Below are 57,671 nucleotides of genomic sequence, written 5' to 3' on the forward strand. Positions count from 1 at the left end.
AAGCTGTAACTACTTGTTCATGGATTCCATTTTTGAAAATACTACCACCGCCATAAGCCAAAAGTATTTTTGATCCTTTTGGAACTAATGTTGCTAGTTTTTCTATTTGTCCTTTTCCAAAAATTAAATTGGTAGGATTATATAATTCGAAATTTAACATGTTTTATTTTTTTGAATTCAATTGATTTAATAATTTTTCTGCAACGAGTTTAGATGAAGCCGGGTTTTGCCCAGTAATCAATAAACCATCTTCTACTGCATACGGCTGCCAGTCGGCTATTTTTGAATAGCTTGCGCCATTGGCCTGCAAAGCATCTTCTAATAAAAATGGAACTACATCAGTCAAGCCAACAGCAGCTTCTTCTGTATTAGAAAATCCAGTTACTTTTTTACCTTTCACTAAAAATTCTCCATTTACTTTTACGTTTTTCAATACCGCTGGTGAGTGGCAAACAAAAGCAACAGGTTTATTATTACTATAAAAAGCTTCAATCAAAGCGCTTGAATTTTCATCTGTAGCTAAATCCCATAATGGTCCATGACCTCCCGGATAAAAAACGGCATCATAATCAGACTCTTTTACATCGGCTAATTTATGCGTATTTTTCAGTTTTGCCAATAACTCGGTATCAGCATCAAATCGTTTAGTGTCTTCAGTCGCAGCTGATGGATCTTCACTTTTTGGATCAATTGGTGGTTGTCCTCCTAATGGTGTAGCAATATCAATTACAATTCCTTTATCTAACAGTTCATAATATGGAGCAGCTAATTCTTCTGTCCAAAATCCTGTTTTTTCTCCTGTGTTACCTAATTTATCGTGACTGGTAACAACAAATAATACCTTTTTCATGTTTTTTTTATTTTGTGCAGTTGCTGAGAGGCAACTTACGGTTACTGCTATAAGAGCAAATAATATGACTTTCTTCATTTTTATTAATCTTACTACAAATTTACGGCGAATATGTTATTAGTAAAAATAATTTAAATTATGTTTGTGATAAATATATTTATATCATGGTTAATCTCGAATGGTACAGGACATTTAAATCCGTTTATAAAAATGGTAATTTTTCATTGGCTGCCAAGGAATTGTTTATCAGTCAACCCGCTGTAAGTCAACAAATGTCAATGTTGGAAGCACATGTAGGGTACAAACTTTTCAATCGAAAGTCGAAAGGTGTGGAGCCAACGGATTACGCTAAGTTACTCAATAATTTAATCATAGAGGCGTTAGAGCGACTAGAAAATGTAGAGAATGGTTTTCGCGCCAAAGCATTCAATGCCAATCGATTAATTTCAATAGGTATCTCGAAACACTTGATGTGCAGCTTGGGAAGTTGTTTGATTGCAAAATTTGATTATATCGATTTCAGCTTTCATGAAGACGATACGCTTTTTGAATTGGTAGATTCTAAAAAACTTGATTTTGCAATTGTAACCAAGCAATATGATACCTTTGATACAATTCAAAAAAAAGTGGGAGGCATTAAACAAATCCTTATTGGGTCTAATACTATTGATGCTTCCGAATTAAAATCAAATATTAAAATTAAAGATTTCACAGCAACTGAATATTGGCTGAATGACCAGAAGTGGTTCAGCCACAATGCGCAGATACCGCACATAAAGTTGTTTTGGCTGCATGTTTTTAATAAAAAAAGACCATCAATGATTCCTAATTATATCATTCCGTCCGAGTATGAAATGCTGGAAATAATTTCGAAAAATACCGGAATAGCGGTTGTTTGGGATTGCAATGCAAAAAATTTAATAGCACAAAATAAAATCCAATTGTTATGGAACAGCAAGCAAATGCCAAGTACGGAAGTGTTTGTATTATCCGGTAAAAACGATAATTTGAGTACTGTTTTTGAAAATATTCAATTGGAACTAAAAAGAATCTTGGCGTAATTATTTTTTATAAAAATTATTATGATCAATATATTCCCAAACTTTTGCGGGCAATAAGGGTTGCACGTTTTTTCCTTTTTTAATATTATCCCGAATAAATGTTGATGATATTTCGACAACCGGAGCATCAATCATGTGAATTTTTGGATGTCCCTTAAAAAGTGTGTTTTCTGTTTCGGTTGAAATTGCTTCACTTGTTTGGTGTTTGGCCTCCATTCTAGGGTACACATAAATCTCGTGATGCGCTAAGATTGCTTCGTAATTTTTCCACTTGTGTAACGACCTGAGGTTGTCTTCGCCCATGATTAAAGAGAACTCGTAATTGGGATATTTTTCTTCTAAGTGGACTAGAGTATTCACAGTATAATTAGGCTGCGATAATTTAAACTCAATATCCGAAGGATTTATTTTCATGAAATCTTCGGTCGCAAGATGTACCATTTGTAACCGATGAGAATCATCAAGTAATGTGCTTTTTTTCTTAAAAGGGTTATGCGGCGTAACCACCATCCAGATTTGATCTAAATTAGCATACTCCGCCATGTGATTAGCAATTATGAGATGCCCAATGTGAATGGGATTAAACGTTCCGAAATACAGACCTATTTTCATTTCATTTTATTTTAGTTAATGGTGAATAGTGAGGAGAGAATTGCATCTTCTGACTATTCACTATTTTACTTGTTTACAAAATTCTTTACCAATTGATACGCTTCTTCCAAAGCAATATTCAAATCGTAATTTTTTATAATAACATCAAATTGTGGTGCTGTTGCAAGTTCAACTGAAGCTTTGGCAATACGCATATTGATTTTGTCGTCACTTTCAGTAGAGCGTTCTTTGAGTCTTCTTTTTAGTTCATCTACGCTTGGTGGTTTCACGAAAACGGCTAAAGTTTCTTCAGGGAATTTATGCTTGATGCGCAATCCACCAGATACATCAATATCAAAAATTACATTTTTACCTTTGGTCCAGATGCGTTCTACTTCGCTTTTTAAAGTTCCATAGAAATTATCGCGGTACACTTCTTCCCATTCCAGAAAGTCTTCGTTCTTGATGTGTGTTTTAAATTCTTCAGTAGTCATGAAGTAATAATCTTTTCCGTTTACCTCTTCGCCTCTTGGTTCGCGGGAAGCTGCCGAAATCGAAAATTCAAGATTTAAATCTTCTTTGCTTAATAAATGTCTGACAATCGTAGTTTTTCCTGATCCTGATGGTGCCGAAAAAACGATTAATTTTCCTCCTTTGCTCATTTTATCCTGAATTTATCCAATATCTGTTTATAGAACGTTTAGTACTTGTTCCTTAATTTTTTCTAATTCGTCTTTCATCTGAACGACCAATTTTTGCATTTGTGCGTGATTGGATTTAGAGCCCATCGTGTTGATTTCACGTCCCATTTCTTGTGTAATGAAACCTAATTTTCTTCCGTTGGCCTCGGTTCCGTTGATGGTTTCCAAGAAATAATCTAGGTGATTCGTCAAACGTACTTTTTCTTCGGTGATGTCTAATTTCTCTAAGTAATAAATCAATTCTTGTTCGAAACGATTTTCGTCTACGTTTACTTTAAGTTCAGAGATTGCCGTTTGCAAACGGTCTTTTATCGCTTGAACGCGTTCTGGATCAAGTGCGAGAGCTTCCGTCATGTATTGACGAATGTTGCCAATTCGCAATTGAAATTCTTTTTCAAGAGACATTCCTTCATCTCTTCTAAAGTTTAAGATGTTTTGCAAGGCTTCTTCGATGACGGTTTGGATTTGTATCCAGTCATTTTCATCAATTTCATCGCGTTCTATTTTCATGGTATCCGGCATACGAATCGCCATTTTCATCAGTTCCGTTTCATCAGCATCAGCATACACTTCTCTCAATTGATTCATATACGCTTTTACAATTGGCACATTCACTTTCGTAGAAGTTTGTTCTGCGGTAGTTTCGATAAAAATGGAAAAATCTACTTTTCCTCTTTCCAGTTTTAATGCAATTTGGTTGCGTAAACCCAATTCCATTTCACGGTACAGCGAAGGCATTCTCACATTCAAATCCAAACCTTTACTATTCAAGGATTTTACTTCTACGGTAATTTTTTTGGTCGGTAATTGCAAAGTTGCTTTACCAAAACCAGTCATTGATTGTATCATATAATTTTCTAAAAGAGGTCAAAGATACTAAAAAAGTGTTCAGTGGTCAGCTTTTAGTATTCAGAGACTCTATGTGAGTAAATGTTTTGGAATCAGTTTTTATTTTTTGAGTGGATACAAATAGCATAATTAACATTATAAAAGACAATAACCTAAAATTTTGGCACTGAACACTACTAGCTGATTACTGAACACTCTTCTTCTGTGTAACCAGATAAACGCCTAAAAATATTAAAACTGCCGAACCAATTTTTACTAAACTCAATTCGTCTTTTCCTAAACCAATTGCAAAAATGGTGGCGAATAGCGGTTGCAAATAAATAAAAACAGCAACCGTAGTTGGTTTTAATTCTTTCATCGAAAGCAAATTCAGCAAATAGGTCAGAAATGTAGAAATAACAACTACAAATGCTATTTTCCAGCAAATATCCATTGGAACCAAAGCCCATTCAACACTGTGGAATTGGCTCCAGCCAAAAGGCAAAACCATAATAAAACCGAACAAATAAATCCATTTTACAAACGTAAACGCATTGTATTTATCCATCAATTTCTTGACGATAATCAGGTAAAAGCCATAGGAAATGGCGTTGACCAAAACCAGAAAATTTCCTAAACTGGCATTTGTGGCGCTACCGATAGATTTTCCGTACAAAATAAGAAATGCAGTTCCTATCAGACCAAGGATAATACCAAAAAGCATTCGTTTTTGCATTCGTTCCTTCATGATGATGGCCGAAAGCGTCAACACAATCATTGGAGTGGAAACCATTATTACCGAGGCACTAATGGGCGAAGTAAGACTCAGTCCTTTGAAAAACGTAAGCATATTAAGCGCCACGCCAAAGAAAGCTGCGGCAATAATTCGGGGGAAATCGTTGAGTGCAATTTTCTCCTTCGGCATAAAAAGCCAAGCCAGCCAAAACAACAGCACCGACCCGCCTACGCGCAACAAGATGAAACCATATGCATCGATGTACAACGGCATGACATCTTTGGCAATAGTAAAAGTGACGCCGTAAATTATGGAAACAATTGTGGCGCCAATTAGTGCAAGATTTCTTTTGGACATTATGCCAAAGCTTTCATTACTTGCAACATATTCTGTTGGGTGTTGCCAATGTAAATTTTGTCTTTAATGATAAAAACAGGCCGACTCAAGAACGTGTAATGTTCCAGAATATATTTTTTGTAATCGTCTTCGGTCAACGACTTATTCTTCAAATCCATTGATTTATACAATTGCGCTTTTTTGCTGAAAAGCGCTTCGTAACTTCCGGAAAGTTCGCGCATTAGTTCTAATTCTGTTACCGTTATTGGATCTTGTTTGATATCGTGAAACTTAAAATCATGATCTTTAGGTAATGATTTTATGATTTTTCTGCAAGTGTCGCAAGAAGCGAGATAGTATATTATGTCCATGTAAATAGCAATTTCTTTGTGCAAAGAAAATTCATTTGACACGGAAAATGATTATTTTTATCAAAAATTAAAAAAATGAATCAAATTTTGGATATTACTTTAACCAGTAGAAAAATAGTCTTACAGTTTTTAGATGGGTATACTCTAGCGCAACTCAATACAATTCCGGAAGGATTTAACAACAATCTGATTTGGAATATTGGTCATATAATAGTGACGCAGCAAGTTTTAGTATATAAGTTATCGGGTTTACCACTGATGATTTCGGAGGAGATGGCAGAAAAATATAGAAAAGGAACTAAGCCGGAACACATTGTAACGCAAGAAGAGTTAGCCGAAATAAAGCATTTATTGTTTGAAACGATCAACCGAACAAAAGTTGATTTTGAAAATAAAATCTTCAAAAACTTCAGTGAATATCCCACATCAACGGGTTATACGCTACAAAGTGCTCAGGATGCAATGCTTTTTAATAATTTTCATGAAGGGCTTCATATTGGGATTATGATGAGCATTAGAAAATTTATTTAGCCTCTTTTAGCAAAAGAAAAATCCCGCTATTCGTTTTTGAATTTTGTTGAGAAACAATCTTGGAAAGGAATGGCTGGCTGTTTTGGATTTTTGTTGCCGAATACCATTTAAAAGTAGTGGTTTTTTACTCTCAGATTATAACAACATCAACATGCAAAGACCTTCATTCTCTATATACGATGCATCGGCTGGATCCGGAAAAACCTATGCGCTTGTCAAAGAATACCTAAAAATTATTTTAGTTGCCAAAAAGAATGATGCTTATCGCAATATTCTGGCCATTACGTTTACCAATAAAGCGGTGCACGAAATGAAAAGCCGAATCGTAGGTAGTTTGTCTGAATTTGCTAAAGACGAGCCCAGTCCAAAAGCGCAGGACTTGATGCAGGATGTGGCAATAGATACGGAACTTTCGATCATCGAAATCAAAACTAAATCACAGCAAATTATCAAGCATATTATTCATAACTATGCTGCATTTGACATTTCTACGATTGATAAATTTACCCATAAAGTGATTCGGGCCTTTGCGCATGATTTGAATTTGCCGATGACTTTTGAAGTCACACTGGATACTGAAAATTTATTAATTGAGGCCGTAGATGCCATAATCGCTCAGGCCGGTGAGGATGAAACGCTGACAAAATTGTTGATTGACTTCACGATGGAAAAAACCGATGACGATAAATCTTGGGATATTTCACGGGAAATTCTGGAAACTGGACGATTGGTTCTCAACGAAAATAACAGGAACGAAATCACGCATTTTCAGGATAAATCCATCGCTGAGTTTGTTGAAATAAAAAAGAAATTAGTAGAGGCCAGTAACGATATAGAAAAACAAACTGTTGTTTTTGCAGAAGAAGCGCTAGCCTTAATTGATAAAAACGGAATTGATGTCAAGTCATTTTCGGCGGGCCATTTTCCTAAACATTTGGTGAGCATTCAAGAAGGGAAATTCAATCCTAAAAACAAAACTTACCATGAATTTGAGGATGTAAAAATCAATAAAACTGCAAAAGATCGTGCAATTATTGAGAACATAATTCCTGATTTATTGCAATTTTTAGACAAAGTCTATAAAGCTTTCGAAAGGATAAATTTCTACAAAGCATTCCTGAAAAACATTACACCACTTTCCTTATTAAATACGGTCAGTAATGAATTAGCTAAAATACAAAGTGAGCAAAATGTACTTTCTATTTCAGAATTTAATGCCATAATCCATAGGGAAATTCAAAACCAGCCGGCACCTTTTATATATGAAAGACTGGGGGAACGCTACCGTCATTTTTTTATTGATGAATTTCAAGACACTTCGGAGATGCAGTGGCAAAACCTGATTCCGCTTATTGATAATGCACTTTCCGGACAGGATGACTATGGCGAAAAAGGCACCTTAATGATTGTAGGTGATCCAAAACAGTCTATTTATAGATGGCGTGGAGGAAAAGCCGAGCAGTTTATCGAATTGAGCAAGGATCAAAACCCGTTTAATAATCCAGATAAAAAACTCGAACATCTTGATAAAAATTACCGAAGTTACTCGCAGGTAATTGATTTTAATAATGAATTTTTTAAATTATTATCGATTGAATTTACGCATTTGGATTATAAAGATTTGTATGAGAATCACAGCCATCAAAAAACCAATGATAAAACAGGAGGTTATGTGAATATTTCGTTTATCCCAAAAGTGGAAAAAATAGATGCAAATTTTGAAGATTTTGGTGACGAAGAACCATTAGATAAAATCGATTTATATGTTTTGGCCACGCTGAACACTATTCAAAAAGTGATTCAAAAGGGATTTGAGTACAAAGATATTGTTATTCTTACTCGGAAGAGAAGCCAGGGAATTGCGATTGCGAACTATTTGACAGAGCAAGGAGTTCCACTCTTGTCCTCGGAAACGTTGATGATTCAGAACGCTACTGAAGTGCGATTGATTATTCATTTACTAAAATACTTGAAAAACAGTTCTGACTTGGAATCCAAAGCAAACTTTCTTCAATATTTAGCGCAAAACAGTCAGGATAAATTACCAATTCATGATTTTATCGCTCAAGGAATGGCAATGTTTCAGGAAACTGATTTCGAAAACTGGTTGATGAGTTTTGATGTTTCACTTTCGTTTCAAAACATTAGAAAAAAATCATTGTATGAAGCTGTGGAAACTATAGTATCAAAGTTCCTCACCCCAGCCCTCTCCAAAGGAAAGGGTGACGAAAAGGAAAACCCTGTTGATAAAATTCTGCTTACTCAATCAAATAAATTTGGATACGCGAATGGTGGAAATTATTCTCCTTTTTCAATCGATAAGGCTACAGTGATGAAGAAAGAACCAATACATGCTGATAAAGTTCTTTGGATGGAGCTTAAATCTAAATCATTTGAAGATTATAAATTTAGGCAACAACATTTGATAGATGACTGTATTGTTGATTTTGTTTGTTTATCAAAAAAACTGGTTGTTGAAGTGGATGGAGATTATCATTTTACGGAAGAGCAAGCTCACTTAAATAATAACAGAACCATTACTCTAAATAAATTAGGGTATAAAGTTATTCGATTTACCAATGAGCAAGTTATAAAGAGTATCTCAGAGGTTTTAAAACGAATAAAAAAAGAATTAATTCAACAAGAAGAAATTCAAAACTTTAACTTATCGGTTTCGGCTCCTTCCCCTAGGGAGAGGGTTGGGGAGGGGAATGCCTACGTACAATATTTTTTAGACATAGTGCTCGAACGGGACATTCGCAATCAGGCAGGGATTTCTGACTTTCTGAATTTTTGGGATAAAAATGCACAAAAATTCAGCATTCCCTCACCAGAAGGAAACAATGCCGTTCGGATTATGACAATTCATAAATCAAAAGGATTGGAGTTTCCAGTGGTTATTATGCCATTTGCAGAAGAAGATTACAACAGAAAGCCAAAAGATAAACTATGGCTTAATGCCGAAGAAGAAACTTTTGGTCTGTCAAAAGTGTTAATTGATAACAGTAGCGCTGTCGAAGGATTTGGAGAGGAAGCGGCTGAGGTATATAATCAAAAGAAACAAGAAGAATTATTAGACAATATCAATGTCCTTTATGTGGCTTTGACCAGAGCAGAAGAGCAGTTGTATGTGATTTCGAATTTGAATTTATCCAATAAAGGGGAAGTGCCAAAGAATAACATGTGTGCTTTTTTTATTAATTATTTGGATAGTAAAGGCGAATTTAATGCTGATAAGTTAGAATATGAGTTTGGGGATGCCGCTAAATTATCAAAAGAAAAGAAGCACATTGACATGTCAAAAACGATTCCTGTAGTTTCAGAAATTTTGAATCCAAAAAACATAAAAATTGCACAAAGGGAAGCTTTGATGTGGGGAACACAACAACAGGAAGCTATTGAATATGGGAATGTCATTCATGAGATTTTATCTTTTGTAAAAACTAAAACAGATATCGACTTGGCCATCACCAAGGCGATTGAAAACGGATTGATTGTTTTTAAACAAAAAAAGGCTGTTTACAGTACTATGCAGGAAATTGTTAATCACAGTGAGTTAGAAATTTGTTTTGCAGAAGGGAATGAAGTTTTGAATGAGCAAACTATTATTCAAAAAGAAGGGAAAACCATTAAGCCGGACCGGATGGTAGTGACAAAAAATAAAGAGGTGTTGCTACTGGATTATAAAACAGGAAGGTATAATGTGAAACACCAACATCAATTAGAAAATTATCAAGCAGCAATTGAGTTAATGGGTTATAAAGTGACAAAAAAAGCACTTATTTATATCGGAAAAGGAATTGATGTAGTAAATTTGTAGCCTAAAAAATGAATTATTCGCAAAATTGAATTTTAAAAATATAAAAAAAATGTACGGAAAAATTAAAGAACATCTTCAAGCAGAATTGCAAACTATAGAAGACAACGGGATTTTCAAAAAAGAAAGAATTATCACTTCACCGCAAGGGGCCGAAATCACTATTTCAACAGGAGAAACAGTTTTGAATTTTTGTTCCAATAATTATCTTGGTTTGTCATCTCACCCAGAAGTGGTTCAGGCAGCAAAAGATGCTTTGGATACACATGGTTTTGGAATGTCATCGGTACGTTTTATTTGTGGAACACAAGACATTCATAAAACTTTGGAAAAAAAGATTTCTGAATTTTATGGTACAGAAGACACTATTCTTTATGCTGCGGCTTTTGATGCAAACGGAGGTGTTTTTGAACCCTTGTTAGGAGAGCTGGATTGCATTATTTCGGATAGTTTGAACCATGCTTCTATTATCGATGGAGTTCGCTTGTGTAAAGCAGCCAGGTACCGCTATGAAAACAGCAACATGGAAGATCTGGAAAAGCAGCTAATTAAGGCGAGAGAAGCAGGAACGCGTTTCAAATTAATTGTTACAGATGGTGTATTCTCAATGGATGGTGTTGTGGCTCCTTTAGATAAAATTTGTGATTTGGCAGATAAATATGATGCAATGGTTATGGTCGATGAATGTCATGCCACAGGATTTATTGGTGCTACCGGAAAAGGGACACTGGAGTTAAAAGGGGTTATGGGAAGAGTTGATATTATTACGGGAACATTAGGGAAAGCCCTTGGTGGTGCCATGGGTGGGTATACGACCGCTAAAAAAGAAATTATCGAATTATTACGCCAACGTTCCCGACCGTATTTGTTTTCAAATTCTTTGGCACCAGCAATTGTTGGTGCTTCCATCAAGGTTTTTGAACTGTTAGAAAAGGACACTACACTTAGGGATAAATTAGAGTGGAATACGAATTATTTCAAGGAAGGAATGAAAAAAGCAGGTTTTGATATCATTGATGGAGATTCGGCAATAGTTCCGGTGATGTTATATGATGCAAAATTATCTCAAACGATGGCGAATGAGTTATTAAAACGAGGGATTTACGTGATAGGTTTCTTTTTTCCAGTGGTCCCTAAAGACAAAGCAAGAATTAGAGTACAACTTTCGGCAGCACATACGAAAGGCCATTTGGACAAAGCAATTAACGCCTTTATTGCGGTTGGAAAAGAGCTAAATGTTGTATAATTCGCACTTTTAGCCTTGTTAGTAGGTTTTTTTTAACATTACATTTTGTAGTTTAAAAATTACGCGCTATTTTTGCAGATAATTAACTAAATCGTAATTAAAAAAATTAAGTATGAAACATCTTAACAAAATTTTAGTTGCTGCGATGATGGTGATGGGTTTAAGTTCTCACGCACAAGACAGTAACAACCCATGGGCAATCTCCTTTGGAGTAAATGCCATAGACACTAAAGCGGGTGCTGAAGGTGGAAACAATTGGCTAGATCGTCATTTTTCCCAACCTTTTGACGTAAAAACGAACTGGAATATACTTCCTTCGGTATCTTACTTAACTGTATCTAGATACGTAGGAGATAATTTCTCTTTTGGTCTTTCTGGATCTGTAAACAAAATTGATAAGTTTGTAACTTTTGCACCGGGAACTGTAGGTCATGATTCTAGAGGATATCATGTAACTAATCCAGGTGATTTAATGTATTATGGTGTTGATGCAACTATCAAATACAGCTTCATGAATTTAATTAAATCTAAAGTTATTGATCCATCTCTTTCTATTGGTGGAGGGTATACATTCTTTGGAGACAGTAGCTTCGGAACTGTAAATCCAGGTGCTGGTTTAACTTTCTGGTTTACTGAAAATGTTGGTTTAGAAATCGCAACAAGATATAAAAAATCTTTTGGAGATAGAACTGAAGGAGAAGTAGCTTTTGCAACTCCAGATGCTCCATCACTTTTTCAACACACAGCTGGTCTTATCTTCAAATTTGGAGGAAAAGATACAGACGGGGATGGAATATATGACAAAGACGATGCTTGTCCAGAAGTTGCTGGTTTAAAAGAATTCAACGGATGTCCTGATACAGATGGAGACGGAATTCAAGACAGTGAAGATGCGTGTCCAAATGAAGCTGGTCCTAAAGAATTAAACGGATGTCCTGATACAGACGGAGATGGTGTTGCTGATAAAGATGATGCTTGTCCAAATGAAGCTGGTCCTAAAGAATTAAACGGATGTCCTGATACAGATGGAGATGGTGTTGCTGATAAAGATGACAAATGTCCTACAGTTGCAGGTCCTAAAGAAAACGGTGGATGCCCATGGCCAGACACTGATGGAGATGGCGTTTATGATAAAGATGACGAATGTCCTACAATTGCTGGTCCAGCTAGCAACAAAGGATGTCCTGAAGTAACTACTGAAGCGTTAGATGATCTTAAAATTCAAGCTAGAGCAGTTTACTTTAATTCAGGTAAAGCTACTTTCAAAACTGGTGACGTTCCAGCTAGATTAGATGCAATGGCAGAAATTCTTAAAAACTATCCTAATGCTAAATTTAGTATTGAAGGTCACACTGATAGCGATGGTTCAGATGAAATGAATCAAAAACTTTCTGAAGATAGAGCTAACATCGTTAGAGATGCTTTATTAGAAAGAGGTATCAAAGCTGAAAACTTAAATGCTGTTGGTTTTGGTGAAGGAAGTCCAGTTGAGACTAACAAAACTGCTGCTGGTAAAGCAAAAAACAGAAGAACAGAAGTTCTTTTACAAAAATAATTTTCTTCAAAAATATTTAGAAAACGCCTCGATTTATCGGGGCGTTTTTTTTATTTTTATAAAATGACAAATACTTCTTTTCTTGATAAAATAGCTTCGGTTTTAATTGAAAATTATTTAGGCAATCTTTCCAACACGATTGTAGTTTTACCCAACAAACGCGCTAAAATATTCCTGATTGAAGCGCTAAAAAATCAAGTCACCACAAATATACTTTCTCCTGAAATTATAAGTATTGAAGATTTTGTACAAAATATTGCTGGGATTAGGACCATAGATCCTATTGAGCTATTATTTGAATTCTACGAAGTATATTTGTCTATTACCGATAAGTCAAACCAACAATCCTTTGAATTGTTTGCCAATTGGGCCAAAACACTCCTGCAGGACTTTAATGAAATTGACCGCTATTTATTAGATCCATCCCATGTTCTTTCGTATCTGAAAGACATTGAAGACATCAAAAAATGGGGAATCGAAGTTGAAAATAAAACTGCATTACTAGAAAAATATATTGATTTTTGGAAATTACTACCCAATTATTATCAATCTCTTTACACGCATTTGTTGAATAAAGGAATCGGGTATCAAGGCTTGATTTATCGCGAAGCAGTAAATAGCATAAATCATTTTTCGAATTCGGTACAAGAGAAACAATTTCTATTTGCCGGTTTTAATGCTTTGAATGCCGCCGAAGAAAAAATAATCCAGCACCTTATCGCCTCTGATCAGGCCAAAATATATTGGGACGCAGACCAAACCTTTCTAAATGATCCATATCACGATGCAGGACTCTTTGTAAGACGTTTCAAAGAAAGTTGGAAACATTATAAGCAGCATCCGTTTGAATGGATTGTGAATGATTTTTCGCAGACAAAAAACATTCAGGTTATTGGCACACCAAAAACAATTGGCCAAGCCAAGATAGCCGGAAGTATTATCGAAAAGGTCATCAATGAATCCCGAAGTCTCGGCACAGAGGGAAAGTTGGATAATGTGGCTGTGGTTCTAGGTGAGGAAAATCTGTTGGTTCCACTTTTATATTCGTTACCGTCTAGCGTTGGTGCTTTGAATATCACAATGGGATATTCGAGTAAGAACAATCCAGCGCAGATTTTGATTGCCAAATTATTCAAAATGCATACGAATGCATTATCCAGAAATGCCAAAAATTATGTGTTGTATTACAAAGATGTGTTGGATATTTTAACGCATCCTTTGGTGGAACCGTATGCAAAAACCAGCGCGCTTGTCCATATCATCAATCAAAATAATTATACTTTTATTACGCATCATAAATTGATGGAATTGAATTTAATTCCAAGCGAATTGTTTCTTTTATTATTCCAAAAATGGGAAAAGGGTTCGATTCCTGTATTGGAGACGATTTCTAAATTATTGCAAACTATAAAAGAAAATTTAAGCAACGATAACGAAGAAGAAAAAATCACCAAAGCTTTTGTCTTTGCTATTTTTAAAGTCATTAACAAACTGATTAATTATTATTCGAAACACGAACATATTGATAAAATAGAAACACTTTATGCCATTTACAAACAAGTAATTGATCTGGCTGAAGTTTCTTTTGAAGGTGAACCGTTGAATGGTTTACAGATTATGGGAGTCTTAGAAAGTCGTGTTTTGGATTTTGATACTGTTATTGTTACTTCGATGAATGAAGGTAAATTTCCGGCGGGAAAATCACAAAACTCGTTTATTCCTTACGATGTGAAACGCGAATTGGGTTTGCCGACTTTCAAAGAAAAGGACGCCATTTATACCTATCATTTCTATCATTTGTTGCAACGCGCCAAAAATATTTACTTGCTGTATAATACAGAAAGTGAAGGTCTGGATGCGGGTGAAAAAAGCCGTTTTATAACCCAATTGGAAGTCGAAAAGCAAAATAATCATACGTTAACACACGAAATTTACAATGCAGTTTTACCTGAAACGGCCTATCAACCGATGGTGATTCCAAAATCAGAAAGTGTGATGGTACGATTGAAAGAAATTGCTGAAAAAGGTTTTTCTCCATCGGCTTTGACGAGTTATATTCGGAATCCGATTCAGTTTTATTTCCAGAAAATTTTGCGCATTAGCGAAGTCGAAGAAGTAGAGGAAAATATTGCTTTGAATACGTTGGGAACTATTATTCACGAAACTTTGAAAGTTTTGTACGAGCCTTTCATTGGTAAATTTATATCAGAAAGCGATATTTTAAACTGTTTTAAACAAATAGACGCTGAGGTTTTGAAACAGTTTAAATTAGTTTATAAAGAAGGAGAGATCAAAAAAGGCCGAAATTTATTGGCGTTTGAAGTAGCTAAACGAAATGTTTCTAATTTCTTAAAAGTAGAATTAGAAAGTATTAAAAATGGCGATGCGATAAAAATTATAGCTTTAGAACAAACTTTTGGAAGAACTTTAAATCATCCTAATTTGCTTTTTCCCGTATTGATAAAAGGAAATGTAGATAGAATTGAAGAGCGCAACGGAGTCATTCGAATTATCGATTACAAAACCGGAAAAGTTGAAAAAGCGAGCGTCACTCTGAAATCCTGGAAAGGATTAACGGAAGATATTAAAAGCGATAAAATCATTCAGGTCCTCGCCTATGCTTTTATGTATGAGCACGAAGCAAAAGGAAAGCCAATTGAAGCCGGAATTATCTCTTTCAAGAATTTAAAAGCGGGTTTTCTTCCATTTAATTTTAAAGAAGACAAAGAAATAAATTCGATTATAAATGAAGAAATTTTGAGTAATTATTTAGAACAAATGGTTCTTTTATTGAGCGAAATTTTAGATGAAAGCATTCCTTTCAAAGAGAAAATAATTTAAATAAAACTTCCAATCAGAAAATTAGCCAACATCTTTGAGTTTTACAAAAGCACTTTGATAATAAACGTGTCAATAAGCGCTTTGGCATGGGTTTTTGGAGGATTTGAAACCTTCAAGTACGTACTTATTATTTTTGGTTTCTTCATTAGCCTTTTGATAAAAGAGGTGAATGCTAAAATTGAATACTTGTTTTATTACAATAACGGAATTTCAAAAATGCAATTGTTTGTGTATGGTTTTCTAATGAATTTTGTTTTTTCGTTGGCGCTGATATTAGTCATTAATGTAGTTTTGAAATTGGTATGACAAAGAGTGTTTTAGAAGTAGACAGTGTTCAAAAACAGTATGATGGGAAAATCATAGTTTCCGATGTGTATTTGAAATGCGAAACCGCTGATATTATTGGTGTTTTAGGACGAAATGGTTCCGGAAAATCTACTTTGTTGAAAATCATTTTCGGAATTGTAGCTGCCGATTTTAAATTTATTCGGGTCAATGGAGTCGTGAAAGCAAGGACCAGCCAGTTGTTAAATGAAATTAGTTATTTGCCTCAGGATAATTTTATTCCAAATTCATTATCGATAAAAAAGACCATTCAATTGTCTATTGCCAAAGAGAATCTGCAGGATTTTTATGCCGATGAAATGATTCAATCGATGCGCAACAAAAAAATAAAGCATTTGTCCGGTGGAGAATTACGGTATTTAGAAATTAAATTAATCCTGAATAATGCGTCAAAATTTGTTTTGTTGGACGAGCCTTACAATGGTTTGTCACCTATAATGATTGAAAAAATTAATAATTTAATCACCGCAATGTCCAGTGTAAAAGGAATCATTATCACGGATCATAACTATGAAAATGTGATTAAGGTTTCCACAAAACTGGCGTTGATGAAAGAGGGAAAAATGTACCACTTGAATGACAAAAGCGAATTGGTGGAAAAGGGATATTTGAAATCAGGAATGATTTAGATACTTTTGAAAAAAGCCAACAATACAATCAATAACTGGTCTTGGTTTTCGATGTAGCTCATGTGTCCGTCCGGAAAAGTGACCAGTTTCACGTTCGTGCTTTCAATTTGTTCTTTGGTTTCTTCGTGATTTAGGACGGGATCTTTTTCGCCCAGAATTAATAATTTTGGATAGGGCGTAAGATGTAACAACACTTCTCTATCTTGTCTTATTTTCATTCCTTCTAGTGACGCAACGATACCTTGAAGTGGTGTTTTTAAAGCTTCTTTTTTTACTTTTTCAATTTCTGATGAAAGGCGTTCTCTGTTGTTTTCACTGAATAAATTAGCGATAGAAAGTGAAACAAAATTCATGAAAGATTGTTTTACCGCTTTGATAGCCCGATCACGATTTGTTTTTCGTTCCTCACTGTCAGCTCTTGCGGTCGAGTTCAGTAGTACCAATCCTTTTATCGTGTCAGGATACAATTCGGCGAAAGCCAAAGCCACATAACCACCCATCGAATGCCCGACAAAAATGGCCTTACGGATCCGTAATTCTGATAAAACTGCGTGAACTGCATCGGCATTATCTTCCATTGTTTGCACGTAACTCAAACATTCCGTTTCTCCATGTCCCAATAAATCAATGGTTATGACTCGGTTTTTTATAGCAAACTTTGGAATATAAAAATCCCACATGCCTTTGTTTTCCAAGAAACCATGAAGTAAGACAATAGCGGTTCCTTTCCCGGTATCGGAGTAGGAGATGTTGGTATTTTTAAAGAGAATTTGTTTCACTTTTAGTTTTTGAGAGTCTGCAAAATTAGGGCTTTAATTTTTTTAAACCAGATAAGTTATAGTAGTTTTTAGAATTGTTGCAGCGAATTAGACTAAAAACTACGAATAAATATTGAAAATTTTTGAACAGAATTTTTGTACAAAAAGTGTTTTTCAACCACATAAGTCATTTAAGCGTTACTTCAATTTGCTTAATTGACTGATATGTTTTAAAATGATTTATGAAAGCCGTTTGTGAAATTTAAAATCGTTTGTCACCATTGAGCAAACTTCCTAAACCGCCCAATAAACTTCCTTCGTCACGACTGTTTCCGCCAGCTCTTGGTGCAGATGCGATGATTCTATCAGCCAGTCTGCTAAAAGGCAAGGATTGCACGTAAACGGTTCCCGGACCGCGCAGTGTAGCATAAAATAGGCCTTCGCCACCAAAAATAGAATTCTTGATGCCGCCAATAAACTCAATATCATAATCCACATCTTTAGTAAAACCTACAATGCAACCGGTATCTACTTTAAGGATTTCGCCTGCGGCTAATTCTTTTTTGGCTAATGTTCCGCCAGTATGCACAAACGCCAGGCCATCGCCTTCTATTTTTTGCATGATGAAACCCTCGCCACCAAACAATCCGCGGCCGAGTTTTTTAGAGAATTCAATTCCCACAGAAACGCCTTTGGCAGCGCAGAGAAACGCGTCTTTCTGGCAAATGAATTTACCGTTAAATTGCGTCAAGTCTATCGGAATTATTTTTCCGGGATAAGGCGATGCGAATGAAACTTTGCTTTTGGTATTGTTTTGATTGATAAACGCTGTCATAAAAAGGCTTTCACCGGTCAGCACTCGTTTTCCGGCGCTTAAAAGTTTGCCAAATAATCCGTTTTCTTGTCCGGAACCGTCTCCAAAAATAGTTTCCATTTGGATATTATTGTCCATCATCATAAAACTTCCCGCTTCGGCAATTACAATTTCTTGTGGGTCCAGTTCTATTTCCACATATTGCATTTCCTCGCCGTAAATGTGGTAGTCAATTTCGTGTGCTTGCATGATTTCTGTATTTTAGGTTTTTATTTAAAAGTTTTTTACCATTAAGAGGCAGAGCTTAATTTTTCTTAATTTCTTATCGGTTCAAATTACATATTGAATATGTTTTAAAAAATAGTTGTTGTTTTAAATAAGTCGGAAGGGTGATTATAAAGTTACAGCTTTAAGATGAATTTTGGAATTGTAAATTTTCTCGTTGAAGCGCGCAAGGGATAGCAGCGGAAAGCCCACAGTCTCGTCTTTTTTGAGGAGACGAGGACTTATAGCGAATAGCCCGACGCAGCCGGAGTTTACTGAGGCTGGGTTGTGCCCAAAAAAAAATCGGTTCACATTACTGTAAACCGATTTGATTGTATGTACTTACTGAATTAACTGTTCATTAATTCTTCGATTTCGTCTGCTTCAATTGGGATGTTGCGCATCATGTTGAAGGGGTCGCCGCTTTCCTGAACGATGATGTTGTCCTCCAAACGGATTCCGAAACCTTCTGCAGGAATGTAAATTCCCGGCTCTACGGTGAATACCATATTGGCACGTATAGGCTCGGTCAGGATACCGTAATCGTGCGTATCAAGTCCCATGTGGTGGGAAGTTCCGTGCATGAAATATTTTTTGTAAGCGGGCCATTCCGGATTTTCGTTTTGCACATCGGCTTTATCAATAAGACCCAAACCTAGCAATTCAGAAGTCATTAATTTCCCTACTTCGATATGGTACTGTTTCCAAAGTGTTCCTGTTGACAGCATTTTGGTCGCTTCGTTTTTCACACGTAAAACGGCATTATATACTTCTTTTTGTCTTTTGGAGTATTTTCCTGAAACTGGAATGGTTCGCGACATGTCACTGGAATAGTTGGCATATTCAGCTGCAACATCCAGTAAAATCAAATCGCCGGCTTTGCATTGTTGGTTGTTTTCGATGTAATGCAACACGTTAGCATTGTTTCCAGAAGCGATAATTGGCGTGTAGGCAAAACCACGAGAACGGTTGCGAGTGAATTCGTGAATCAGTTCAGCCTCGATTTCGTATTCCATTATGTTTGGTTTCACAAAAGGCAATAATCTTCTAAAACCGAGTTCCGTAATGTTACAGGCTTTTTGGATTAAATCCAATTCTTCGGTTTCTTTTACAGAACGAAGGCGTTGCAATATTGGGTTACTTTTGGCAACAGCATGCGCGGGATATTGTGCTTTCCACCACTTTACAAAACGTGCCTCACGCGTTTCGGTTTCTACAGTAGCGCGGTAATGCTCGTTCGTATTGATGTACATTGTATCCGAGTGAGTCATCATTTCGAATAAAACTTTCTCAAATTCCTGCAACCAATACACGGTTCTGATTCCTGTTGTTTCAAAAGCACGTTCTTTAGTCAGTTTTTCGCCTTCCCAAATAGCAATGTGCTCGTTGGTTTCTTTCAAGAATAACATCTCTCTTTGATGCTCGTATGGTGCATCCGGGAAAAGCAATAAAATACTTTCTTCCTGATCGACTCCACTTAAGTAAAATATGTCGCGGTGTTGTGCAAATGGCAACGTACTATCTGCAGAAACGGGATAAATATCATTAGAATTGAAGATGGCAACGCTTTTTGGCTTCATCTGAGCCATGAATTTGGCTCTATTTTTTATAAATAAATCTCGGTCAATTTGGTGGTATTTCATGTGTTGATTTTTTTTATTTAATTGTAGTAAAATGCAATCTTAATGGGCGTTTTTATGGATAAACATAAATAACATTATACAATCCTTATTTTTTATATTGATTATTCAAAAATACTAACTTTGAAAGAAACGGTTGTTAATTACAGTATAAAATTTTCAGATAACTATTTTTATGATTAATTTTCCAATTCAAATCAGTTTTACATGAAAAAAATAGTATTCTTTTCTGCCCTTATCGTACAAAGTGTCTCTTGGGGACAAGTTTCTGACGAAGCAATTCAGCAATCATTGGAATCCAAAAAACAAATGGAAAATCAATCGATTTTTCAGCAGGTTACTTTCGAAAATGTGGGGCCAACAGTGATGAGCGGCAGAGTGGTGGATGTGGACGTAAATCCGGAAAATCCAACCGAATTTTATGTGGGATATGCTTCGGGCGGACTTTGGTACACGAATAATAATGGGATGAGTTTTTCGCCGGTTATGGATGCGGCGCCTACGCAAAATGTAGGCGATATCGCGATAGACTGGAAACGAGGAACGATTTGGGTAGGAACTGGCGAAGTGAATTCGTCCCGTTCGTCTTACGCCGGAATTGGAATTTTGAAATCAGAAGACAAAGGAAAGACTTGGCAAAATATGGGCTTGCATGACAGTCATCACATCAGCAGAATACTTATAAATCCATCAAATCCAGATGAAGTTGTTGTGGGTGCAGTGGGTCATTTATATTCAAAAAATGAAGAAAGAGGAATTTATAAAACGACTAATGGCGGAAAAACGTGGAATAAAACCCTTTATATTGATGATGAAACCGGGATTATTGATGTGGCTGTTTCGCCAAAAAACTTCAAGGTTCAATATGCAGCTTCTTGGAGTAAAGACAGAAAAGCGTGGGATTTTATAGGAAGCGGAGCTACTTCGGGGATTTATAAAAGTGATGATGCGGGATTGACTTGGAAGCTCTATACGAATGCTGAAAGTGGATTTCCTGTTGGCGAAGGCGTTGGGAGAATTGGTTTAGCAGTGTATGACGATGAAAATGTGTATGCTGTTTTGGATAACCAATTCAAAAGACCGGGTGGATCCAAAAAAAGCAATTCGTTGCCGGTTGCATTTTCTATGCCAGGAGACGAATTCCTGAAATTACCAAATAAAAGTCTGAATTCTATTTTAAAGAATTACGGATTAACCGAAAAATACAGAGCCGAAAACATCAAACATTGGGTTCAAAACGGGTATTTGCAACCTAATGAAGCTGCCAAAGTAGTTCTGGATGCGATAAATAGTTTAGCTGAAACAGAAGTTATTGGAGCTGAAGTATACAAATCAAGTAATGGAGGAAAAAATTGGACGAAGACTCATCAGGATTTCATAGATGATTTCTTTTATTCTTACGGATATTATTTCAGTGTTATCTCTGTAGATCCAAACGATGTGAATAAAATTTATTTGTCAGGTGTGCCGATTATCAAATCAAATGATGGCGGAAAAACATTCACTTCCATAAGCGAAGAAAATGTTCACGCAGATCATCACGTAGTTTGGGTGAACCCAAATAAATCCGGACATTTAATTAATGGAAATGACGGTGGTTTGAACATTTCGTATGATGATGGAGCGCATTGGGTAAAAAGTAATTCGCATTCCGTAAGTCAGTTTTATGCAGTGAATGTAGATGAGCAAGAACCATATAATATTTATGGCGGGATGCAGGATAATGGCGTTTGGGTTGGACCTAGCACTTACAAATATTCCTCAGAATGGTACCAAACCGGGAAATACCCGTATGAAAATTTGATGGGAGGCGACGGAATGCAAACTCAAATTGATAAAAGAAATCCAAATATTGTTTTTACGGGTTTTCAATTTGGAAATTATTATAGAATTGATCGTGCAACTAACAAGCGAGAGTATGTTTCGCCAAAGCCAAAAAAGGACGAGAAACCATTCCGATTCAATTGGCAAACACCTATTTTATTGTCTTCGCACAATCAGGATATTTTATACATGGGGTCTAATTTCTTGCATCGATCGATGAATCAAGGACAAACATGGACGGCTATTTCACCTGATTTGACGCAAGGAGTGAAAGAAGGAAATGTTGCTTTTGGAACTATCGCTGCTATCAGCGAAAGCACTTTGCAGTTTGGATTACTCTACACTGGAAGTGATGATGGATTGATTCATGTTTCGAAAGATGGCGGAGCTACTTGGAACAAAATTTCGGGAAATTTGCCTCAGAATCGTTGGGTTTCCAGAGTCGTGGCTTCGGCACATAAGGAAGAAAGAGTGTATGCGACTTTAAACGGATATCGAAATGATGATTTCACTAGTTATGTGTATGTGTCGGATGATTTTGGTCAAACCTGGAAAAATATAGCCAATAATTTGCCTTCAAGTCCGGTGAATGTAATAGTGGAGGATAATGTAAATGAGAATGTTTTGTATCTGGGAACGGATAACGGATTGTATGTTTCGTTAAATAAAGGAACAACTTGGGATGATTTCTCGAATGGAATTCCAAACGTTGCGGTTCACGATGTAGTGATTCAAAAGAAAGCAAAAGATTTAGTGGTGGGAACTCATGGTCGTTCGATTTATAAAGTTAATTTGGATCAAGTGCAACAATTGAGCGATAAAGTGGTAGCGGAAAGTCTTCATGTTTTTGAACTTAAAAAGGTAAAAAAATCAAGAGAATGGGGGAACAGTTGGAGTTCTTGGGCTAAGGCTTCAGAGCCAAAAGCAGAGATTTGGTTCTATTCCAATACGGATTCAGAAGTGCTTTTACAAATTGAAAACAGCTTGAAGGAAGTCTTTTATTCTCAGAAAGTGAAAGCGTCAAAAGGACTAAACAAACACGTTTATGATCTTTCAATAAGTAAAACAACGGCTGACAATTGGAAAAATAAAGACAAAAAAATTAAACTGGAAGCAGCTAAAAACGGCAAGTATTACCTTCCAATTTCAGTGAATAAAATTAGTATTCAAAAAGGGAAAGAGAAAGTGATAACAGATCTTGAAATTATAGAATCGAAGTAAATTACTTTGGACTTTCAGTCTGTAGATTTAGTTGACAGACTTAAATTATGCATAATTGCAAAAAAATATTTGCCGCGAATTTCACGAATTAGCACGAATTAATTAGTGAGAATTAGTGAAATTCGTGGCGATAAATTTTTAAAAACAATAAACACGATTTCAGATGAAATCGTGTTTTTTTATGGTTGTTGTTTTTTTTAAAACTGAGCTGTTTCAGTAGAGTCTTTCATCGCGGTGGTAGAAGATTTCCCGATTGTAACGGTATTTTGTACCGCATCAAAATAAGAAGTTCCTACGAAACCTTGGTGTTTAACCGCTTTAAAACCATGTTTCTGTAAAGCAAATTCTCTTTCCTGCAATTCAGAATAGCCTGCCATTCCTCTTTCTTTGTAGGCTTTAGACAATTCGAACATGCTGGTATTCAATGCGTGGAATCCGGCTAAAGTGATGAATTGGAACTTGTATCCCATTGCTGCAAGATCTTCGCGGAATGTTTCCATTTCAGCAACGGATAATTTTGCAGCCCAGTTGAAAGAAGGCGAACAATTGTAAGCCAACATTTTTTCTGGGAATTTTGCGTGAATTCCTTCAGCAAATTGTCTTGCGTAATCCAGATCCGGATTACTGGTTTCCATCCAGATTAAATCAGCGTAAGGCGCATAACTCAATCCTCTGTCAATTCCTTGCTCCACGCCACAATTTACATAGAAAAAACCTTCTCCAGTTTTCTCTCCCGTGATGAATTTAGCATCTCTTGGGTCAATATCGCTGGTCAATAAGTTAGCTGCATCCGCATCAGTTCGGGCAACAACAATTGTTGGCGTTCCCATTACGTCAGCTGCTAAACGTGCTGCAATCAATTTGTTGATGGCTTCTTGCGTAGGAACCAATACTTTTCCACCTAAGTGACCGCATTTTTTAGCAGAACTCAATTGGTCTTCAAAGTGAACTCCCGCAGCTCCCGCTTCAATCATCGCTTTCATTAATTCGAAAGCGTTTAGGTTTCCACCAAAACCAGCTTCGGCGTCAGCCACAATAGGAACCAGATACTCTTTTTTGTCAGCAGTTCCGTTAACCACTTGTATTTGATCTGCTCTCAATAGGGCGTTATTAATTCTTTTTACTACCAATGGAACACTGTTAGCAGGATATAAAGATTGATCGGGGTACATTTCGCCGGCTACATTTGCATCAGCAGCAACTTGCCATCCGCTCAAATAAATAGCATCTAATCCTGCTTCTACCTCTTGAATGGCCTGGTTTCCGGTTAGCGCGCCAAGTCCGGCTACAAAATCCTGAGAATTTAGTTTATTCCATAAGGTATTCGCTCCAATTCTGGCTACACTGTGCTCAATTTGATACGATCCTTGTAATTTTACCACTTCTTCAGCAGTGTAAGGACGCTCAATACCATTCCATCTTGGGTTTGTAATCCAATCGGTAACTAATTCTTGAATTCTTGTTTCAGTAGTTTTCATCTTTTTTTTCTTTTTGGTTGTTTGTTAATAGGGATTGTAATTGATTTTTTAAATGTATTTGTATCCAGGTAGAGTCAAAAATTCGATAAAATTATCGTTTACGACTAGAATATCTAATAATTGCTCCGCTAGTCTGTATTTTTGTTTTTCATGATTTTCATCTCCAACGAGTTTTCTTATTTTTTCAAATTCTTCCATGGCTAGTCGATGGTAGTATTTTTCAGATAGGACTTTTTGATTGTCTAAAAGAACTTTATTTTGTAGCCATTGCCATAATTGTGATCTCGAAATCTCAGCAGTAGCAGCGTCTTCCATCAAATTTTGCAAGGCTGCGGCGCCTTGTCCGTTGAGCCAGGAAGCGATATATAATACTGAAATACTAATGTTTTTTCGAACCCCTTCTTCGGTAATGGTTCCTTTTGGGGTTTCGAGTAAATCACTTTCGGTAACGTGTACATCTTCTCTTTTTACCTCAATTTGGTTTTTTGTTGGCATGTATTTATCGAATACCGTCATGGCAAGTGAAACCAAATCCGGATGTGCGACCCAAGTTCCGTCATGACCATTTTTTACTTCCCGTTCTTTGTCGGCTATTACTTTGTCGAAAGCAATTTTATTGGCTTCTTCGTTGTTTTTTATTGGAATTTGTGCCGCCATTCCACCAATTGCATGAATATTTCGTTTGTGGCATCTTTGAATAACTAATTGGGAATACGCACTCATAAATGGAGAAGTCATCGTCACCTGATCTCTGTTTGGAACGATGAAAGCTGGGTTTTTTCTTAATTTTTTTATATAAGAAAAAATGTAATCCCATCGCCCGCAATTAAGGCCTACAATATGCTCTTTCAGTTCAAAAATGATTTCGTCTAATTGAAAACTGGCAGTTATTGTTTCGATTAAAATCGTGGCTTTGAATGTTCCGTTTTTTACGCCTAAATATTCCTGCGTGAATTCGAAAACTTCATTCCACCATCTTGCTTCCAGATAATGTTCTAGTTTTGGGATGTAAAAATACGGCGCCGTTCCATCCTCAATAAGTTGTTTGTAATTATGAAAAGCATACAAGCCAAAATCAATTAGTGATCCTGAAGTTTGTTCTCCGTTAATTAAAATATTTTTTTCCGGCAAATGCAATCCTCTTGGACGAACAAGCAGCACGGCAGTTTTTTCGTTTAGACTGTATTTTTTATTCTTTAAAGTATCTTCAAGAGCAATGGTTTTATTTACCGCATCTTTCAGGTTTTGCTGACCCGTCATTAAGTTACTCCAAGTAGGAGAAGTGCTGTCTTCAAAATCAGCCATGAACGTTTTCGCACCCGAATTCAATGCATTGATGACCATTTTTCTGTCGACCGGACCGGTTATTTCGACTCTTCGATCTAATAAATCTTCTGGCGTTTTTGCCGCTTTCCAATTACTTTCTCTGATGCTTTTGGTCTCAGCAGGAAAATTGGGTAAGGCACCTTGATCGAATAAATCCTGTTGTTTTTTTCTTTCGTCTAATAACAAAAGTCTTTTGGCATTGAATCGCTCGTGAAGTTCTGTAATAAAATTAATGGCCTTGTCCGTCAAAATTTCTGGATAATGCTCTTTCGTTTCATTAGAAAACTGTAGCGATTTTTCGGTTGTTTCGGTATTTGCTTTCATGGTTAATATGTTTTACATGACAATGTTACGAAAAGTTTTTTACAAAACAAGCGAACGTACGCTAAAAATAAAAAATATTTTTTTTGGCTTAAATATTTTTTAGCTTATCTTTGAGATATGAACATAGAAAAGGATTATATCAAGTTGATTTTTGGATTAAAACTCAAGCAGGCTCGCACTAATAAGAATCTGTCACTATTTGGTTTGGCAAAAATCACAGACCTTTCAAAATCGTACTTGAACGAAATTGAAAAAGGTAAAAAGTATCCAAAAACGGATAAAATTATTCTGTTAGCCGAAAAACTCGATATTTCCTATGATAATATGGTGTCGTTGAAACTGGACAATAATCTGGCGCCCATTGGAGAAATCCTAAAATCGGGAATTTTAAAAGAGATTCCTCTTGAGATTTTTGGGATTCAGGAAAACGATCTTATCGACATTATTGCTAATGCACCTGCAAAAGTCAATGCGTTTATCAGTACGATTATTGAGATTGCGCAACATTATAATTTGACAAGAGAGAGTTTCTTTTTGGCGTCATTGCGTTCTTACCAAGAAGCGCATACGAACTATTTTGAAGATTTAGAACAGAAAGTGTTGCAGTTTTCGAAAGCGTTTCACGTGAATATTGAAGCCAAAATTTCGATTGAAGAACTTACGGCGATTTTAATTGAAGAATATGGTTATACGATAAAAGAACTCGTTTTTTCGGAGCAAGAACAATTGGGAGATTTGAGATCTATTTTTGTTCCAAAAAGCAAGACTTTACTTCTTTCATTAGATATTGACGAGCCTCAAAGGGCGTTTATTTTAGCAAAAGAAATTGCGTATAATTATCTTGAAATCACCGAAAGATTATATACGTTCAGCTGGATTAAGTTTGATAACTTCGATCAGGTTTTGAACAACTTTTATGCTTCTTATTTTGCAGGAGCCTTACTTATTCCAAGACAAAAACTAATAGATGAACTGAATTTATTTTTGTCAAAAACAAATCCAAAACCTCAGGAAATGATTGCTTTGATGAGCGGTTTTAATGTTTCGCCCGAATCGTTCTATCAAAGGTTGACTAATATTTTACCAAAAGACTTTCAGTTGAAGAACCTTTTCTTTCTGAGATTGTCGCATCAAATAGGTACGGATACGTATCAGATCAAAAAAGAATTGCACATCACGAACCAGCAGGAACCGCATGCGAATGAGATGAATGAGCATTACTGCCGAAGATGGGTTTCGATCCGCACGATTGAGGAGTCTTTGAAGCAAAATAAAAACCACTTTTTTGATGCTCAAATCTCCAGTTATGAAAACAGTAAAAATGAATACCTTGTTTTTTCATCCGCAACGCCGGATCCGTTTAAGGTAGATTGCATCCGCAGTATTTCGGTAGGGATATTGATTACGCCAGGAATGAAGAAAAAATTTAAGTTCATCGAGAATGATTCGCTTAAGAAACAAGTTGTCGGGGTTACTTGTGAAACCTGTGCTGTTAAAAATTGTTTGGAACGCGCTTCGCCACCAATTCAATTAGAGCAAAAAATGCGCAACGAGAATACGGAAGCTATTGTTCAAAAATATATGGCGAAATTCAGTTAGTGAGATGCTGTCTTTCGAATTTAAAAAGAAACCGAAAACTCAAATGTGAATTCTTGTTGCTTTTATTGATAAAAGTGATAATGTAAATTCCTGTTTTCAAAATAAAATATTGCTCACAAAAGTTAGGTTAGGAGTTTAATGACAATTTTTTTTAAGATGTTAAAATTGTATAACGTGAACTTTTAAGAATTTGGAAAATAAATTAGGCCAAAATTATGGATGTGATAAGTTTAATGTGAATTTTACGGGATTATTGTTTTTATTTACAAACGTTTAGTTTTGAAAATCGTTGTTTTTTTACATTAAAAACATGATTTACAGAATATTAAGTGCTAGTTTTAGATGTGTTATGTGCTTTGAAGCTTTAACACTTTAAAATGATTATAAATTATAGCGAAAAGGTTGTAGTTCGCCACTAATTGCTCTATTTTTGTGTGATTATTAAATTAATTCATACAAATCCCTATGGCAAAATCTGCTTTATTAAAGTCATCGATAGCAAAAAAAGTCGCTATGGCGCTTTCTGGACTTTTCTTAATTTTATTTTTAGCACAACATTTTTTTATAAACAGTACCTCGGTTTTTAGTCCTGATACTTTTAACTCTATTTCTCATTTTATGGGAAATAATCCATTGGTTCAGTTTGTAATCCAGCCCATTCTTATTATAGGTGTTGTTTTTCACTTTGTAATGGGTATCGTTTTGAATTTTCAAAACAAAAGTGCAAGACCAATTTCTTATGCAAAAAACAACGGAGCAGCTAATTCCTCTTGGGCATCCAGAAATATGATTATTTCCGGGGCAGTTGTTCTAGCTTTTATGTTACTACATTTTTATGATTTCTGGTTTCCTGAAATGGTTTATAAATATGTAGAGGTTAATCCGCTTGACGAAACCAGATATTTTGCTGAGTTGACACATAAATTTGAAAGTGGGATTCGTACAGCAATTTATTGCGTTTCATTTCTTTTGTTATCGTTACACTTATGGCACGGTTTCAATTCTTCGTTCCAATCAGTAGGTTTCAATAATAAATATTCAAAATCGTTACATACATTAGGATATGCTTTTGCAATTGTAGTTCCTTTTGGATTTATATTTATTGCATTATTTCATTATTTCAATCATTAATATTCAATTATAAATGGCATTAGATTCAAAAATTCCAGGAGGTTCAATTTCGGACAAATGGACAAACTATAAAAATCATATTAATTTAGTAAACCCGGCTAACAAACGTAATTTAGATATTATTGTAGTTGGTACTGGTCTTGCTGGAGGTTCAGCTGCTGCAACTTTAGCAGAGTTGGGATATAACGTAAAAGCATTTTGTTTTCAAGATTCACCACGTCGTGCGCACTCAATTGCTGCACAAGGGGGAATCAATGCTGCAAAAAATTATCAAGGAGACGGGGATTCAACGTTCCGTTTGTTTTATGAGACCGTAAAAGGTGGCGATTATCGCGCTCGTGAAGCAAACGTTCATCGTCTTGCTGAGGTTTCTACCAATATTATTGACCAGTGTGTGGCTCAAGGTGTTCCTTTTGCCCGTGAATATGGTGGATTATTGGACAACCGTTCTTTTGGAGGTACATTAGTTTCTAGAACTTTTTACGCTAAAGGACAAACAGGACAACAATTATTACTTGGAGCGTATTCAGCAATGAATCGTCAAATAGGTCGTGGAAAAATCCAAATGCACAACCGTCACGAGATGCTAGATTTAGTAATCGTAAACGGTAAAGCAAGAGGAATTATAGCTCGTAATCTTGTTACAGGAGAAATTGAAAGACACTCTGCTCATGCCGTAGTGATTGCTTCCGGAGGATACGGAAACGTGTTTTTCCTTTCGACTAATGCAATGGGAAGTAACGTAACTGCAGCTTGGAAAATTCACAAAAGAGGAGCGTATTTTGCCAATCCTTGTTACACACAAATTCACCCAACTTGTATTCCGGTTTCTGGAGATCATCAAGCAAAATTGACATTAATGTCTGAATCTTTGCGTAATGACGGACGTATCTGGGTTCCTGCAAAGTTAGAAGATGCGAAAGCAATTAGAGATGGAAAATTAAAACCAACCCAAATTGTAGAAGCCGATAGAGATTATTATTTAGAAAGAAGATATCCTGCTTTTGGAAATTTAGTACCTAGAGATATTGCTTCTCGTGCGGCTAAAGAAAGATGTGATGCCGGTTTTGGTGTTAATAAAACGGGAGAAGCTGTTTACCTTGATTTTGCTGCCGCTATTGAAAGATACGGAGTGGATCAAGCCAGATTAAAGCATTTAGATGAGAATGATAAAGCTTTGGTTACGAAATTAGGAACAGAAGTTGTTGCTAATAAATACGGTAACTTGTTCCAGATGTATGAGAAAATTGTAGATGAGAATCCATATTCAACTCCTATGATGATTTATCCAGCTGTTCATTACACGATGGGTGGAACATGGGTTGATTATAACTTGCAAACTACAATCCCGGGTTGTTTCTCTATTGGAGAATCCAACTTCTCAGATCACGGAGCAAATAGATTAGGTGCTTCTGCACTGATGCAAGGTTTGGCCGATGGATATTTCGTTCTTCCATACACTATTGGAGATTATTTGGCACCGGATATTAAAACGGGTGCTATCTCTACAGATTCTCCAGAATTTGAACAAGCAGAAAAAAATGTAAAGCTTCAAATTGAGGCTTTAATGAATAACGGCGGTTCTAAACCAGCGGATTATTTCCATAAAAAATTAGGAAAAATCATGTGGGACAAAGTTGGAATGGCACGTAATGCAGAGGGTTTAATAGAAGCACAAAATGAAATTGCCGCAATTAGAGAGGAATTTTATAAAGAGGTAAGAATTCCTGGAACAGCGGACAGCTTTAATCCAGAGTTGGCTAAAGCGCTTCGTATTGCAGATTTCCTTGAACTAGGAGAGTTGTTTGCTAAAGATGCCCTGCACAGAAACGAATCTTGTGGTGGTCACTTCCGTGAAGAATATCAAACAGCAGAAGGAGAAGCACAACGTGACGATGAAAACTTTGCATACGTGGCAGCATGGGAATACAAAGGGAAACCTAGCGATGCCGTGTTACATAAAGAAGAGTTGAAATTCGAAAATGTTAAACTAGTTCAAAGAAGTTATAAATAGTATTTAGAAAAGTCTCGATACTTAATTCTTAATACTTAATACTTACAAAAAAAATGAAACTTACATTAAAAATATGGCGACAAAAAAATGCCGCTGCAGAAGGAAAAATCGTTGAATATCCAATTGATGGAATTGAACCGGATATGTCTTTTCTTGAAATGCTTGACATCTTGAACGATGAATTAATCGTAAAAGGAGAAGATACTGTTGCTTTTGACCATGATTGTCGCGAAGGAATTTGCGGAATGTGTTCTTTATTCATTAATGGTGAGGCACATGGACCGGATCGCTTGGTTACAACTTGTCAATTGCACATGCGTAAATTTAAAGATGGAGATACTATTTTTATCGAACCATTTAGAGCAAAAGCATTTCCAGTAATTAAGGATTTAGTAGTTAATAGAGGTGCATTTGATAGAATCCAGCAATCTGGAGGATTTGTTTCTGTAAATACTTCAGGAAATACTATTGATGCTAATACAATACCTATTCCGAAACATGATGCAGATAGAGCTTTTGATGCAGCAACTTGCATTGGTTGTGGAGCTTGTGTAGCAAGTTGCAAAAACTCTTCAGCTATGTTATTTGTTTCTGCTAAGGTGTCTCAATTTGCCTTATTACCACAAGGAAAAGTAGAAGCAACTGATCGTGTTCTGAACATGGTAGCTCAAATGGATGCTGAAGGATTTGGTAATTGTACTAACACTGGAGCTTGCGAAGTAGAATGTCCTAAAGGAATTTCTCTTGAAAATATCGCTAGAATGAACAGAGAATATTTATCGGCTAGTTTAAAAGGATAATCACTTGGTCTTAAAGTCCAAAGTCAAAGGTCTAAAGATTAAGCTATAAAAAAAACGCATTCAATGTAAAGTTGAATGCGTTTTTTTATAGCTTAATGTTAGTTTTCAAAAGTAGTTTAGTCTTTCCATCCCCAAGGTGCCGAAGGTGTTGTTGCTGTTTTTGTAATGTCAAATGTTACGGTAAATAGTCGATCAGAACCTATTCGTCTCAAGTTGTACGTAAACGATGTTTCGTCTAGAGTTATCCACCAGACATTTGCGGAAGCATTTGGAATTAAATCACAGGTTTCTTGATCTGCCGGAAAAAATTGAAGCGTTGCTAAACCAGAATTAGAGGTTGTTCCGCCGTATTGCGTCACCTTATCTTCGGAACCATCTTCGTGGCGGTGGTCGTGTTTTAATTGGATTCTGTCATTTTTGTATGTCAAAATCCAAGTTCTTGACTTGTCTTCTCCTACAAAAAATGGAATCCTAATCGTATTTTCGTTACAGTTGCGAACGTGCATTAGTAGTTTTTTATCTCTAAAAGTATCATTGGCAGCTGCAGCTGTAACTTCTCCTTCAAAGGATTTGCCACATTGTTTTTGTAGGTTTTCCCAAAATAGTTTAGCTCCTGATTTTTCTTGGGCAAAAATAAAAACAGAGAATAGTAGTGTGTATACCAAAAGTATCTTTTTCATAAAGTTCTTTTTTGCTAATATAAGGAACTTATGGTATGAAGATATTTCTTAATTTTAAAAAAAAATCAAAAATGAAAGTTAGCCTGATTCAAGCACCATTAATTTGGGAAAACCCAAAGTCAAATCGCGATTATTTTGAGATAAAAATCAATGAAATCAATTCAGCAGTCGATTTGATTGTGCTGCCGGAAATGTTTACTAGCGGTTTTACTATGAATCCTGTACAAGTTGCGGAAACCATGCAAGGCGAAACGATAACTTGGCTTATAGTTTTGGCGAAAGCCAGAAATTGTGCCATTACTGGAAGTTTAGTTATAAAGGAAAATGGAAACTTCTACAATCGGTTAGTGTTTGTCTTTCCTTCTGGGGAAGTGCAGTTTTATGATAAAAGGCATTTATTTACGTTGACAGGCGAAGACAAAGCGTATACTAGCGGAAATCAAAAAATAGTTATCGATTACTTAGGATGGAAAATTTGTCCGCTGATTTGTTATGATTTGCGATTTCCAGCTTTTTCTAGGAATAAGGAGGATTATGACTTGTTGCTTTATGTGGCGAGTTGGCCAAAAACACGAATAAATGCTTGGGATGCGTTATTGAAAGCGCGAGCCATTGAAAATATGAGCTATGTTGTTGGTGTCAATAGAATAGGAATTGATGCAAATGGTTACGAGTACATTGGTCACTCGCAAGCAGTTGATTTTCTTGGAAATTATATACAAGAACCACTAGAAACAGAAGGTGCGTTTGAAGTGGAGTTAGAGAAGGAAAAAATGCTGGAGACCCGACAAAAATTAGGCTTTTTGAACGACAGGGATTCTTTTGAAATACAGAACCGCTAATTTTTATTTTCGATTTTCTTTTTAGGCTCGGGAGTGTAAGGAATACTCAAGTCAAATGCTTGGTTGACGTCCCAATTAGCCCGAACATCAATTTCTTTAGAAAAGTAAATGACTTCCTCTGCTTGGCGTTTTTGTAGATAATTTCCGGAATCCCATTCCTTGTTTTTATTGGTATCGTAAATAGCTCGTAAGGTATATAGTGCAGGTTCAATCAAGTTAAAATTGATTGTGGTGTTTTCTTGGGTATATTCAGTAGTTAAAACATCTCCTTTAGCATTAGTGAGCTCAACAATGACGGGAAATTGTTTTACATTTTGTAATAGGATCGTCAAATTTCCATAATCGGCGGTGTTTCTTGTTGTGACTTTATAATTCAATGAATCATTTGATTGTTCAAAAAAATCAGTCAACGCTCCGGGTAATATCTCAAAAGTATAACTTTCTGAGGGTTCTTTTTTAAAATCAAAAAGTAGTTTTTGATTTAACTCGTCGTATTCAGTTGTAAAAGCTACAGAAACAGAATCTTTGTTGGTTAGTTTTATTTTTGAATTATCAAAACGTACTAAAGGAGTCGCGCTTTCTACTGTAAAACGTTCCCGAAATTTTAAATCACTTGTTTGAAGAGCTGAAATACTTAAGCTGTCTTTTTTCTGATCTTTTATCTTAAAGTTAAATTTAGCTTTGTATTGTTCTTTGGCTACAGCCAAATTTAGCGAATCTGCTTTAATGGGCTTGTACCAGATTTGAAGGGAATCTTTTTTTGGAAATTTAGTAATGACCGTAGCAAGAATATCGTTGTTGTTTTTTAAAATTAGTTCTGGTCTCTGATCAGCGCGGTTTACTAGTCCTTCATATCCCATTAATAAACGGTTTCCTGAAGCTTGCGTAGGTTTGAAAGTTTTAAAGGGCAGAGTTTCCTTGAACAATTCTAATTCGAAAATAGTGTCATTTGGTATCGTTATAAAGTCTTTGCTAAATCCAATTTTATCTGTTTTTGGGTTGTACTTGTTGTTGCTGTTGTAGTCTTTCATGGCTACAAGAAGGTATTTTCCAGCTTTTAAATTGTCTAAACGAAACGTTTTTAAGCTGTCCAGCGTATTTGTAACATATCTTGGGGTATCCGTGTATACAACGGAATCTTTGAAAGTATCATTGACCTCGTAAAGCATAACCGAAACGAATGATTCTATTTCCCTATCGTATGCGCTTTTTACAGTTCCGTCAAGGCTTAAAGAGTCAATATAATTGCCGGTCGAAAACACATATTTGAATTGATTGAACGGATTACCTTCGTTATTGTCAGCGATACTTTGTCCAAAATTAAAGCTGTACGTTGTATTAGGTTGTAGCGTATCCTTAATTTTTATGGTAATTGTTTTGGTTGGGGTCGTAGGTAGTATTAGTGGCTGATTTTTCATTGGTGGTGAAATAATCAATTGTTTGTTTAGATTTTTTAGTTTGATATTTTCGTCAAAAACCAACTTGATTTCATCTCCTTTAAAATTGGTAGTGAAATTTTCAGGAAAACTCATTTTCAAAACAGGCGCGATTGTATCTTTGAGTCCACCGGTAATAGAGCCTCTTTTAGCACAACCTACGGCGATAAAAACCAGCAAAATGATGGTGTATTTTAAATTGTTTTTCAACATATCAAATCATAATTAGAATTTACAAAATAACAATTATAATTCATGCATTCGAAATTTTTTATAGAATTATTATGAGGGATTTAACGCAACTTACTTTTATAAAGCCATTTGTTTTTTGTTTTTAATGGTTAGTTTTACATCTAACTAAAATTATTGAGGGTAGCGTACAGTTTGAATTTAAAACCAATGTTTAATTTAAGGTATAGGTAATGAGAAAAATAGAGCATATTGGGATCGCAGTTAAAGATCTAGAAGTGTCCAATTTGGTGTTTGAAAAACTCTTTGGTACACCGGCTTACAAATTTGAAGATGTAGAAAGCGAAGGAGTGACAACTTCTTTTTTTATGAATGGACCTAACAAAATAGAGCTTCTTGCAGCAACCAATGCAGAAAGTCCCATTGCCAAGTTCATAGAAAAAAAGGGAGAAGGAATTCACCATATTGCTTTTGATGTTGAAGATATTGTTTCCGAAATAGCGCGTTTAAAAAAGGAGGGTTTTGTAATCTTGAATGAGGTTCCTAAAAAAGGAGCTGATAGTAAGTTAGTTGCTTTTTTACATCCAAAAAGTACCAATGGTGTTTTGATCGAATTGTGTCAGGAAATAAAATAATTAGTTTGTGGGAATATTAATTTAGTATTCTAATATTCAGCAAGTTTCTTTTTTAAAACTATTAATCATTGAAGTATTATTGAATTCTAAGTCAAAATATTTGGAGTAGATGAAAAATAGTAGTAATATTGCACACTCTTAACCGGTCCTATAGCTCAGCTGGTTAGAGCACCTGACTCATAATCAGGTGGTCCCTGGTTCGAGCCCAGGTGGGACCACATTTTAAGTTTAAAAAGCCTTGCAGTACTGTGAGGCTTTTCTTTGTTTAATTCCTAAATTTTGTAAAAACCTTGTTTTCTTATGGTTAGTGTTGTTTTTGTTACAAGGATGTTCTTACTTTACAAAAATAAATATTCTGATTTTAAAGAAAAATTGAATTTTAAATATGAAAGTTGTTCAAAGGGTGTTTTTTACGCTCATTTTATTTATGTTTTGCCTGTTTGATGCAATTGCGCAGCCTCCTCCTCCTCCTCCAGGGGAACCTACTCCTATACTTCCTATAGATGAATATATTTATATCGCGATTATAGTCTCATTGATTTTTGGCGCAACGCTGATATATAATAGTGTAAAAAAGAATCTTAAGTGAATAAAGGGTATTTTGTATTATGGAGTTTTATAAAGCCTAGTCACGTATTTACCAATGACATCAAACTCTAGGTTTATTTTTGTACCTACTTCAAAAGTATTGAAATTGGTATGCTCATGCGTGTACGGAATGATAGCTACGCTAAATTGATTTTTCTTGGAATTTACGACCGTTAAGCTTACTCCGTTTACGGTTACGGATCCTTTTTCGATGGTTATGTTGTTTTGGTTTTCATCATACTCAAAGGAGTAAAGCCAACTTCCGTTGGTTTCTTTGGCAATGATACAAGTACCTGTTTGGTCTACGTGACCTTGTACGATATGACCGTCAAGTCTGTCGCCTAGTTTCATTGCTCTTTCTAAATTAACGCTATCGCCAACTTTCCAATCGGATATATTTGTTTTTTTTATGGTTTCATCTATTGCTGTTACGGTATAAAAAGTATCTTTTATGGCAACAACTGTTAGACATATACCGTTGTGAGCCACACTTTGATCAATCTTAAGTTCGCTGCTAATTGCTGTGTTTAAAGTTATATGAACATTATTTTTTTCTTTTTTTATTTCTTGGATGATACCAAGGGTTTCTATGATTCCTGTAAACATTTCTTGTTTTTTTTACTAAATTTGCACTTCAAAATTAGCAATAAATAACGGTATGTCATTATGAAAAAAGCAGAAAATATAATTGTCGGAATTTCTATAGGAGATTTAAACGGTATTGGAAGCGAAGTTGTTCTAAAAACATTTGAGGATTCTCGGATGTTAGAATTATGTACTCCAGTTATCTTTGCTAATGTTAAGCTATTGTCTTTTGTTAAGAAAAGCTTTCAATCAACCTCGTTGCTTCATGGTATTGATAAATTAGATCAAATTGTGTTAGGAAAAATTAATGTATTAAATCTTTGGAGAGAAGGTGTGGATTTAAGTCCTGGAAAGGACGATGCTAAAGCTGGAGAATATGCTATTAAGTCGTTTGTTGCAGCAACTAAAGCTCTTAAAGAAGGTTTTGTAGATGTTTTGGTAACTGCGCCAATTAATAAATTTAACATACAATCAGAAGATTTTAAGTTCCCGGGTCATACGGATTATTTAGACCAAGAATTAGAAGGTAATGCTTTGATGTTGATGGTTCAAGATAACTTAAGAATAGGATTACTTACGGATCACATTCCATTGAGCGAAGTTTCGTCACATTTAACAGAAGAATTGATACTGCAAAAAATCCAGACCGTTAGACAAACTCTGATCAAAGATTTTGGTATCAATAAACCAAAAATTGCTGTTTTAGGTCTGAATCCGCATTGTGGAGACGGTGGAGTTATAGGAAATGAAGATAATTTGATTATCAAACCGGCATTAAAAAAAATGTTTGATAAAGGAGTTTTGGTATTTGGTCCTTTTGCCGCAGATGGTTTTTTTGGTAGTAATCAATACGACAAGTATGATGCTGTGATAGCTACTTATCACGATCAGGGATTAATACCTTTTAAAACATTATCGTTTGGAAAAGGAGTTAACTATACGGCAGGTTTGAATAAAATAAGAACGTCACCGGATCATGGTACCGCTTATGATATAGCAGGCAAGGGCGTAGCGGATTTTAACTCGTTCAAAGAGGCGGTATATCTGGCAATAGATATCTATCATTCCAGAAATCAATATGCTGAAATTAGCCAAAAACCATTGAAAACAAAAGAAAAACAGTTGTGAACAAAAAAAAGTGAATAACATTATTAGATTTGCAATAATTTTATATCTTTGCACTCCCGAAGTTTAGGGGAAAATTGTTGTTGAAATGAAGAACACAAAAGAATATTTAATTCCTTTTATAGGATTAAAGCTGGGAAAACATCATTTTGAGTATCAAATCACTAATGCGTTCTTTGAAATCTTTGATTATGATGAGTATCAAGATTCAAATATCAAAGTAAATGTAGTTTTAGAGAAAAAAAGTACACTATTAGAGTTGATTTTTAATCACGTAGGTGTTGTAAATGTACCGTGTGATCTTACCAGCGAAGATTTTGATCTTGCTGTTGAAGGCGAAATGAAATTAATTGTTCGTTTTGATGAGGTTTATAACAATGATAACGAAGAGTTATTGATTTTGCCACACGGAGAATTTGAAATAAATGTGGCACAATATATTTATGAAATGATCGTCTTGTCAGTTCCTCTAAGACGCGTTCATCCCGGTATTCAAGACGGAACATTAAAAAGTGAGGCATTGGATAAACTCAATGAACTATCGATTACAGAAGCAAAAGAAGAAATTAAAGAAGAAGAAAATATTGACCCACGTTGGGACAAATTAAAGCAACTATTAACGGATAAATAATATAGTAAAATGGCACATCCTAAGAGAAAAATCTCCAAAACAAGAAGAGATAAAAGAAGAACACATTATAAAGCTACTGTTGCACAGATAGCTACTTGTCCAATTACTGGAGAAGCGCATTTGTACCACAGAGCGTATTGGCATGAGGGAAAAATGTACTACAGAGGGCAAGTTGTTATAGATAAATCTGTAGCTGTTGCTTAATACATTTTTTTGTAAATGATATTCGAACTCTCACATCGTGAGAGTTTTTTTGTTGTTTGTAATTTTCGTTAAATAACAAGTTCTAATTCAAAGAAAATAGATTTTTTTTTGTAATTTTCAAGTCTTTTAAAAATTTCAAATGGGAACATTTGACTAGAAATAAACGCATACAATGAATACAATCACAGCCGCAATAACCGCTGTTGGAGCCTATGTTCCAGACTTTGTACTTACAAACAAAGCTCTTGAAGCGATGGTTGATACCAATGACGAGTGGATAACTTCTCGCACAGGAATAAAAGAAAGAAGAATCCTTAAAGACGATGATAAAGGGACCTCTTTTTTAGCTATAAAAGCTGCACAAGATTTATTAGCTAAAGCTAATATTGATCCTTTAGAAATCGATTTGTTGATTATGGCAACTGCAACGCCAGATATGCCGGTAGCTGCAACTGGTGTATATGTAGCTACTCAAATTGGCGCTACAAATGCTTTTGCTTATGATTTGCAAGCTGCCTGTTCCAGTTTTTTGTTTGGGATGTCAACCGCTGCCGCCTACATAGAATCAGGAAGATATAAAAAAGTACTGCTAATTGGTGCTGATAAAATGTCGTCTATCGTGGATTATAAAGATAGATCAACATGTATTATTTTTGGGGATGGTGCTGGTGCAGTATTATTTGAACCAAATTACGAAGGATTAGGATTGCAGGATGAGTATTTACGCAGTGACGGAATTGGTAGAGATTTTCTTAAAATCGATGCTGGTGGGTCGCTTCACCCAACTTCCTTTGAAACGGTTAGTGACAACAAACACAACATTATTCAAGACGGAAAAACAGTGTTTAAATATGCAGTAATTAATATGGCAGATTCTAGCGAATTAATTCTGAAAAGAAATAATTTGACTAATGAAGATGTCGATTGGTTGGTTCCTCACCAAGCCAATAAGCGCATCATTGACGCAACCGCAAATAGAATGAATTTAGAAGAGTCTAAAGTATTAATGAATATCGAAAAGTACGGGAACACAACTTCTGCTACTTTGCCACTAGTGCTAAGTGATTTTGAGCATTTGTTCAAAAAAGGCGATACGATAATTTTAGCCGCTTTTGGAGGTGGATTCACTTGGGGATCTATTTATCTGAAATGGGCATACGATAAAAAATAAATTTAAACTAAAAACAAATAATTATGGATTTAAAAGAAATTCAAAATCTAATCAAGTTTGTCGCAAATTCAGGAGTTGCAGAAGTTAAACTAGAGATGGATGACGTAAAAATTACCATCAGAACAACTTTAGAAGGAAATGTTACTGAAACTACTTATGTGCAGCAAATGCCTGCTCAAGGAATGCCTCAGCAGCCATTAGCATCTCAGCCAATAGCACCAATAGCAGTAGTTCCTGTAGCACCAGTTGATGAAAATGCACATTTTATCATCATAAAATCACCAATTATTGGAACTTTTTATAGAAAGCCATCTCCAGATAAACCAATGTTTGTTGAAGTAGGAAAAAACATTGCTAAGGGAGACGTACTTTGTGTAATTGAAGCCATGAAATTATTTAACGAAATTGAATCTGAAATTTCGGGTAAAATCGTAAAAATATTGGTTGACGATATGTCACCAGTTGAATTTGACCAACCTTTATTCTTAGTAGATCCATCATAAGAAGTTATAAATTCTAAATTATAAATTTTGAATGATGATTTTTCGTTATTTAAAATAATTTAAAATTTAAAATTCAACATTTAAAATTTCATAAAAAGATGTTTAAAAAAATATTAATTGCAAATAGAGGAGAAATTGCGCTTCGCGTAATTAGAACATGCAAGGAAATGGGTATAAAAACTGTGGCAGTGTACTCTACAGCTGATGCCGAAAGTCTTCATGTAAGGTTTGCTGATGAAGCCGTTTGTATAGGGCCGCCTCCTAGCAACTTGTCTTATTTAAAAATGTCAAATATTATTGCCGCTGCTGAAATTACCAATGCAGATGCGATACATCCAGGATACGGATTTCTTTCTGAAAATTCTAAATTTTCAAAAATTTGTCAAGAACACGGTATCAAATTTATTGGAGCTTCTCCGGAAATGATTGACAGAATGGGAGATAAAGCTTCTGCTAAATCTACTATGATTGAAGCAGGCGTGCCCTGTGTTCCGGGTTCTATAGGTATATTAGAATCGTATGATCAAGCCCTGCAATTGTCTCGAGATTTTGGCTATCCGGTAATGCTTAAAGCAACGGCCGGTGGTGGTGGAAAAGGAATGCGAGCTGTCTGGAAAGAAGAAGATCTTTTAAAAGCATGGGATGGAGCCCGTCAGGAATCTGCCGCTGCTTTTGGGAATGACGGAATGTACTTGGAGAAATTAATTGAAGAACCACGTCATATCGAAATTCAAGTTATAGGGGATTCTTATGGAAAAGCTTGTCACCTTTCTGAAAGAGACTGTTCCGTACAAAGACGCCATCAAAAACTGACTGAAGAAACACCATCGCCATTTATGACTGATGAATTACGTCAGAAAATGGGAGAAGCAGCTGTAAAAGCAGCTGAATACATTAAATATGAAGGTGCAGGAACTGTAGAATTTTTGGTAGACAAAAATCGAAATTTCTATTTCATGGAAATGAATACTCGTATTCAAGTAGAACATCCTATTACGGAGCAAGTTATTGATTACGATTTAATTCGGGAGCAAATTCTTGTTGCTGCCGGCGTAGCCATTTCTGGAAAAAATTATTTGCCACAATTGCACGCTATAGAATGTAGGATTAATGCCGAAGATCCTTACAATGATTTCCGTCCGTCCCCAGGAAAAATCACCACATTGCACATGCCAGGTGGACATGGAGTTCGTTTAGATACTCATGTGTATTCCGGTTATACGATTCCACCAAATTATGATTCAATGATTGCAAAACTTATCACTACAGCTCAATCTCGGGAAGAGGCCATTAGTAAGATGAGAAGAGCTTTAGATGAATTTGTTATTGAAGGTATAAAAACGACCATTCCTTTCCACAGACAATTAATGGATGATCCTCGTTACATTGAGGGTAATTACACTACTGCGTTTATGGATACTTTTAAGATGAACGATCCAGAATAAAAAATCTACAGTTTTATAAACAGAAAACCTTGCAGTGATGCAAGGTTTTTTTTGTTTAAACACAATTTAAAAAGCCGACACGGGTAATTTATACCCATAAAATTCTAATTTCTACCCACATTTCTCGTTTGCCAAAAAGTTGCCATTTCATTAAGTTACTCTTTTACAAGGTTTTATTAGTGTGTTAGCTTGTGTTTCTACTTTGGTATAATTATTTCATCTACATAAACAACAATGAGTATTAAACTAATCTAAAATTAAGTCACCATGAAAAAATTAATTCTATCAGCAGCCATCGTAATTGCAGGTTTATCAACCCAAACAGCGACAGCTCAAGCACCAAGTACACCAGTGGAAACAGCTTCAATTCAAGAAGAATACCTTGAAGTAAAAAATGATGAGGTTCCAGAAGCGATTACAAAAGCTTTACAAACAGCTTACCCGGATGCCGTTCTAGACAAAGCATATACAAATGCTAAGAAGGAATATAAATTGGATATCACTGTTGGTGATAAAAAAGGAAATCTTTTTGCAGATGCAACTGGAAAATGGATTCAAAAATAAAATATTAAATACTAACAATTCAAAAAAACAAAAAAGATGAAAAAGTTAATGGTATCAGCAGCAATAGTTTTAGGAAGTATGTCAGCATTTGCAACTACTTTCCCAATTTCAAATGAAATTTTACAAATAGTAGCGACTCAAGAGGAATACATTGAGGTCAAAGGGGCAGAAGTGCCAAAAGCGATTACAGCCGCTTTACTAGCAGATCACCCAGATGCTATTCTAGATAAAGCGTACGTAAACGCAAATAAAGAATACAAATTAGAAGTGACTGCGTCAGAGATAAAAGTTGTTCTTTTTGCAGATGCAAATGGGAAATGGATTCAAAAATAATTCTTTGGAATAGCACAATTTTAAGCAAAATAATATAAAAAAGTAATTTTATTAGTAGCTATTTATCTGGGAAGTATATCCACATTTGCAGCGAGACTTGTTCTTTAGAATACACAAAGTCATGCAGTTTTACTTCAGGAGGCATATACTGAAGTATAGGAAGGTGCCGTTTTACAAGCAGTAAATTCAGGCCTCAAAAAGCATATCTAGAAGTAGTGCTTCAAAAAGCTTATGTGGATGCTAGGAAAGTATACAAGTAAGAAATTAAAGTTGTAGACCAGAAAGCTACTGTTTATGCGGATGCTGAAGGCACTTGGTAAATAAATAATTTGGGGGAATATTTATTTCTAAAAAAGGAGATTGTTTTAACAGTCTCCTTTTTTTTGCAAAAAATTATGAAAATACAAATTTATTACCTCTATTTTAGCAATAAAGTTGAAATATAATGGCCAGAATTTTATTGATTGAAGATGATGTTGCTTTTTGTAAACTATTAGAAAAATTTCTGATCAAAAATTCCTTTGAGGTGGCCATTGCGTTTTCAGCCGAAGAGGCAAAATCCCTAATAGAAAACAGTAAATTTGATTTGATCATAACTGACTTAAGGCTTCCTAATTACGATGGAATTAAACTTATGTCTGAAATCAAGAGTACTCATCCTACTGTCCCCGTGATATTAATGACTGGGTATTCTGACGTGAGCACGGCAGTAAAAGCCATAAAAAATGGTGCGGCAGACTATATTTCTAAACCATTCAATCCAGAAGAAGTGCTATTGGTTATTAATAATTCTCTTCAAATTTCAGAGAAAATAAATATCGAAAAAGTTGTTTCCACACCTAAAACGGGAAATGAAATCATAAAGAAAACAACCCGTGAATTTGTTATGGGGATTTCTAAAGCTTCGCAAAAATTGGCCGAATATATCGAACTTGTTAGCCCAACAAATATGTCGGTTTTAATTATCGGTGAGAGCGGGACTGGAAAAGAAGTTATTGCAAAAAGCATCCACCAAAATAGTTCAAGAAAAAGCGCTAATTTTATTGCTGTAGACTGTGGCTCCATTCCCAGGGAATTAGCTGCAAGTGAGTTTTTTGGGCATGTAAAAGGATCTTTTACTGGGGCAATACAAGATAAAATTGGGTTTTTTGAGGCTGCTAGCGGTGGTACAATATTTCTTGATGAAATAGGAAATCTTTCCTATGAAAATCAGATCCAGCTTTTAAGAGCATTACAAGAAAGAAAAATAAAGCCAGTTGGCAGTAATAAAGAAATTGAAGTTGATATTAGAATCATTACTGCAACTAACGAAGACTTGCGTGAAGCTGTCAAAAACGGAGCTTTTCGTGAAGATTTATACCATAGAATCAACGAATTTTCTATTCATTCCCCTTCTTTAGTAGATCGCGATGAAGATTTGATGGTCTTTTCTGATTTTTTTCTTGAAAAATCAAATGAGGAGTTAAACAAGAATATTATCGGACTTTCTACTGAAGTCATCACTATTTTTCAAAACTATAGATGGCCAGGTAACCTGCGGGAGCTTCAAAATTGCATCAAAAGAGCAACACTATTGTCGCGAGGAGACTTTATTGAAAAGTCAGCACTTCCATCAGAATTTTTTCAAAATGAAGATCAAGTTTCACAGGATTTGTCTTTGTCCCAAAATGAAAAAGAAGTTATTCAGGAAGCTTTAGTCAAAACTAATAATAATAAAACCGAAGCAGCTAGATTGTTGAAAATAAATAGAAAAACACTTTATAATAAATTAAAGTTATACAATCTAAATTAGATAATTTCCTTTTCTAAAAGGATAAAAAGTGACCTTATTTTCAGCTTTAAATTTATTGAAGCTACGCCTACTTCCTCTTTGGCTAAATCTTTTAGTTCTAATGTATCTAAAATAACACTAATTTCGGAGGCATTAATTTGCTTGAACATAGGTCCCATTTTATGAGCTGTATGTTTAATTTCAGCAAAATTAGTGTTCGAAACTGCTTGATCTAAATTTTCTAAGTTCTCCGCTGTAGCTTTTATAAACTGGACTAAAACTTCTTTTAGAGCTTCTTGATCATTTGATAAAAAGGCTTGTAAGGCTTTAAGTGAATATGGTCCACTACTTTTTATTGTCTTGTTTTTAAGATTTTTTTCTAAAGGAATGTCATCATTATCTAAAATTGATTGTAATGTTTTTAGCAGTATTTTAGGCGAGTATGGTTTGCTGACTATCGTTATAAATCCAGCTTTTTTGTAGTGTTCTATATTTACGTCATTTTTTCCGGTGACTGCTATCACAGGTTGGTTTTTATATTGGTATTTGGTATTTTTTATTAGCTCTTTCAAAAACAAAAATCCATCTATCATTGGCATTTGAATGTCGGTGATGATAAAATCAAAGTCAATATTTGATAGTGCATTTAGTGCTTCTTTTGCATTAGTAAAAGGGAATACGGTATAATGGTTTTGTTTTAAAACTTCACTAGTTAAGCGTAATAAGCTCTCATCGTCATCAATCACTATTGCTGTGTATTTCTGTTTTGTGAGATTGGCATTGTTTTGCTTATCAAGAACTACGGTATAAAATTGTAGCGGAATTTGGAGAGTAAAGAGGCTTCCTTCACCGAGTTCACTTTTTAAATATAAGTCACCTCCTAAAATTGCTGCTATTTTTTTAGAGATTGTAAGTCCTAAACCTGTTCCTCCATATTTTTTTTCGATATTTTCATCTGCTTGTGTGAATTCTTCAAAGATTAGTTGTTGGTTTTTTGTTGCAATTCCTATACCGGAATCTTCAATTTGGATTAGTATTAGTTGTGCTTCGTACTGAATTTTAGCAGTAATTTTTATGTATCCTTCTTCGGTGAACTTGAAGGCATTTCCAATTAGGTTTGATATAATTTGTCTTAGTCGAAAGGGATCACCTATTATTCTGTTTTCGAGATTTGGGTCAATGTCAATAATTAATTGGATTGGTTTGTGCGAATGAACGGATTGAATGCTATTTCCTACTTGATTAATCATATCGCAGAGCGAGAACGGAATTTTTTCTACCGATATTTTACCAGCCTCTATTTGAGTTAAATCAAGCAAATCTCGAACTAGTTGCGTAATGTAATCGGAGGAACCTTTGATGTTTTTAACGTAGTAGTTTTGTTTATTGTTTAAAGTGGAATTGCTAAGGAGCTCTGTGTAACCAATAATTGTACTTAGAGGGGTCTTTAAGTCGTGGCTTACGGTTGCAATGAGTTGCTCTCGGCTAAGAAGAAGTTTTTTGGTTTTAAAATTGGCAACTTCTAATTGTTTCTTATAGGATTGTGTTTTAGAGTAATCACTTAGAATTAGGATTAAAAAAAACAGGGTTAACAGTAATCCTATGATAGCCGCTGTAAAAACAATTTTATTTGTTTTTGTCAAAGAATTTTGTCGGTCCACATAATCTTTCGTCGTATTTATTATAATTTCACGTTCTATAATAATCAGGACTTTTCTGAGCTGGTCAGAGATAGAAAGTTCATTTTGCAGTAATTTGTTTTCCTCAAAATTTAATAATTTTTTCTTTCGGCTTGTTTCTTTTTTTACCTCACTGAGTAAGTTTTTAGAAACCAGTAAAATAGAATCGGTCGCTTTTTTACTTAGTGTATTAGTGCGGTCATCAGGAATGTTTTGATTTAAATAGGCTACATAGTCTTTGAGTACATTGCGTTGATAATTTCCCATTCGGGATGGATATTCCACAAAATCTTCTAATTGTAACTTTCTTAGCGAGGATTCCATTCTGGTCAAATCATTGATTGCTTCATTGACTGCATCTTCGTTTTCGGTTTTGTTCTTTATCAGTTTAAGCTGCTGAATATTTATAGTTTTCCTGGATAACAATTGCTTAACGCTATCAAGTAAAGTGATTTGGTGTGGCGTGGAAACGAACATTTTCAAGGAATCAATATCTGCTTTTAAAGCAATATTTTTTTGTATATAAATTTCAAAATCCTTTTCTGTTTCGGTTTGAATGGCGATTCGGGCTGAATTTTCTGTTTCATACGTATTCGATAAGAGGTTACTGACCATTAAAACAGTATTATTTTCGTTGGTTATTATCTCTTCAGCAGTAGAAAAATTCTTGTTTTCAGTATAAAGAAACCAGCCGACGCTCCCAAAAAGCAGTACTAAGACAAGATAGCTTATGAAAACTTTTATTGGGATGTAGCTTTTTTTATTATCCATTTTTCAAAGATAAAAATTACAAAAGTGTTTAAAGTTAAGTTATTCAAAATGTTTTTGATACAAACAAAAAACCCCACTGGAATGTGAGGTTTTATTTTCTTTAAGTTCTAGTTTACAAAGTCTCTTTCAGCCATTTGAAAAATTCACTTTGCCAAACCTGAGCATTTTGTGGTTTTAACACCCAATGATTTTCTTCCGGAAAATACAGGAATCTACTTTTTATGCCACGTAATTGCGCTGCTTGAAATGCTTCTTGACCTTGTCCTATTGGCACACGGAAATCTTTTCCACCTTGAATAATTAAAATAGGTTTATTCCATTTTTCGACTAAAGTCATTGGGTTGAATGTAGTATAAGTTTTTTGAGCTACAGCATTATTTTTCTCCCAATAGGCGCCACCAAAATCCCAGTTGCTAAAGAAAACTTCTTCTGTAGTTCCAAACATGCTTTGGGTATTAAAAACACCATCATGGGCAATAAAGGTTTTGAATCGGTTGTTGTGAGTTCCAGCTAAATAGAAAACGGAATAGCCCCCGTAACTAGCACCAACGCATCCTAAACGAGATGCGTCAACATATTTTTCTTTGGCTACGGCATCAATCGCTGATAGGTAATCGTCGATCACTTGTCCGCCCCAGTCTTTGCTAATTTGCTCATTCCATTCCACACCATGTCCCGGCATTCCGCGACGGTTTGGAGCCACAACAATATATCCGTTAGCGGCCATTAGCTGTAAATTCCATCGGAAGGAATAAAACTGCGTCAATGCAGCTTGTGGACCACCTTGACAATATAAAAGTGTTGGATATTTTTTTGAAGCATCAAAGTTAGGAGGAAGGACCACCCAAACCAACATTTTTTTGCCATCCGTTGTGGTTACATATCTTCTTTCGGTTTTGCTTAACGCCAAAGAATCATAGGTCGCCGAATTGACATTTGAAAGTTGTTTCCAACTATTTTGCTTTAAATTATAAGAAAAAATTTCTGCTGCATGATTCATATCAGTTCTCGTGACGATGATGTTACCACCGGAAAAACAAACTAAATCATTGACATCATAATCACCATTTGTAATTTGGCGAACGGTAATTGCTATTTTAGTCAGACCCGGAAAATTGACTTCAAACAATTGCTTTGTTCCGTCTACTGGTGCTACAAAATAGATTTTTTTTTCGTCAGGGCTCCACATAAAATGATCCACAGTTCCGTCCCAATTAGCCGTTAAGTTCATTTTTATTCCTCTGAAACTAACAATGAGGTCATTTTTATCGGCTTCATAACCATCTCGTTTCATTTGTAACCAAGTCAAATTCCCTGTTGGCGAAAATTGTGGAGCGGTATCATATCCTGAGTTTTCTTCGGTTGTATTAATGGTCTTTCCAGTTTCTAGATTGTATTCGAAGATATTAGTGTTAGTAGAAACTGCATAATCCGTTCCTGCTTTTTTCTTGCTTACATATAAAATGCTTTTGCTGTCTGGCGACCAAATATAATCTTCATCACCACCAAAAGGTTTTTGTGGGCTATCAAAATTTTCGCCTTTCATAATGTCAATTCCCACTGCGCCTTCTTTGTTTTCTTTGTAAAAAACATGATTGTATTTGCCTTCGTTCCAAGTGTCCCAATGGCGATAATTTAAGCCGTCATAGATTTGAACTTCTGATTTTTCTAGTTCTGGATAAAAATCTTTTCCGTGAACTTTTTCAATTTTTACTTCCTCATTATAAACAATATAAGTACCGTCTGGCGAAATGTTTTTGTTTTTTAATAGGTCATTGGTATCTTTGATTTCCGTTGGATTTCCTCCATTTACCGGCAAAGTATAGAATTTTGTGTCCGAATTATTTTCTTGAATCGAAGGGGTTGTGACCTTATAAACTATATTTTTTCCATCTTTGGAAATGCCTAAAGGAGTTACTCTTCCTAGTTTCCAAAGCAGTTCCGGAGTCATTACATTTTGTGCCATAGCAGTTAAACTCATCATTAATAAGGGTATTAGCAGTGCTTTTTTCATTGTAATTATTAATTTTTTCGAAAGTTAAAATTAGCCAATTTAATCGGATGATTTTTTGTTTTTAACACTTGGTTTTATCCCCGATATAAGTGAAAATCCTTTTTTTTATTTTATAAAAATAAAAGAGTACCTCACGCTACTTTAACTTTAATTGGAGTGCTGTGAATTTATTTAAAATTGATATCGGGAATAGCTCCAAAAAATTATTAATTTTATGAAAAATATTTAAACATGGATTTGAGCTATTGGGAATTAAAAAACTGGTTTACTGATATCGATTATACCATCGTAGGAAGCGGTATTGTGGGTTTACACGCCGCTTTACGCTTGCGCGAGAGATTTCCGGACAGCAAAATTCTAGTTTTAGAAAAAGGAATGTTGCCGCAAGGCGCAAGCACTAAAAATGCTGGTTTTGCGTGTTTTGGTAGTCTGTCAGAAATCATAGATGATTTAAAATCCCATTCAGAAGAGGAAGTGATTCAGCTGGTGCAAAAACGATGGAAAGGCCTGCAATTGTTGCGAAAAAGACTCGGTGATGACACGATTGATTTCAAACCGTATGGCGGATACGAGTTGTTCTTAAAAGACGATGAAAGTTTTTACGGTGCTTGCGTTACAAAATTGCCTTTTATCAATGAACTTTTAAGACCCCTTTTTAAAGCGGATGTTTTTGCCAAGGAAGTAGACCGTTTTGGGTTTCACGGGATACACGAATATTTAGTATTCAACCCGTTTGAAGCACAGATTGACACCGGAAATATGATGCAAGCGTTGTTGAAAGAAGTGGTTTCTAAGAATATTTTAATTCTGAACCAACAAACCGTCACTTCTTATTTCGATAAAGGAAATGGAGTAGAAGTGGCACTTGGTGATTTCAGTTTCAGTACCCAAAAAATATTGTTTGCGACTAACGGTTTTGCAAATGAATTGACAAATGCGGCAGTTAAGCCGGCAAGAGCGCAGGTTTTAATTACGGAACCTATTAAAAACTTAGATATAAAAGGAACTTTTCATTTAGATAAAGGGTATTATTATTTCAGGAATATAGGGGACCGAATATTATTGGGCGGTGGAAGAAATCTGGATTTTGAAGCGGAAAATACTAGTGAATTTGGGCAAACAAAAATCGTACAAAATAAATTGGAACAACTATTAAAAGAGGTAATTTTGCCTCAGCAGGATTTCCAAATTGCACATCGCTGGAGCGGAATTATGGGTATTGGCAACAGCAAAAACCCTATAGTTTTACAACTGTCTGATAATGTTTATTGTGGCGTGCGATTAGGTGGAATGGGAGTGGCAATAGGCAGTTTGATAGGAACAGAATTAGCAGATTTAGTATAATGGCAACAAGAATAACACCAAGAAAATCAAGACAACCCGTTAAAAAAGAACCAACCTCTTTTATGCGCAAACTTACTCGTTTTTTATTGAAAGCTTTTTTATGGTTTTTTGGATTCTCTTTATTTTTTGTGGTGCTCTTTAAATTTGTTCCAGTACTTTTTACGCCTTTAATGGTGATTCGGGCAATAGAAAATAAAGCTGCTGGAAAAGAAGTTCTTTTTAGTCACGACTGGGAACCTATTGAAAACATATCTATTAATCTTCAAAAAGCAGTAATTGCCAGTGAAGACGGGACGTTCTTGAAACACAATGGTTTTGATTTTGTTGCGATGCAAAAAGCGTATAAAAGCAATGAAAGAGGTCGGAGAATAAAAGGAGGAAGTACCATATCGCAGCAAACGGCCAAGAATGTTTTTCTCTGGCAAGGTCGTAGTTATTTGAGAAAGGGACTTGAAGCCTATTTTACCGTTCTGATTGAAATTATTTGGGGAAAAGAACGCATTATGGAGGTGTACTTGAATAGTATTGAAATGGGAAATGGTGTTTATGGTGCGCAGGCTGCTGCAGAACATTGGTACCGAAAAGATGCCTCGAGTCTGACGCCCATGCAAGCGGCAGGAATTGCCGCAATTTTACCCAATCCAAGAAAGTATTCAGCGACCAGTTCTTCTTCTTATATCAATAGACGTAAAGCTAAAATTGCACGTGTTATGCGAACAGTTGGCAAAATTGACTATTCTAAATAAGTCTAAACATTCATCGGGCTCTTAAACCTTTGTTGCAGATTTTATTAATTTGCATAGATTACTTTGTTATTTAGTGCTATTAATCGGTTTTTTTTATCAATTTGTTGAAAATGCTCTTTTTAATAATTCAGATACTGTTTCTTTTTTTCTACTTTATTTTTGTTTGATTTTAGTGCTTTAATCTTAAAAATAATATTTCTTTATATTTTTAATATGCTTAAAATCAAGTTTTTAAATTAAATTTACCTAAAAAAATACCCTCTTTTTTTTTGTGACTATTAACTTTAGTTATTTATAAAATAAATTTGAAGTCGAGTTTATTAATTTTTTTTAATATAGATGTTAACCAAACGGTTAAACTGTTTGTTTAAATGATATGGAAAAAATTAAAACTGAAAATACTGAAACCGAAATATTAAATGCTGCAAAAGAAATTTTCTAGCAAAAGGGTATGGCAGGAGCCATAATGCAGGAAATAGCCGACAAGTTAAAAATCAATAAAGCACTATTACATTACTATTACAGAAGCAAACAACTATTATTTGAGGCAGTTTTCAAAAGTGCTTTTTCAATATGTGCACCACAATTAAATAAAGTACTGAATGATGACAGTGGTTTATTTGAAAAAATAAAAAATTTTACCGCAAATTATGTTTCGTTTGTAATTAAACATCCTTATTTGCCAAATTTTGTCATTCAGGAATTAAGTAAAAATCCAGAATTTGTAGTAAAGCTTAGATCCGAAAAAAATTTCCCTTCTATTGATAAATTTAAAATTCAAGTGAATGATGCTATCCTACAAGGAATAATTAGACCAATTGAAGCAGAACAATTATTCATCAATATAATGTGTTTAAATATATTTCCATTTATTGGAGGACCACTTTTAATGGCTCTTGTTAATGTGGACAAGGACAACTACAATAAAATATTGGAAAAAAGAAAAACGGAAGTAGCGGAGTTTATTATTAATGCTATAAAAATCTAAGTTATGAAAAGTAAATTAGTCCTGATACTATTATTTCTATTAGCAGTAAGTTCACAAGCGCAAAATACATTAACCTTGGATGATTGTTACGCACTAGCTACTAAAAATTATCCTATATCAAAACAAGGCGTATTGCTGCAACAAAAAGCAAGTTATGAAATTGAGGCGCTAAGCAAAGGAAAATTACCAAAAATTGACCTAAACGCTCAAGCAACTTACCAATCTGATGTAATAGGATTTCCTGCAGCATTTCCCGGAGTTTCGCCTTTAAATAAAGACCAATATAGAGCAACTTTAGATGTAAATCAATTAATTTATAATGGAGGTACAATAGCTGCAAATACTACATTAAAAGGTGCGCAAACTAAAACGCAACAACAACAAGTTACCGTTAGTTTGTATCAGTTAAAAAGTAGAATCAATCAGTATTATTTCTCGCTTTTAGTACTTCAGCAAAAGAGCGCTTTATTATTGTCAAAAAATGAATTACTTGAATTGAAAGTTAAGGAAGTAAAAGCAGCGGTAAAATTTGGTGCTGTATTGCCTGCATCTGAACAAGTTTTAGAGGCAGAAATTATTAAAATTAATCAGCAACTGACGGAAATTAAATTTGAAAAAATCAAATTACTGAACAACCTTTCTGAATTAACTTTTACAAAAATTGATTTTGAGACAATTGTAGTTTTACCGGATTTTAATTCTATAAATGCATCAGGAATGCGACCAGAGATAGCTTTATATGATTTGCAAAATCAACAATTAGAGTTTTCTAAAAATGTAATTTCTAAATCTAATCTCCCAAAAATAAATGCTTTTGGTCAAGCTGGTTACGGAAATTCCGGACTAAATATGTTAGATAATTCTTTCCAGACTTTCTATGTGGTGGGTTTAAAAGCCAATTGGAATGTGTTTGATTGGGGCAAAACCAAAACAGACCTAAAGGCACTGGATGTTTCAAAAGAATTAGTAACATCAGAAAAAGAGACCTTTGAACTGAATAACAAAATGCAATTGGAAGAGCTCGATTATGAAATTAAAAAAATGGAACAACTCTTACTTTCGGATGGCGAAATAATTAAAATTCGTGAAAAAATCATTAAATCGTCAGATGCTCAAATGAAAAATGGAGTTATAACGGCGTCTGAATATCTTACAGAATTAACTAATTTGTTTGAAGCAAAGAATATTCTGAATGTGCATGAAGTTCAATTGGCTGCTGCCAAATCAAATTATCAAATTACTAAAGGGTTGTAAAAATAATTTTAAGTTATAAAGGACTACTGCTCTTTGCAATCCGTTGAAAAATTTGAATTTAAAAACACAAAATAATACATAAACATGAAAAAAATCATCACACTCTTGGTTCTTATGAGTCTGGTTTCCTGTAATAAAAACAGCGATAAGGCAGATGGATACGGGAATTTTGAGGCAACAGAAATAACTGTTTCTGCTGAAGCAAACGGGAAAATTGAGTTTCTGAAATTTGAAGAAGGAGACGTTTTGCAATCGCAATCACAAGTTGGGTTGGTTGATACTTTGCAATTACATTTTGCTAAACAACAATTAATTGCTTCTAAAAGCACCGTTTCATCTAAATCTGCCAATGTAGTATCGCAAAAAAGGGTTTTGCTAGAGCAACTAAAAACCACCAATTTAGAGCAAAACAGAATCCGTAATATGTATGCAGAAAATGCTGCAACCAAACGTCAAGTAGATGAAATTGATGGAAAGGTAAAAGTTATCGAAGAGCAAATAAAAAGTGTTGGAACGCTAAATGCGCCTATTCTAAATGATTTAAAAGCGATAGATGTTCAAATTGCTAAAATCAATGACCAAATCGCTAAAAGCAAAATTATTAATCCGATCAATGGAACGGTATTGACTAAATATTCAGAGCCAGGAGAAATAACCGCCTTTGGCAAACCATTATACAAAATCGCTGATATTTCCGATATGATACTGCGGGTTTATGTAAGTGAAATGCAATTGTCACAAATAAAATTAGGACAAAATGTAACTGTAAAAATTGATTCACCAAAAGATATGAAATCATATCAAGGAGCTATTTCATGGATTGCATCTTCCGCAGAATTTACACCAAAAATTATCCAAACTAAGGAAGAACGAGTAAACCTAGTTTATGCCGTGAAAGTGAAAGTAAAAAATGATGGTATTTTAAAAATAGGAATGCCTGCTGAAATGTGGATCAAATAGTTGCTTAGGATTTGCTTAAGTTATTTGAATTGAATAGATTAAGTGACTTTTGTTACTGTCCGCTATTTTAACAAAAACTAAATTTGAGTAGTGCTAAATAATTAAATATTTGTATTATGAAAAAAAATCTTTTTGCTACTGTTTTAATATTAATGATATTAAGTAGCTGTTCAAGCGATGATGACAATCAAAGTTCAATTCCGATAACGCAAGAGGAAATTGATGATTTGAAATTTCTAAGAGAAGAAGAAAAATTAGCTAGAGATGTGTATTTGTTTTCATACAGCAAATATCAAGTGAGCAGTTTTAACAGTATTTCTCAAAGTGAACAAAAACACATGAATAGTGTTTTAAATCTCATGAATAAATATGGAATTCCAGACTCTGCTTCGACGGAAATTGGAGTTTTCAATAATACAGATATACAAGCACTTTACATCAATTTGACAGCTCAATCTAATATTTCACTTGTGGAAGCATTAAAAGTAGGAGCGATAATTGAAGATTTAGACATTAATGATATAGATGATTTTATTAGTAACACAACTAAATCAGATTTATTAAGCGTATATGACAATTTAACTTGTGGTTCTAAAAATCATATTCGCTCCTTCACGAGTCAACTTTCTTCAAATGGAGTAACATACATTCCTCAATTTATTTCTAGTGAATATTACAATACTATTTTGAGCGAATCAAATGGTGGCTGTAGCAATAATTAATTAAATAATATGAAAACAAATCTCATAATAATTGCAATTCTTTTTGTTGTTCTTTCAAGTTGTAATAACAAAATAACGTCCCTTCCAAAAAATGAAATCAACTCGACAACTAATACAGAGGGTTTAAAACTATTTCAGCAAAATTGTTACGCTTGCCATAGTGTTACAACAAAATCTCATGACGAAATTATTGCTCCGCCAATGGCAGCTGTAAAACGAAGATACATGAAAGAGTATGATTCTGAAGATGATTTTGTAAAAGCAGTTGTATCTTATGCAAGCGACCCAAAAACTGAAAATGCATTGATGATTGGAGCTGTTGATAAGTTTAAAGTTATGCCAAAACAAGCATTTACAAAGGAGGATTTAACAAAAATTGCAGCCTATATTTATGACAATGAAATTGAAACACCGGAATGGTTTGAAGACCATTTGCAACAAAATCATAAAAACGGACAAGGAATGGGAAAAAACAAATAAACTACTAAAATCAAAACGGAAAACGCTAACATTCAGTAAGCGAAGCCATTCAATTAAACGAAGGAAAAAAGTGAAAAGTCGATGATAATATGATGCTTCACATTCGTAACATGGAAAAAGACGGGGTTAATTTTGATAAAACAAAGGATAAAAATTATTCGTAATTGGCTGGTAAATTAAAGGTGAATTTAGATTTGCTCACTTCCAATTGCACCATAAAGGATAAGCTCACGATGAACTTCATAAATGGTTAGTACCTTACATAGCATTAGTTGATGCGTTTTCTAAAGAGAAATCGGCAATTCAACTTACAGAAATTCAACATTCATTCAATACATTTAATAAATATTTCCAATGATTTTAAAAAACCTACACACCGAAAATAAAGCCGTTCAAACTAATTTACTGTTTCAACCATTTTTCCATTTAGCCTATTGCCCAAATCCGTTGTAGTAGCTGTTAGCCGTTCGGTTTTTATTAATCATTTTCTAAGAATATTTTCCAATATTCAATATCCATCCAATTATTATCATTTTTAGTTTTAGTTAAAAACAACTCTAATTCAGCTTCTGAAATTGGATTTTTCTCTATTTCAACTGGATTTTGTCTGTTAATTGATAAATTCCTTAAATCGTTTAAGATTGATGAAAATATTTCAATAGAAATTGCTATGTAATTTTCTTCCCATTCCCCGTTATCGTGTTCAGAAATATAAACTGGCAAATTTGGATTTTCAATATCGACAAATATTGGATCATCCATATTATCAGTTGCAATTACAATCCAATTTTTTTTCCAATCTCCATTCTTATTTCCGACTAATGATTTTCCGTTTTCTGTTACGCTATATCCAATTTGTTCTTTTTCAATATTTTCTAATTTGAATATATTTATTTCGCTATAGCCAATTGAGATATCTTCTGCTTTTGAAATAAACCTTTTGAAATTTTCATTCTCGAACAAAACATTTAAATTTGGATTTTCGTTGCTGTTAAATAGTTTACTGAAAATATTCATTTATTTTTTGTTTAAAATCAACATTATTATTGGACGTCTGTCGGGCAAACTGACGCCTGACGTTCCCTTGCTACAAGAGGTTTGGGGTTAAATTAAGCCTTATATTCGGATTTGCCTAAACATCCCAAACGCAAAACCATTTTCCCATTAAGCCTATTGCCCAAATCTTTTGTGAGCAAGTGTTAGGCGTTCGTATTTATTTTATTTCTTTATTTGAAATCATTTCTCTTAATATTTTGGGTTGGTGACCTAAATATTCTAGATAATACAAAACATCTCTAATTTTAAAATCTGGCAACCATCTATTTGCAGATGCTATTTTTATTATTTCTATACACTTTTCTCTTAGTTTACCTTCAGTTTTGTCTGCAATTAATATAACAGCTAGTATAATTTGCGTTATTTCTTCTTCAACCTCTCTGTAATTTTCAATTACGTTACTTAAAGATTGTATAGCTTTTTCTATAATTAGTTTATTATTAATTAGATAATAAGATATTGAAAAAGGGACTATATCATTTTCAATTCCAGCAAAAAACTCATCAATCGATAAACTTTCATATTTTTTTTCCTTTATGAAAATGTTTAATTCATCTATTGTTGGCATTAGTGACTCATCTATTTCTTCCCACTCATTTTTTAAGTGGTTCATGTTTAAGAAAAGTGAAATTGCTCTACCTGTTAGAATTCTTAACATTTCAAATGAATATTCACGATTTCTAATAAGAGGAAAAAAAGGAGGAATAGGAAAAATTACTCTTTCTTGATATACTTGTCTTCCATGTGCAACAGAATTCCTATCCTTTATTAGTTCGGAAATAAAATATTTTAAGCGTAAGGTTAAAATACCTTGCTCTTCAAACATATACATTATTTTACTTCCAACTGGAATGTTTGAAATCAATAGATTTTCTATTAATTTTTTCTTTGCATTAAGTTCTGATTCAAGTTGACTGCCATCTAGTAAATATATTTCTTTCAAAATTGATTCTGTAAAATCATTTATTGAATTTGTAGCTTTTTGTTTTTGATTCGAATAATATTTGTTTGACAATAATTCAAGTATATGAAAATACGAAAGTAGAATTTCGTCATCATGAATCATATTTTCTTCACTTTCTTGTTCGAGATAAAAAGCTTTACGATATCTGTCTATCAATGAATAAAGAAGTCTTTTATCATTTTCTTTTTTTGAATTAACCAATTGAATAATCATTTCAATACTGGTTAATAAATCAATTTTGTTACATAAAAACTTTTCTGTTTTTATATTTTTTAAAATTCCTACAACTGTATAACTGCCAATAAAATCAAATGGGGTAAATAATTCCTGTGTTAAAAAAGATAATATGCCAAGAATTAT

At 34.7% G+C, this 57,671-nt stretch carries 50 protein-coding genes and 1 tRNA gene (2 of these 51 only partly in view); 32 read left to right on the forward strand and 19 right to left on the reverse strand.

Annotation, left to right across the window (positions count from 1 at the left end):
- On the reverse strand, positions 1–160 hold the beginning of the coding sequence (locus tag ACEN2F_RS08580; protein ID WP_441737929.1) for an iron-containing alcohol dehydrogenase. It extends 1,004 nt beyond the left edge of the window; only the first 160 of its 1,164 coding nucleotides appear in the window; the start codon lies at positions 158–160; the stop codon falls past the left edge of the window.
- Positions 161–163: 3 nt separating this feature from the next.
- Complete coding sequence (locus tag ACEN2F_RS08585; protein WP_441737931.1) at positions 164–928, reverse strand: type 1 glutamine amidotransferase domain-containing protein; 765 nt, start codon at positions 926–928, stop codon at positions 164–166.
- A gap of 86 nt (positions 929–1,014) precedes the next feature.
- Here ACEN2F_RS08585 and ACEN2F_RS08590 point away from each other — a divergent pair, with 86 nt between their 5' ends.
- Positions 1,015–1,911: a LysR family transcriptional regulator gene (locus ACEN2F_RS08590; RefSeq protein ID WP_441737933.1), complete on the forward strand. Its 897-nt coding sequence runs from the start codon at positions 1,015–1,017 to the stop codon at positions 1,909–1,911.
- On the opposite strand, the gene nadD is transcribed toward ACEN2F_RS08590, so the two are convergent.
- The 5 genes from nadD to ACEN2F_RS08615 all read right to left on the reverse strand — a co-directional run bounded on the left by nadD (position 1,912) and on the right by ACEN2F_RS08615 (position 5,474).
- Positions 1,912–2,523 (reverse strand): nicotinate (nicotinamide) nucleotide adenylyltransferase, encoded by a 612-nt coding sequence (gene nadD, locus ACEN2F_RS08595; protein WP_441737935.1) that lies wholly within the window; start codon positions 2,521–2,523, stop codon positions 1,912–1,914.
- Between the two features lie 65 nt (positions 2,524–2,588).
- Complete coding sequence (gmk, locus tag ACEN2F_RS08600) at positions 2,589–3,164, reverse strand: guanylate kinase (RefSeq protein ID WP_441737937.1); 576 nt, start codon at positions 3,162–3,164, stop codon at positions 2,589–2,591.
- Between the two features lie 27 nt (positions 3,165–3,191).
- Entirely contained in the window at positions 3,192–4,052 is an 861-nt protein-coding gene (locus ACEN2F_RS08605; RefSeq protein ID WP_441737939.1) for a YicC/YloC family endoribonuclease, read from the reverse strand.
- 184 nt (positions 4,053–4,236) lie between these two features.
- A complete protein-coding gene (locus ACEN2F_RS08610; protein ID WP_441737941.1) occupies positions 4,237–5,124 on the reverse strand; it encodes a DMT family transporter in 888 nt (295 codons plus the stop codon).
- On the reverse strand, positions 5,124–5,474 hold the full coding sequence (locus tag ACEN2F_RS08615) for an arsenate reductase family protein (RefSeq protein WP_441737943.1): 351 nt from the start codon (positions 5,472–5,474) through the stop codon (positions 5,124–5,126). The genes ACEN2F_RS08610 and ACEN2F_RS08615 overlap by 1 nt, the downstream gene beginning before the upstream one ends.
- A 75-nt stretch (positions 5,475–5,549) precedes the next feature.
- Between ACEN2F_RS08615 and ACEN2F_RS08620 the strand changes: the two genes are divergently transcribed.
- From ACEN2F_RS08620 to ACEN2F_RS08650, 7 genes are all read left to right on the forward strand, one after another.
- Positions 5,550–6,005: a DinB family protein gene (locus ACEN2F_RS08620; protein WP_441737945.1), complete on the forward strand. Its 456-nt coding sequence runs from the start codon at positions 5,550–5,552 to the stop codon at positions 6,003–6,005.
- 151 nt (positions 6,006–6,156) lie between these two features.
- On the forward strand, positions 6,157–9,825 hold the full coding sequence (locus ACEN2F_RS08625) for a UvrD-helicase domain-containing protein (protein WP_441738025.1): 3,669 nt from the start codon (positions 6,157–6,159) through the stop codon (positions 9,823–9,825).
- 49 nt (positions 9,826–9,874) lie between these two features.
- Positions 9,875–11,068 carry a glycine C-acetyltransferase gene (gene kbl / locus ACEN2F_RS08630; RefSeq protein ID WP_441737947.1) on the forward strand — a complete coding sequence of 398 codons (1,194 nt, stop codon included), beginning with the start codon at positions 9,875–9,877 and terminating at the stop codon, positions 11,066–11,068.
- A 112-nt stretch (positions 11,069–11,180) separates the two neighbouring features.
- Positions 11,181–12,623, forward strand: a complete 1,443-nt coding sequence (locus ACEN2F_RS08635; RefSeq protein WP_441737949.1) for an OmpA family protein — start codon at positions 11,181–11,183, stop codon at positions 12,621–12,623.
- Between the two features lie 63 nt (positions 12,624–12,686).
- A complete protein-coding gene (locus ACEN2F_RS08640) occupies positions 12,687–15,464 on the forward strand; it encodes a PD-(D/E)XK nuclease family protein (RefSeq protein ID WP_441737950.1) in 2,778 nt (925 codons plus the stop codon).
- 66 nt (positions 15,465–15,530) lie between these two features.
- A complete protein-coding gene (locus ACEN2F_RS08645; protein WP_441737952.1) occupies positions 15,531–15,770 on the forward strand; it encodes a hypothetical protein in 240 nt (79 codons plus the stop codon).
- Complete coding sequence (locus ACEN2F_RS08650) at positions 15,767–16,438, forward strand: ATP-binding cassette domain-containing protein (RefSeq protein WP_441737954.1); 672 nt, start codon at positions 15,767–15,769, stop codon at positions 16,436–16,438. The genes ACEN2F_RS08645 and ACEN2F_RS08650 overlap by 4 nt, the downstream gene beginning before the upstream one ends.
- On the opposite strand, the gene ACEN2F_RS08655 is transcribed toward ACEN2F_RS08650, so the two are convergent.
- From ACEN2F_RS08655 to ACEN2F_RS08665, 3 genes are all read right to left on the reverse strand, one after another.
- The gene (locus ACEN2F_RS08655; RefSeq protein WP_441737955.1) at positions 16,435–17,217 is read right to left on the reverse strand and encodes an alpha/beta fold hydrolase; all 783 of its coding nucleotides are present in this window, start codon (positions 17,215–17,217) and stop codon (positions 16,435–16,437) included. The genes ACEN2F_RS08650 and ACEN2F_RS08655 overlap by 4 nt on opposite strands.
- Positions 17,218–17,458: 241 nt before the next feature.
- On the reverse strand, positions 17,459–18,259 hold the full coding sequence (locus ACEN2F_RS08660) for a TIGR00266 family protein (protein WP_441737957.1): 801 nt from the start codon (positions 18,257–18,259) through the stop codon (positions 17,459–17,461).
- Positions 18,260–18,624: 365 nt separating this feature from the next.
- Entirely contained in the window at positions 18,625–19,917 is a 1,293-nt protein-coding gene (locus ACEN2F_RS08665; protein ID WP_441737959.1) for an aminopeptidase P family protein, read from the reverse strand.
- A gap of 204 nt (positions 19,918–20,121) precedes the next feature.
- Here ACEN2F_RS08665 and ACEN2F_RS08670 point away from each other — a divergent pair, with 204 nt between their 5' ends.
- Positions 20,122–22,959, forward strand: coding sequence for a glycosyl hydrolase (locus ACEN2F_RS08670; RefSeq protein WP_441737960.1), 2,838 nt, complete (start codon positions 20,122–20,124; stop codon positions 22,957–22,959).
- Between the two features lie 197 nt (positions 22,960–23,156).
- On the opposite strand, the gene aceA is transcribed toward ACEN2F_RS08670, so the two are convergent.
- Together aceA and aceB are read right to left on the reverse strand one after the other, a co-directional pair.
- Entirely contained in the window at positions 23,157–24,437 is a 1,281-nt protein-coding gene (gene aceA / locus ACEN2F_RS08675) for an isocitrate lyase (RefSeq protein WP_441737962.1), read from the reverse strand.
- Between the two features lie 48 nt (positions 24,438–24,485).
- Positions 24,486–26,087: a malate synthase A gene (gene aceB, locus ACEN2F_RS08680; RefSeq protein ID WP_441737964.1), complete on the reverse strand. Its 1,602-nt coding sequence runs from the start codon at positions 26,085–26,087 to the stop codon at positions 24,486–24,488.
- A 117-nt stretch (positions 26,088–26,204) separates the two neighbouring features.
- Here aceB and ACEN2F_RS08685 point away from each other — a divergent pair, with 117 nt between their 5' ends.
- From ACEN2F_RS08685 to ACEN2F_RS08700, 4 genes are all read left to right on the forward strand, one after another.
- Positions 26,205–27,686, forward strand: coding sequence for a helix-turn-helix domain-containing protein (locus ACEN2F_RS08685; protein ID WP_441737966.1), 1,482 nt, complete (start codon positions 26,205–26,207; stop codon positions 27,684–27,686).
- 465 nt (positions 27,687–28,151) lie between these two features.
- On the forward strand, positions 28,152–28,817 hold the full coding sequence (locus ACEN2F_RS08690; RefSeq protein WP_441737968.1) for a succinate dehydrogenase cytochrome b subunit: 666 nt from the start codon (positions 28,152–28,154) through the stop codon (positions 28,815–28,817).
- A 13-nt stretch (positions 28,818–28,830) separates the two neighbouring features.
- Complete coding sequence (locus tag ACEN2F_RS08695; RefSeq protein ID WP_441737970.1) at positions 28,831–30,831, forward strand: fumarate reductase/succinate dehydrogenase flavoprotein subunit; 2,001 nt, start codon at positions 28,831–28,833, stop codon at positions 30,829–30,831.
- A gap of 53 nt (positions 30,832–30,884) precedes the next feature.
- Positions 30,885–31,631 (forward strand): succinate dehydrogenase/fumarate reductase iron-sulfur subunit, encoded by a 747-nt coding sequence (locus ACEN2F_RS08700; RefSeq protein ID WP_441737972.1) that lies wholly within the window; start codon positions 30,885–30,887, stop codon positions 31,629–31,631.
- A 116-nt stretch (positions 31,632–31,747) separates the two neighbouring features.
- Here the strand turns inward: ACEN2F_RS08700 and ACEN2F_RS08705 are convergent, their stop codons facing one another.
- A complete protein-coding gene (locus ACEN2F_RS08705) occupies positions 31,748–32,311 on the reverse strand; it encodes a hypothetical protein (protein ID WP_441737973.1) in 564 nt (187 codons plus the stop codon).
- A gap of 71 nt (positions 32,312–32,382) precedes the next feature.
- Here ACEN2F_RS08705 and ACEN2F_RS08710 point away from each other — a divergent pair, with 71 nt between their 5' ends.
- Positions 32,383–33,153 (forward strand): amidohydrolase, encoded by a 771-nt coding sequence (locus ACEN2F_RS08710; protein WP_441737975.1) that lies wholly within the window; start codon positions 32,383–32,385, stop codon positions 33,151–33,153.
- Here ACEN2F_RS08710 and ACEN2F_RS08715 read toward each other — a convergent pair.
- Positions 33,150–34,802, reverse strand: a complete 1,653-nt coding sequence (locus tag ACEN2F_RS08715) for an Ig-like domain-containing protein (protein ID WP_441737977.1) — start codon at positions 34,800–34,802, stop codon at positions 33,150–33,152. The two genes, ACEN2F_RS08710 and ACEN2F_RS08715, sit on opposite strands and share 4 nt — an antisense overlap.
- A gap of 209 nt (positions 34,803–35,011) precedes the next feature.
- Here ACEN2F_RS08715 and mce point away from each other — a divergent pair, with 209 nt between their 5' ends.
- Positions 35,012–35,413: a methylmalonyl-CoA epimerase gene (gene mce, locus ACEN2F_RS08720; RefSeq protein WP_441737979.1), complete on the forward strand. Its 402-nt coding sequence runs from the start codon at positions 35,012–35,014 to the stop codon at positions 35,411–35,413.
- 144 nt (positions 35,414–35,557) lie between these two features.
- A tRNA-Ile gene (locus ACEN2F_RS08725) sits at positions 35,558–35,631 on the forward strand.
- 388 nt (positions 35,632–36,019) lie between these two features.
- Here the strand turns inward: ACEN2F_RS08725 and ACEN2F_RS08730 are convergent.
- The gene (locus ACEN2F_RS08730; RefSeq protein ID WP_441737981.1) at positions 36,020–36,607 is read right to left on the reverse strand and encodes a riboflavin synthase; all 588 of its coding nucleotides are present in this window, start codon (positions 36,605–36,607) and stop codon (positions 36,020–36,022) included.
- Positions 36,608–36,664: 57 nt separating this feature from the next.
- On the opposite strand from ACEN2F_RS08730, the gene pdxA reads away from it, so the two are divergent.
- The 9 genes from pdxA to ACEN2F_RS08775 all read left to right on the forward strand — a co-directional run bounded on the left by pdxA (position 36,665) and on the right by ACEN2F_RS08775 (position 44,354).
- Positions 36,665–37,714: a 4-hydroxythreonine-4-phosphate dehydrogenase PdxA gene (gene pdxA / locus ACEN2F_RS08735; protein ID WP_441738027.1), complete on the forward strand. Its 1,050-nt coding sequence runs from the start codon at positions 36,665–36,667 to the stop codon at positions 37,712–37,714.
- 85 nt (positions 37,715–37,799) lie between these two features.
- Entirely contained in the window at positions 37,800–38,342 is a 543-nt protein-coding gene (locus tag ACEN2F_RS08740) for a YceD family protein (protein WP_441737983.1), read from the forward strand.
- A 9-nt stretch (positions 38,343–38,351) separates the two neighbouring features.
- Positions 38,352–38,546, forward strand: coding sequence for a 50S ribosomal protein L32 (gene rpmF, locus ACEN2F_RS08745; protein ID WP_007137315.1), 195 nt, complete (start codon positions 38,352–38,354; stop codon positions 38,544–38,546).
- Positions 38,547–38,718: 172 nt separating this feature from the next.
- Positions 38,719–39,717, forward strand: coding sequence for a beta-ketoacyl-ACP synthase III (locus tag ACEN2F_RS08750; RefSeq protein ID WP_441737985.1), 999 nt, complete (start codon positions 38,719–38,721; stop codon positions 39,715–39,717).
- A 23-nt stretch (positions 39,718–39,740) separates the two neighbouring features.
- On the forward strand, positions 39,741–40,220 hold the full coding sequence (gene accB / locus ACEN2F_RS08755; protein ID WP_441737987.1) for an acetyl-CoA carboxylase biotin carboxyl carrier protein: 480 nt from the start codon (positions 39,741–39,743) through the stop codon (positions 40,218–40,220).
- 98 nt (positions 40,221–40,318) lie between these two features.
- Positions 40,319–41,665 (forward strand): acetyl-CoA carboxylase biotin carboxylase subunit, encoded by a 1,347-nt coding sequence (gene accC, locus ACEN2F_RS08760; protein ID WP_441737989.1) that lies wholly within the window; start codon positions 40,319–40,321, stop codon positions 41,663–41,665.
- Positions 41,666–41,932: 267 nt separating this feature from the next.
- Positions 41,933–42,229 (forward strand): hypothetical protein, encoded by a 297-nt coding sequence (locus ACEN2F_RS08765; protein WP_441737991.1) that lies wholly within the window; start codon positions 41,933–41,935, stop codon positions 42,227–42,229.
- A 36-nt stretch (positions 42,230–42,265) separates the two neighbouring features.
- The gene (locus ACEN2F_RS08770; RefSeq protein WP_441737993.1) at positions 42,266–42,562 is read left to right on the forward strand and encodes a hypothetical protein; all 297 of its coding nucleotides are present in this window, start codon (positions 42,266–42,268) and stop codon (positions 42,560–42,562) included.
- A gap of 445 nt (positions 42,563–43,007) precedes the next feature.
- The gene (locus ACEN2F_RS08775; protein ID WP_441737995.1) at positions 43,008–44,354 is read left to right on the forward strand and encodes a sigma-54-dependent transcriptional regulator; all 1,347 of its coding nucleotides are present in this window, start codon (positions 43,008–43,010) and stop codon (positions 44,352–44,354) included.
- Here ACEN2F_RS08775 and ACEN2F_RS08780 read toward each other — a convergent pair.
- A complete protein-coding gene (locus ACEN2F_RS08780) occupies positions 44,351–46,783 on the reverse strand; it encodes an ATP-binding response regulator (RefSeq protein ID WP_441737997.1) in 2,433 nt (810 codons plus the stop codon). The genes ACEN2F_RS08775 and ACEN2F_RS08780 overlap by 4 nt on opposite strands.
- A 112-nt stretch (positions 46,784–46,895) precedes the next feature.
- Positions 46,896–48,797 carry an alpha/beta fold hydrolase gene (locus tag ACEN2F_RS08785; RefSeq protein WP_441737999.1) on the reverse strand — a complete coding sequence of 634 codons (1,902 nt, stop codon included), beginning with the start codon at positions 48,795–48,797 and terminating at the stop codon, positions 46,896–46,898.
- A 231-nt stretch (positions 48,798–49,028) separates the two neighbouring features.
- Here ACEN2F_RS08785 and ACEN2F_RS08790 point away from each other — a divergent pair, with 231 nt between their 5' ends.
- The 7 genes from ACEN2F_RS08790 to ACEN2F_RS08820 all read left to right on the forward strand — a co-directional run bounded on the left by ACEN2F_RS08790 (position 49,029) and on the right by ACEN2F_RS08820 (position 55,291).
- Positions 49,029–50,141, forward strand: a complete 1,113-nt coding sequence (locus ACEN2F_RS08790; RefSeq protein ID WP_441738001.1) for an NAD(P)/FAD-dependent oxidoreductase — start codon at positions 49,029–49,031, stop codon at positions 50,139–50,141.
- On the forward strand, positions 50,141–50,887 hold the full coding sequence (gene mtgA / locus ACEN2F_RS08795; RefSeq protein ID WP_441738002.1) for a monofunctional biosynthetic peptidoglycan transglycosylase: 747 nt from the start codon (positions 50,141–50,143) through the stop codon (positions 50,885–50,887). Before ACEN2F_RS08790 ends, mtgA begins: the two co-directional genes overlap by 1 nt.
- Before the next feature lie 451 nt (positions 50,888–51,338).
- Positions 51,339–51,875 (forward strand): TetR/AcrR family transcriptional regulator, encoded by a 537-nt coding sequence (locus tag ACEN2F_RS08800; protein WP_441738004.1) that lies wholly within the window; start codon positions 51,339–51,341, stop codon positions 51,873–51,875.
- 3 nt (positions 51,876–51,878) lie between these two features.
- Positions 51,879–53,129 (forward strand): TolC family protein, encoded by a 1,251-nt coding sequence (locus ACEN2F_RS08805; protein WP_441738006.1) that lies wholly within the window; start codon positions 51,879–51,881, stop codon positions 53,127–53,129.
- A gap of 84 nt (positions 53,130–53,213) precedes the next feature.
- Complete coding sequence (locus ACEN2F_RS08810) at positions 53,214–54,089, forward strand: HlyD family secretion protein (RefSeq protein WP_441738008.1); 876 nt, start codon at positions 53,214–53,216, stop codon at positions 54,087–54,089.
- Between the two features lie 116 nt (positions 54,090–54,205).
- The gene (locus ACEN2F_RS08815) at positions 54,206–54,811 is read left to right on the forward strand and encodes a DUF2202 domain-containing protein (protein ID WP_441738010.1); all 606 of its coding nucleotides are present in this window, start codon (positions 54,206–54,208) and stop codon (positions 54,809–54,811) included.
- A gap of 9 nt (positions 54,812–54,820) precedes the next feature.
- Positions 54,821–55,291, forward strand: coding sequence for a c-type cytochrome (locus ACEN2F_RS08820; RefSeq protein ID WP_441738012.1), 471 nt, complete (start codon positions 54,821–54,823; stop codon positions 55,289–55,291).
- A gap of 477 nt (positions 55,292–55,768) precedes the next feature.
- Here the strand turns inward: ACEN2F_RS08820 and ACEN2F_RS08825 are convergent, their stop codons facing one another.
- A complete protein-coding gene (locus ACEN2F_RS08825; RefSeq protein WP_441738013.1) occupies positions 55,769–56,308 on the reverse strand; it encodes a hypothetical protein in 540 nt (179 codons plus the stop codon).
- Between the two features lie 196 nt (positions 56,309–56,504).
- Positions 56,505–57,671, reverse strand: the 3' portion of a protein-coding gene (locus tag ACEN2F_RS08830; RefSeq protein ID WP_441738015.1) for a hypothetical protein. It continues 228 nt past the right edge of the window; the window shows 1,167 of its 1,395 coding nt (coding positions 229–1,395); its start codon lies beyond the right edge, outside the window; its stop codon occupies positions 56,505–56,507.

This window comes from Flavobacterium sp. W20_MBD1_R3 (assembly GCF_052119725.1).
Taxonomy (GTDB): domain Bacteria; phylum Bacteroidota; class Bacteroidia; order Flavobacteriales; family Flavobacteriaceae; genus Flavobacterium.

Excerpts from the sequence above, each read along its gene's own strand:
- ACEN2F_RS08585 (WP_441737931.1), bottom strand. The coding sequence starts at position 928 with ATGAAGAAAGTCATATTATTTGCTCTTATAGCAGTAACCGTAAGTTGC.
- ACEN2F_RS08590 (WP_441737933.1), top strand. The coding sequence starts at position 1,015 with ATGGTTAATCTCGAATGGTACAGGACATTTAAATCCGTTTATAAAAAT.
- nadD (WP_441737935.1), bottom strand. The coding sequence starts at position 2,523 with ATGAAAATAGGTCTGTATTTCGGAACGTTTAATCCCATTCACATTGGG.
- gmk (WP_441737937.1), bottom strand. The coding sequence starts at position 3,164 with ATGAGCAAAGGAGGAAAATTAATCGTTTTTTCGGCACCATCAGGATCA.
- ACEN2F_RS08605 (WP_441737939.1), bottom strand. The coding sequence starts at position 4,052 with ATGATACAATCAATGACTGGTTTTGGTAAAGCAACTTTGCAATTACCG.
- ACEN2F_RS08610 (WP_441737941.1), bottom strand. The coding sequence starts at position 5,124 with ATGTCCAAAAGAAATCTTGCACTAATTGGCGCCACAATTGTTTCCATA.
- ACEN2F_RS08615 (WP_441737943.1), bottom strand. The coding sequence starts at position 5,474 with ATGGACATAATATACTATCTCGCTTCTTGCGACACTTGCAGAAAAATC.
- ACEN2F_RS08620 (WP_441737945.1), top strand. The coding sequence starts at position 5,550 with ATGAATCAAATTTTGGATATTACTTTAACCAGTAGAAAAATAGTCTTA.
- ACEN2F_RS08625 (WP_441738025.1), top strand. The coding sequence starts at position 6,157 with ATGCAAAGACCTTCATTCTCTATATACGATGCATCGGCTGGATCCGGA.
- kbl (WP_441737947.1), top strand. The coding sequence starts at position 9,875 with ATGTACGGAAAAATTAAAGAACATCTTCAAGCAGAATTGCAAACTATA.
- ACEN2F_RS08635 (WP_441737949.1), top strand. The coding sequence starts at position 11,181 with ATGAAACATCTTAACAAAATTTTAGTTGCTGCGATGATGGTGATGGGT.
- ACEN2F_RS08640 (WP_441737950.1), top strand. The coding sequence starts at position 12,687 with ATGACAAATACTTCTTTTCTTGATAAAATAGCTTCGGTTTTAATTGAA.
- ACEN2F_RS08650 (WP_441737954.1), top strand. The coding sequence starts at position 15,767 with ATGACAAAGAGTGTTTTAGAAGTAGACAGTGTTCAAAAACAGTATGAT.
- ACEN2F_RS08660 (WP_441737957.1), bottom strand. The coding sequence starts at position 18,259 with ATGCAAGCACACGAAATTGACTACCACATTTACGGCGAGGAAATGCAA.
- ACEN2F_RS08665 (WP_441737959.1), bottom strand. The coding sequence starts at position 19,917 with ATGAAATACCACCAAATTGACCGAGATTTATTTATAAAAAATAGAGCC.
- ACEN2F_RS08670 (WP_441737960.1), top strand. The coding sequence starts at position 20,122 with ATGAAAAAAATAGTATTCTTTTCTGCCCTTATCGTACAAAGTGTCTCT.
- aceA (WP_441737962.1), bottom strand. The coding sequence starts at position 24,437 with ATGAAAACTACTGAAACAAGAATTCAAGAATTAGTTACCGATTGGATT.
- aceB (WP_441737964.1), bottom strand. The coding sequence starts at position 26,087 with ATGAAAGCAAATACCGAAACAACCGAAAAATCGCTACAGTTTTCTAAT.
- ACEN2F_RS08685 (WP_441737966.1), top strand. The coding sequence starts at position 26,205 with ATGAACATAGAAAAGGATTATATCAAGTTGATTTTTGGATTAAAACTC.
- ACEN2F_RS08690 (WP_441737968.1), top strand. The coding sequence starts at position 28,152 with ATGGCAAAATCTGCTTTATTAAAGTCATCGATAGCAAAAAAAGTCGCT.
- ACEN2F_RS08695 (WP_441737970.1), top strand. The coding sequence starts at position 28,831 with ATGGCATTAGATTCAAAAATTCCAGGAGGTTCAATTTCGGACAAATGG.
- ACEN2F_RS08700 (WP_441737972.1), top strand. The coding sequence starts at position 30,885 with ATGAAACTTACATTAAAAATATGGCGACAAAAAAATGCCGCTGCAGAA.
- ACEN2F_RS08705 (WP_441737973.1), bottom strand. The coding sequence starts at position 32,311 with ATGAAAAAGATACTTTTGGTATACACACTACTATTCTCTGTTTTTATT.
- ACEN2F_RS08710 (WP_441737975.1), top strand. The coding sequence starts at position 32,383 with ATGAAAGTTAGCCTGATTCAAGCACCATTAATTTGGGAAAACCCAAAG.
- ACEN2F_RS08715 (WP_441737977.1), bottom strand. The coding sequence starts at position 34,802 with ATGTTGAAAAACAATTTAAAATACACCATCATTTTGCTGGTTTTTATC.
- mce (WP_441737979.1), top strand. The coding sequence starts at position 35,012 with ATGAGAAAAATAGAGCATATTGGGATCGCAGTTAAAGATCTAGAAGTG.
- ACEN2F_RS08730 (WP_441737981.1), bottom strand. The coding sequence starts at position 36,607 with ATGTTTACAGGAATCATAGAAACCCTTGGTATCATCCAAGAAATAAAA.
- ACEN2F_RS08740 (WP_441737983.1), top strand. The coding sequence starts at position 37,800 with ATGAAGAACACAAAAGAATATTTAATTCCTTTTATAGGATTAAAGCTG.
- rpmF (WP_007137315.1), top strand. The coding sequence starts at position 38,352 with ATGGCACATCCTAAGAGAAAAATCTCCAAAACAAGAAGAGATAAAAGA.
- ACEN2F_RS08750 (WP_441737985.1), top strand. The coding sequence starts at position 38,719 with ATGAATACAATCACAGCCGCAATAACCGCTGTTGGAGCCTATGTTCCA.
- accB (WP_441737987.1), top strand. The coding sequence starts at position 39,741 with ATGGATTTAAAAGAAATTCAAAATCTAATCAAGTTTGTCGCAAATTCA.
- accC (WP_441737989.1), top strand. The coding sequence starts at position 40,319 with ATGTTTAAAAAAATATTAATTGCAAATAGAGGAGAAATTGCGCTTCGC.
- ACEN2F_RS08765 (WP_441737991.1), top strand. The coding sequence starts at position 41,933 with ATGAAAAAATTAATTCTATCAGCAGCCATCGTAATTGCAGGTTTATCA.
- ACEN2F_RS08770 (WP_441737993.1), top strand. The coding sequence starts at position 42,266 with ATGAAAAAGTTAATGGTATCAGCAGCAATAGTTTTAGGAAGTATGTCA.
- ACEN2F_RS08775 (WP_441737995.1), top strand. The coding sequence starts at position 43,008 with ATGGCCAGAATTTTATTGATTGAAGATGATGTTGCTTTTTGTAAACTA.
- ACEN2F_RS08780 (WP_441737997.1), bottom strand. The coding sequence starts at position 46,783 with ATGGATAATAAAAAAAGCTACATCCCAATAAAAGTTTTCATAAGCTAT.
- ACEN2F_RS08785 (WP_441737999.1), bottom strand. The coding sequence starts at position 48,797 with ATGAAAAAAGCACTGCTAATACCCTTATTAATGATGAGTTTAACTGCT.
- ACEN2F_RS08790 (WP_441738001.1), top strand. The coding sequence starts at position 49,029 with ATGGATTTGAGCTATTGGGAATTAAAAAACTGGTTTACTGATATCGAT.
- mtgA (WP_441738002.1), top strand. The coding sequence starts at position 50,141 with ATGGCAACAAGAATAACACCAAGAAAATCAAGACAACCCGTTAAAAAA.
- ACEN2F_RS08800 (WP_441738004.1), top strand. The coding sequence starts at position 51,339 with ATGGCAGGAGCCATAATGCAGGAAATAGCCGACAAGTTAAAAATCAAT.
- ACEN2F_RS08805 (WP_441738006.1), top strand. The coding sequence starts at position 51,879 with ATGAAAAGTAAATTAGTCCTGATACTATTATTTCTATTAGCAGTAAGT.
- ACEN2F_RS08810 (WP_441738008.1), top strand. The coding sequence starts at position 53,214 with ATGAAAAAAATCATCACACTCTTGGTTCTTATGAGTCTGGTTTCCTGT.
- ACEN2F_RS08815 (WP_441738010.1), top strand. The coding sequence starts at position 54,206 with ATGAAAAAAAATCTTTTTGCTACTGTTTTAATATTAATGATATTAAGT.
- ACEN2F_RS08820 (WP_441738012.1), top strand. The coding sequence starts at position 54,821 with ATGAAAACAAATCTCATAATAATTGCAATTCTTTTTGTTGTTCTTTCA.
- ACEN2F_RS08825 (WP_441738013.1), bottom strand. The coding sequence starts at position 56,308 with ATGAATATTTTCAGTAAACTATTTAACAGCAACGAAAATCCAAATTTA.